The organism is Rhodococcus sp. IEGM 1330, from assembly GCF_033142445.1.
Lineage (GTDB): Bacteria > Actinomycetota > Actinomycetes > Mycobacteriales > Mycobacteriaceae > Rhodococcoides.
This window is the reverse complement of the sequence record NZ_JAWLSB010000003.1, coordinates 398,430-453,190: the sequence shown is the minus strand read 5'-3', so window position 1 is coordinate 453,190 and position 54,761 is coordinate 398,430. Positions and strand designations below refer to the sequence as shown.

Below are 54,761 nucleotides of genomic sequence, written 5' to 3'. Positions count from 1 at the left end.
AGTTGCCGACCAAGCTCACCACGGCCGTCGACAAGTCGGTCCTGCACCGCATCGGTGACGCCCACCTCGACGTACCCGAGGGCTTCAACGTGCACCCGCGCGTCAAGCCGGTGCTCGAGAAGCGTCGTGAAATGTCGTACGAGGGCAAGGTCGACTGGGCCTTCGGTGAGCTGCTCGCACTCGGATCGCTCGTGGACGAGGGACGCAACATTCGCTTCTCCGGCCAGGACACCCGACGCGGCACGTTCACCCAGCGCCACTCGGTGATCATCGACCGCAAGACCGGAGCCGAGTACACCCCGCTGCAGAACCTCGGCAGCGAGAACCCCGGCAAGTTCATGGTCTACGACTCCGCACTGAGCGAGTTCGCGGCCGTCGGCTTCGAGTACGGCTACTCCGTGGGCAACCCGGACGCCCTGGTGATGTGGGAAGCGCAGTTCGGCGACTTCGTCAACGGCGCGCAATCCATCATCGACGAGTTCATCTCGTCCGGTGAAGCCAAGTGGGGTCAGCTCTCCGACGTCGTGCTGCTGCTGCCGCACGGCCACGAAGGCCAGGGTCCCGACCACACGTCCGGACGCATCGAACGCTTCCTGACGCTGTGCGCCGAGGGCTCGATGACCGTCGCACTCCCCTCGACCCCTGCGAACTACTTCCACCTGCTGCGCAGGCACGCGCGTGACGGCATCCGTCGCCCGCTGATCGTCTTCACCCCGAAGTCGATGCTGCGCAACAAGGCAGCGGTGAGCAACATCGAGGACTTCACCGACGGCAAGTTCCACTCGGTGTTCGACGAGCCCACCTACGACACCGGCACCGGCGACCGCAGCGCGGTCAAGCGAGTGCTGATGGTCAGCGGAAAGCTCTACTACGAGCTCCTCGCTCGCAAGCAGAAGGACAACCGCGACGACGTCGCGATCGTCCGCGTCGAGCAGCTGTACCCCGTGCCGGTCCGTCGGATCCGGGAAGCACTCGAGAGCTACCCGAACGCAACGGAATTCCGTTGGGTTCAGGAAGAGCCTGCGAACCAGGGTGCATGGCCGTTCTTCGGTCTCGCACTGCCCGAGCTCATGCCCGAGAAGCTGGTCGGCATCAAGCGCATCTCGCGTCGCGCAATGTCCGCCCCGTCGTCGGGATCGAGCAAGGTTCACGCAGTCGAGCAGCTCGAAATCATCGACGAGGCATTCAACGCAGTCGGTGAAGGCTAGAAAAGTTCGGAAGCGCACAGCGGCCCACTTCTTCGGAGGTGGGCCGCTTTCGTCGTTTCTGGGCTCCCGGGGTTGGGATCAATGTGAGATTCAGTCGCTCAGACTGCAACAAAGCCACATTCATCCTGCGGAGGCCGACCCACTTACCGGATCAATGTGAGATTCAGTCGCTCAGACTGCAACAAAGCCACATTGATCCCAACGGGGACGGGCGGGCACCCCCCGGGGGGGGTGGGAGGGCACTCAAGCGTCCGCGTCCGCTCCGAGGAGTGCGGTGATCATGCCCGGTGCCAGGGCGACGGCGGGTAGGGCGTTGACGTTGAGGTCGATGAGTTCGTCGCGGGTGATGTGTGGATCCCGAAGCCAGGTGATGGTCGCTTCTTCGACGAAGGCGATCCAACCGCGGACGGCGAGGTCGATGGTGGGGGTCACGACCATATCGAGTCCGGCGAGTTGGACGAGGGTGCGCTCGGCCATGGTGGTGCGGGTCTGCTCGAACACCTCGCGCATCAGGGGATCTCCGCTCGCGGTACCGCGGAGCAGGGAGATGAAGGTGTCGCGCTTCTCGGCGACGTAATCGACGTAGTTGGCGATGGAGTCGCGCAGGATTTCGAAGGGTTCGAGTTCGGGGTCGGGAGCAGTGCGCTCGATCATCGACCGGGATGCCTCGCGAACTATTTCGAGGTGAAACTCCTGCTTGGAGGAAAAGTAGTGGAACAGTAGACCTCGGGAGACGCCTGCCTGGTCTGCGATGTCCTCGACGGAGATCTGTTCGAGGGGTCGGTCGGCGAGCATCTCGGTACCGAGCTCGATCAGTTGGGCTCGCCGTTGCTCAGGACTGAGTCTGGTCCTCTTCGTGGTCGGTGTGCCGGGACTGTTCACGAACGCCATGCAACCACCCTACTGAATATTAGTCAATAACTATTGACTCACACTCAATAAGCTTCTACGCTCCCCTACATGAGTCTTCCCGTAACAGATACTTCGGACCGTGCAACGACGCCGCGTCACGTCGATACGCTGATCATCGGCAGCGGATTCGCCGGCCTCGGTGCCGCGATCAAGCTGACGAAGGCAGGCAAGAAGGACTTCGTCGTCATCGAACGCGGCCACGACGTCGGCGGCACCTGGCGCGACAACACCTACCCCGGTGCCGCCTGCGACGTGCCGTCGCACCTGTACTCCTACTCGTTCGCGCTGAACCCGGACTGGACGCGCTCGTTCTCCACGCAGCCCGAAATCCAGAAGTACATCGCCGGGGTGGCGCGCAAGTACGGCGTCATGGACAAGCACGTGTTCGGTACGGATGTGACCTCGGCTCGCTGGAACGCCGACACGAGCCGCTGGGACGTCGAGACCACCACCGGCAACTACACCGCGAAGATCGTCGTCTCGGCCGTCGGCGCGCTGTGTGAGCCGAACCTGCCCGACATCAAGGGAATCCACGACTTCAAAGGCGACGTCTTCCACTCCGCACAGTGGAATCACGATGTCTCGCTCGCCGGCAAGCGCGTTGCCGTCATCGGCACCGGCGCGTCCGCGATTCAGATCGTGCCCGCCATCGCAGGCCAGGTGGAGCACCTCGACGTGTACCAGCGCACGGCACCGTGGATCCTCCCCCGCGCCGATCGCCCGTACACCAAGCTCGAGCGCTTCGCCTTCAAGCACGTTCCCGGTTTCCAGCGCCTCTCGCGCACCGGCATCTACGCGATGCGCGAGACCCAGGTCGTCGGGCTGGCCAAGGCCCCGGCCTTCATGAAGCCGCTGCAGTGGGCGTCGGAGAACCACCTGCGCACCCAGATCAAGGACAAGGCGTTGCGCGCCAAGGTCACCCCGAACTTCCGCATCGGCTGCAAGCGCATGTTGATCTCGAACGCGTACTACCCGGCACTCGCTCAGAGCAACGTCGACCTCGTCACCGACGGCATCGCCGAGGTTCGCGAGGGATCCATCGTCACCAAGGACGGCACCGAGCGCCCGATCGATGCGCTCGTCGTCGCCACCGGCTTCCACGTCACCGACTCCCCCGCTTACCACGGCATCACCGGCAAGGACGGCCGCACACTGGCCGAAACCTTCGAGGACGGCGGACAGCAGGGCTACAAGGGCGCGGCGGTCGCGAACTTCCCCAACATGTTCTTCCTGGTGGGCCCCAACACCGGCCTCGGACACACCTCGATGGTCTTCATGATCGAGTCGCAGATCAACTACTTGGTCGACGCCCTGAACACCATCGACAAGCACGACATCGGCACCATCGAGGTGCGCAAGGACGTGCAGGACGAATACAACGTGACGCTGCAGGATCAGCTCGCCAAGAGCGTCTGGATGAACGGCGGGTGCGCCAGCTGGTACCTCGACAAGCACGGCAACAACACGACGCTGTGGCCGGGCTTCACCTTCGAATTCCGCAGAATCACCAGGAACTTCGATCTCGATGCGTACCGTAGCGTCGCTACCGCAGACCTGCCCTCCGGATCGTCGGCGAACAAATCCGCCGGCAACAACACAGACAAGGTGTCCGCACGATGAGCACATTCACAGGCAAGGTGGCCGTCGTCACCGGCGCGGGCTCGGGAATCGGCCGCGCGCTGGCCCTAGAGCTGGCCGGACGCGGCGCGAAGTTGGCACTGTCCGACGTCGACACCGCCGGACTCGACGAGACCGTTCGACGGGTCGAGGCGTTGGGTGCCGAGGTCAAATCGGATTTCTTGGATGTTTCCCAGCGCGAGACCGTGCTGGATTACGCCGAGGCCGTCGTCGCGCATTTCGGCAAGGTCAACCAGATCTACAACAACGCCGGTATCGCTTACCACGGTGACGTCGACAAGTCCTCGTTCAAGGACATCGAGCGCATCGTCGACGTCGATTTCTGGGGAGTCGTCAACGGCACCAAGGCTTTTTTGCCACACATCCAGGCTTCCGGCGACGGCCACATCATCAACATCTCGAGCCTCTTCGGCTTGCTGGCCATGCCGTCTCAGTCGGCATACAACGCCGCGAAGTTCGCCGTTCGAGGGTTCAGCGAGTCGCTCCGGATGGAAATGCTGATCTCCAAGGCACCGGTGAAGGTGACCGTGGTGCACCCCGGCGGCATCAAGACCGCCATCGCCCGCAACGCGACCGTCGCGGAGAACTTCGACCAGGCCGACGTCGCCAAGTTCTTCGACAGCAAGCTCGCCAAGACCACCCCGATCGACGCGGCGAAGACCATCCTCAAGGGCGTCGAGAAGGGTAAGGGTCGTGTGCTCATCGGGTCCGACGCCATTGCGCTGGATCTGCTGCAGCGCATCACCGGCTCCCGGTACCAGGGCCTCATCGCTGCGGTGTCCAAGCGCGCGCTGCCGCGCACGAAGAAGTAGGCGGGTCGCGTCGTGAAAGCCTTCTACGTTCCCCTGCCGATCGTCGCGGCAGCGCTGAAGCCCTTCTATCGCCTCGCCCTGAATCCGCGCCTGTCTTTCCGGGTGCAGCGGGCCCTCCTCGAGGCTGCGGCTCCGGCGCAGACGCTTCCGCACGGAACGGTCTCGCAGAAGCTGACGCTCGCCGGGCGGCGAGCAGAGCGCATCACCGTCGGGGCAACCGAACGTGACACCGCGATCCTGTACCTGCACGGCGGCGCGTACACGATCGGATCGATCAACACGCACCGCTCACTGGCTGCGCACCTGGCCAGGGAATCGGCCAGCGCGGTCTACGTGCTCGACTACCGGTTGGCACCGGAGAATCCGTACCCGGCAGGTCTGGACGACGCAGTGGCGGCGTTCCGTGAGCTGGTCCGATCCCACGGATTCGCCGCGAACCGCATCGCCATTGCCGGCGACTCGGCCGGTGGAGGCCTGACGGTGGCCACCGCCCGGCGTCTGGTGGACGACGGAACCAGTCCGGCCGCCCTCGGCCTGATCTCGCCGTGGGTCGATCCCGGAGCGCGCGACGCACCCAAGGACCGCGATCTCGTGGTCAACACCGGGTGGTCGTACAGCTCGGCCGATGCCTACCTGGGCGCGGGCGATCCGCTCGATCAGGGCTTCGCCCCACTCCTGGGAAACCTGGACGGCCTACCGCCGATCGTGATGCACGTCGGCACCGACGAGGTGTTGTACGCGCAGATCACCGCGTTCGCGGACAAGCTGCGACTGTCCGGCGTGGAGCTCGAACACGTGGAATACAAGAAGCTCTGGCACGTCGCCCATCTACAGGCGTCGATCCTGCGGGAGGCGGCTCAGGCCGTCCATCACATGGGCTCGTACCTGGGCCGCAAGGTCAGGGCAACGCCGTCGGGAACCGTGTCACAAGTTGCGCTCACCGAGCCAGCGGCCGGCGACCTCGCCTGACGGAACGCCGTTGCGGACCTCGCCGATCATGTCGGCGAGGTCCGCAGTCGTCAGCTCCCCCGCCACCACGGAAAACGACCTCAGAGCACTCTCGCTGAGTACTCCGTTGGCATAGAGCGGAACCACGTTCTGCGCGGGATACACATGGTCGTCGTCGGGCAGCGTGGTCAGATCCTTCGCCAGCGGGCCGAACGACGCGGTGCGAATCGCCAGTACGTCGACCTCCCCGGAGTTCAACCCGTCGACGGCGGACTGCGCATCGGCATACGGGGTCATGTCGGTGAACGACGCCCCTGTGAACGTAGGACTCCTCGTGCCTTCCGCAATGACGTCCATCGGATCGACCTGGCCGTCCACGATTCCCACGGCCCTTTCCTCGCGCCCCAGGAACTCGGTCACCGTCTCGTCGCCCGATTCAGTGCCCGACGCCACGGCGATGGCAAGTCGGTCTTCGGCGGTGGCGTAATCCCCCACCGACAGGCCGGCCGGCAGTGATCGGTTCAGTTCCGTGTACACGTCCTCGGCCTCGGTTGCCGCGGACAGAGTGTCGAAGGTGCGCAGCAGCTCTCCGGTCAGGTCGGGAACCATCGTCACCTCACCGCGGTCGAGCGCCGCGAGGTAATCGGCCCGATTGCCCAGGTCTTCCTTCACCGAGACGTCCGCTCCCGTCGACCGCAGTCCCCCGGCGTAGATCTGCGCGAGCAGACCCGACAGGTCCGAGCTGCCCGCTCCGACGACGACAGGCACGGCAGCAGGGTCGGTCGACGTGTCAGCACTGCAACCGCCGACCAGTCCGGCGATCGACATCATCAGGGCCGCTGCCAGAACCGACGATCGCACTGTCATTTTCTCCTGTTCACTGCACGGGTGGTTTACCGATCTCGGCCGCGGGGCACTAGTGCGAACGAGACGGTAGTCGAACCAACCTTATGGGCACGCGGAATTCGACTACCATCCCGAGCAGCCCGAGTCCTGGTTCCTTCGATGCCCCCGCACCGCGAGTGGGGTCGAAGGAGATGGGTAGGACTGTGCCCGAACCGATGGAAGGACACCATGACCACCTCCCGAATCACGCGCGCGTTCTCCGCTCCGAGGGCAGTGGCAGCCGTTGCCGCACTCGCTCTCTCGGTCACCGCTCTGACCGCCTGCGGCGGAAATTCGGATCCACTGTCCAGCGGTGGCGGCGAGAGCAACAGCGACACCAACTCGATCATCATCGGCTCGGCCAACTTCCCCGAGTCCGAGACCGTGGCGAACATCTACGCCGAGGCCTTGCGCGCCAACGGTTTCGAGGTGAGCACCAAGCTCAACATCGGCAGCCGTGAGGCCTACATTCCCGCAGTGCGAGACGGGTCGATCGACCTGATCCCCGACTACACCGGAAACCTGCTGCAGTACTTGGACGAATCCGCGACCGCCACGTCCTCCGAGGACGTCCTGGCCGCATTGCCTGCGGCTCTGGGCGACGACCTCACCGTGACAGCGCAGGCACCGGGAGAGGACAAGGACGCCGTCGTCGTCACTCGCCAGACCGCCACCGAGCGCAACCTCACCACCATCGGCGACCTCGCGCCGTTCTCCTCCGAGGTGACCTTCGCCGGTACCCCGGAGTTCCAGGAGCGCGTCGGCGGTCTGCCCGGTCTGCGAGACAAGTACGGCCTGGACATCTCGGCCGGCAACTACATTCCGATCTCCGACGGCGGCGGCCCGGCCACTGTCGAGGCACTCGTCTCCGGGCAGGTCGTCGCGGCGGACATCTTCACCACCGCGCCCTCGATCGCACAGAACGATCTCGTCGTCCTCGAGGACCCGGAGAACAATTTCGCTGCCCAGAACATCATTCCTGTGCTACGTACAACCAAGCAGTCGGACAAGCTCACTCAGGTGCTCGACGCCGTGTCGGCACAGATCACCACCGAAGAGCTCATCGCACTGAACACCTCGGTCTCGGGTGACGAGAAGGTCGAGCCGGCAGCGGCAGCAGCGGCGTGGGTCAAGGCCAAGGGTCTGGACCAGCCGGTCAGCTGATGATCACCTTCGAGCACGTCAACAAGACATATCCGCGCATTGGGGGTCGTTCCGCAGGCTCCACTCCCGCCGGCACCACGGCGGTCGACTCCTTGGACCTGGTGATCGAGCCACACTCGTTCACCGTGTTCGTGGGGCCGTCCGGCTGCGGCAAGACCACGTCGATGCGCATGATCAATCGCATGATCGCTCCCACCTCGGGTGTGATCACGGTCGACGGCCGCAACATCGCAGACATCGACGCGGTGAAGCTGCGCCGCGGCATCGGTTACGTCATTCAGAGTGCCGGGTTGTTGCCGCACCGCACCGTCGTCGACAACGTCGCCACCGTGCCGGTACTCAACGGCGAATCGCGTCGCGCTGCACGCAAGGCCGCGCTCGACGTCCTCGAGCGCGTCGGCCTGGACCCGGCATTCGCCTCGCGCTATCCAGCGCAACTGTCCGGCGGGCAGCAACAGCGGGTGGGCGTGGCCCGCGCGCTGGCCGCCGACCCACCGATCCTGCTGATGGACGAGCCCTTCAGCGCGGTGGACCCGGTGGTTCGTGAAGAACTGCAGATCGAGATGCTGCGCCTCCAGGCCGATCTGAAGAAGACGATCGTCTTCGTCACCCACGACATCGACGAAGCCGTCCGGCTCGGTGATCGCATCGCGGTCTTCGGACCACAGGGCCGACTGCAGCAGTACGACAAGCCGGAGACCGTACTCGCCGCCCCGGCAACGTCATTCGTGGCGTCGTTCGTCGGCCGCGATCGCGGCTACCGCGGGCTGTCGTTTCGCTCGGCGCAGGCGGTGACCATGCACCCGATCCACACGGCGACGCAGGACGAGATCCACGGCCTCCGACTGGACCAGGGGCAGTGGGTCCTCGTCGTCGACGAGCAGCGGCGTCCACTCGGGTGGATCGACGCGACCGGAGTCGAGAAGGTGCGCGACGGCCGCAGCATCGACGACAGCACCGCGGCGGGCGGTTCTCTGTTCCTCGAGGGCGGCGATCTCCGTCAGGCACTCGACGCGGCGATCTCCTCGCCGTCGGGAATCGGTGTCGCGGTCGATGCATCCGGGGCGGCGGTGGGTAGCGTCGACGGTGCCGAAATCCTCGAACACCTGGCTGCGCAACGTAAGTCGGAGGACTCCGAGCGCAACCGGCACCACTTCCTCTCCAGCGGGGACACCGAGCAGTGACCTGGCTGTTGGACAACTTCGATGTGGTTCTCGGCTACACGAAGACGCACCTGTATCTCTCGCTCGTCCCGCTGCTGGTCGGGCTGCTCATCGCCATCCCGGTCGGCACCCTCATCCGGAACACGAAGTGGGTTCGCCGAATCACGTTGACGGTGGCCAGTATTGCGTTCACCCTTCCGTCGCTCGCACTGTTCGTCACCATCCCGGCGGTGGTCGGTCTGCCCGTGCTCGATCCGTTGAACGTCGTGATCGCGCTGGCGGTGTACTCGACGGCGCTGCTGGTGCGCGCTGTGCCCGAGGCGCTCGATTCGGTACCGTTCGCCGTCGTCGATTCCGCTCAGGCCATGGGCTACTCGACCTTGCGGCGCGCGGTGACCGTCGAACTCCCGCTCTCGCTTCCGGTGCTCATCGCCAACATTCGCGTCGTGACGGTCACCAACATTTCGTTGGTCTCGGTGGGCTCGGTGATCGGAATCGGTGGCCTCGGTCAACTCTTCACCCAGGGTTACCAGCGCGACTATCCCGATCAGATCTTCGCGGGCATCATCTCGATCGTGTTCCTGGCGTTGGTGTTCGACGCGGCCCTGTACCTCCTGGGCCGTCGACTCACACCGTGGACGCGACTCGGCTCGGGCTCGCCGAAGAAGAAGGCACGCGCATGAACCTGTTCTCGGAAGCCTTCTCGTACATACTCGACGGCGGAAACTGGGCCGGTCCCACAGGAATCGGCGCACGACTGATCGAACACATGTGGTACAGCCTGCTGGCAGTGTTGCTTTCGGCTGTCGTCGCAGTACCCATCGGTCTGCTCATCGGTCACCTGCGCCGCGGTGAGGCCGTCGTCGTCGGACTGGTCAACGCGCTGCGGTCGCTGCCGACCCTCGGCATTCTCGTGTTTCTGGTTCTGGTGATCGGATTGGGTCTGATCCCACCGATCATCGCGCTGGTGCTGCTCGGCATTCCTCCGCTGTTGGCCGGCACGTACTCCGGCATCGCCAACGTCGACGCCAACGTCGTCGACGCCGCCCGCGCGATGGGGATGACCGAGACCCAAGTGCTGTTTCGGGTAGAGATCCCCAACGCGCTGCCTCTGATCCTCGGCGGATTGCGCAACACCACCCTGCAGATCATCGCCACTGCGACCGTCGCTGCCTACGTCAACCTCGGTGGGCTCGGCCGCTACATCTTCGACGGGCTCGCGCTCTACGACTACGGCCGCGTTCTCGTCGGCGCGATCCTGGTGGCACTGCTGACCCTGATCGTCGACGGCCTTCTCGCCCTCGCGGTGTGGACGTCCGTTCCGGGAACCGGTCGCTTGCGGCGGATGCCGACCGGACTCGCGAAAGTCTGACTCGTCCCACAACGAAAGACACCGGCGAACCGCAGGCCCGGGTGGGGCCGAGTTCGCCGGTGTTTCTTTCCGTTTTCCTACGCGACGCCCTCGGCTCGCGCTGCTGCCGCAACTGCGTCCGCAACGGCCGGGGCGACACGAGGATCGAGTGGGCTGGGCACGATTTTGTCCGCAGCCAACTCGTCGCCGAGAACCGAGAGGATTGCCTCGGCAGCGGCGAGCTTCATGCCTTCGGTGATGCGGCGGGCACCTGCGTCGAGCGCGCCCTTGAACACACCGGGGAAGGCGAGAACATTGTTGATCTGGTTCGGGAAGTCGCTGCGTCCGGTCGCGACGATGGCTGCGTACTTCCTCGCCACCTCCGGATGGATCTCCGGATCCGGGTTGGACAGCGCGAACACGATGGAGTCCGCGGCCATCGAAGCGATGTAGCTCTCGTCGACCTTGCCCGCGGACAGACCGAGGAACACGTCGGCTCCGGCCAGGGCGTCGGCCGCTCCGCCGGACAGTGCACGCGGGTTGGTGCGCGCAGCGAGATCGGTCTTGACGCTGGTGAGATCCATGCGATCGGCGGAGACGATCCCCTTCGAGTCCAGCACCACCACGTCCCGGATGCCGGCCAGGAGGAGCATGTTGGCGCACGCGACGCCTGCTGCCCCGGCACCGGAGATGACGACCTTCAGTTCGGAGGTGTTGCGGCCCTGAACCTTCGCGGCCCCGTTGAGCGCGGCGAGGACGACGATGGCGGTGCCGTGTTGGTCGTCGTGCATGACCGGGCATTCGAGCGCCTCGATGACGCGGCGTTCGATCTCGAAACAGCGCGGTGCCGAGATGTCTTCGAGGTTGACGGCACCAAAGCTGTGCCGCAACCGCACGATGGTGTCGACGATTTCGTCGACGTCGTTGGTGTCGAGCACGATCGGAATGGAGTCGAGGCCCGCGAACTTCTTGAACAGTGCGGCCTTGCCTTCCATCACCGGCAACGACGCACGAGGACCGATGTCGCCCAGGCCGAGCACTGCGGAGCCGTCGGAGATGACGGCGACGAGGCGATCGGTCCAGGTGTATCGCTTGGCCAGCGAGGCATCGGCGGCGATGGCGCGGCTGACCTGGGCCACTCCGGGGGTGTAGGCGATCGAGAGATCGCGCTGCGTGTCGAGTGGCGCTGCCAACTCGACCGACAGCTTCCCGCCGAGATGCCCGGCGAAGATCTCCTCGTCGGTGATCGCCGCCGGCCCGGCCGGTGCGGTGTGTGTTGCTGCGGTGTCTTCGACTGCCGTCACGGTGAAAGCTCCTCGCACTGTCGACCTCGACCAGCAAGGCGACGAAATGTCAACGAAGTGAGTGGGTGGAAATGAGGGCCGTCGGAGTGCGCCAGTGCTGGCTGCAAACTGCCGAGAGCGTGTCTCGCATGTGAGGCGGGTGCGCCTGCACGATCAGCGATGGGCTGTAGCCCTGTCGGTGCCCCAGTGTGCCATATCGCCGCCCCACCTGACCACAGAGTCAGGAACGGGTACTCACTGCCACTACCGCTTCTACTGCCACCATTGTGTCCACAGGACGAGGCCGGTGGCGACGAAGACCACGATCGCCCCGAGAACAGCCGAGAATCCGCGACGGTGATCGGTGATGCGCTGAGCGATCACGGCAACGACAGCGGCGACGATATGGGCGGCAACCGAGAGACCACCCGGACCGGGGAAGCCGCGGGAGTGGCCCAGATACTGCGTGACGGCGACGCCGATGGCGAGCACCACCAGTCCCGCGGTGACGATGCCGCTGAGCCCGCGCAGGAATCGGAGCCCGGCCCCTGCCCCGGTCATCCGCCGGCCACGAATCCGCGAACCGAATCCGCGATCAACTGCACCGCGATGGCGGCGAGCAACAGACCGGCGATGCGTGCCAACAGCGAGATCCCGCCCTCTCCGAGGAGCCGGATCAGCGCCGTCGAGAATCGCAGCACCAGGAAGAACAGAACATGAATGGTGATGATGCCCAACGCAATTGCCAAAAACGAGCCGACGTCACCGTCGGCCTGGCTGACGTAGACGATCACCGCGGCAATGGCACCGGGGCCGGCCATGAGCGGAGTCCCGAGCGGCACGAGTGCCACGTTGACGTCCTCCGCGGCGGTGTCTCCGCCCGCGCCCTTTCCGGTGAGCAGCGACAACGCGATGAGCAGCAGCAGCAACCCGCCTGCGCCCTGCAGTGCCGGGATGCCGATGTGCAGGTAGCTCAGGATCGCCTGGCCGCCGATCGCGAACACCGAGATGACGGTCAGTGAGACCGCGGGGGCCTGCCACGCGGCCTTGTTGCGTGCTTCTTTGCTCTTGCGGCCCACCAACGACAGGAACACCGGGATCGCGCCAGGTGGGTCCATGATGACGAACAGGGTGATCAACACCGTCAGATAGAGCGTCACGTCGAATGTCATGGCCGTGCCGCCGCAACCAGACGGTCGTATTGCTCTGGGGCAGTGGTGTATTCGCCCAACTTCACCGTCTTGTTGGTGCCGTGGTAATCCGAGGATCCCGTGACGATCAGGTCCAGTTCCGCGGCGAGATCGGCCATCACCGCGGTGTCCTCCGGCGAGTGATCCATGTGATGAACCTCCACTCCGCCGAGCCCCGACGGCACCAGCTCTCGAACCTGGTCCAAGTCGAGTATTCGGCCGCGAGCACGGGCGCGGGCATGCGCGAGCACGCTCACCCCGCCGGCTGCCGCGATCATCTGCACTGCGGCCTCGAGCGGAGTGTCCGTCTTCTCCACGTAGTACTTGCCGCTGGTCGCCAACGGACCGGCGAACGCGGCGTTCATGTCCGGGACGTAACCGGCGTCGATCAGCGCACGGCCGAGATGGGGTCGCCCGGCCGCGGCACCGGCCGAGGCCAGCACCGCGTCGGGATCGATCGGCAGACCGTCCGCCGCCATCTTCTCGGCGATGGCACGCAATCGAGTGACCCGCTCGCCGCGCAACCGAGCGCGCTCGCCCGCGAACGCCTCGTTCGCGGGGTCGAACAGATACGCCAGCAGGTGCACCGGAACCGGTTCGCCGTCCTCACCGCGTCCGGTGCACGAGAGTTCCATGCCGCGCACGAGCGTGAGACCGGTCGGCAGTGCGGAGGCCGCTTCGTCCCATCCCGAGGTGGTGTCGTGGTCGGTCAGAGCCACCACCGACAATCCCGCCTCGGCTGCGGCGTGGACCAGCTCGGCCGGGCTGTCGGTGCCGTCGGACGCCGTCGAGTGGGTGTGGAGATCGATGAGCACCTTCGACAGTGTTCCAGGCCCACTCTCTCGTCGTTTTGCTGGCGTACGATTGCCCGCCATGCCGTCCCTTCCACCACGCCCGTCGCTGCCGTCCCTGCATCGACGATCGGCCAAGGCCGGTCCCGAGCCGACACCGCGCATTCCGGTGCCCACGGCCCGCGCGATCGTCGACTGCGCGGTCTACGTCGACGGTGCTCGACTGCCCGGCAGGTTCACCCACACCTCGGCCATCGCGGAGGTGCGTGCCCGCGGCGAAGGATTCGTGTGGGTCGGTCTGCATGCACCCGACGACCAGCAGATGAGCGCGATCGCCCAGTGTTACGGCCTGCACGAGCTGATGGTCGAGGACACCGTGCACGCCCATCAGAGGCCCAAGCTCGAGCGGTACGACGACGTCGCGTTCCTGGTGCTGCGCACGGTGAAGTACGTCGAGCACGAGTCGGTGACGACCGCCAACGAGATCGTCGAGAGCGGCGAGATCATGGTGATGGTCGGCCGTGACTTCGTCATCACCGTCCGGCACGGGGAGCATTCGGGGTTGGCCGGCGTGCGTCAGCGCCTCGAGGAGAACCCCGAACAGCTCGCACTCGGTCCTTCGGCAGTACTGCACGCGGTGGCCGACCACGTCGTCGACGAGTACCTCGCGGTGACCGACTCGATCGAGCGAGACGTCGACGGCATGGAGGAGGAAGTGTTCTCGCCGCACCACCACGTGCCCATCGAGAACATCTACCTCCTCAAGCGGGAGGTCGTCGAGCTTCGCCGTTCGGTGACACCGCTGTCGACGCCGTTGGCACGTCTGGTGCAGGAGCCGAGCGTCCCCAAGGCGGTGCGACGCTACCTGCGCGACGTGCAGGATCATCACACGACCGTCGCCGAACGCATCTCCGAGTACGACGAGGTGCTCAGCTCACTGGTCGATGCCGCGCTGGCCAGGGTTACGATGCAGCAGAACCTGGACATGCGCAAGATCTCGTCGTGGGTGGCGATCGCTGCTGTGCCGACGATGGTCGCGGGCATCTACGGAATGAACTTCGACAACATGCCCGAGTTGCACTGGACGTACGGATACCACCTGACGGTCGCGGTCGTGTTGTGCGTGTGTATCGGGCTGTGGCGGACGTTCCACAAGAACAACTGGCTCTAGCAACGTTCGCAGATTGGACATCGTCCAACAGAGTTGGACGGTTGTCGGTGATTACCCCGACCCCTTTCGGGAGGCGAGCCCGCCGGTTCCTACCGGATGAGACTGCAGAAGCCCTGCATTGTCGTCCGGAAGGGATCGATGAGAATCCGCTCACTGGTAATGGCATCGGCCATCGCCGTGCTGTCCACGGTGGTACCGGGAACCGCATCGGACGGGGGCAACCCCGATCCAGGTCCCGTGCTGACCGTCGAACCGGCCGCCCTCGACCACGCCCTCACATGCACCACCGATCTGCACGACGCCACCCGCGATCCGGTCCTGCTCGCCCCGGCCTTCGCCACCGATCAGCAATCCTTCGGCTGGAACTATCTGCAATCACTGCCCGCCGCAGGGATACCGGTGTGCAGCCTCTCCCTTCCCGACGAGGGGTACGGCGACCTGCAGATCGCCGCCCAGTACGTGGTGCATGCGGTCCGCACCATGGCCGCCGACAGCGGTCGCCAGGTCGTCATGATGGGTCACCAGCACGGTCCACTGGACGAGCTCTGGGCGTTGACGTTCTGGCCGGATCTGCCCGCTCTGGTGTCGGATGTCATCTCGCTCGCCACCCCGTACAACGGCACCGACTCGGCGCGCTCGGGATGTGACGACTCGCAGGAGTGCCCGCCGGCGAACTGGCAGATCGCCACGGGATCGACGTTCCTCACCTCGCTGGCGGCGCGTCCGTTGCCGGACGGGCCCAGTTACACCTCGATCCACACGAAATTCGACCAATTGATCTATCCGCAACCGCACGCCAGCAACCTCGCCGGAGCCGCCAACTTCGCCGTACAAGACGTCTGTCCGCTCCGGCCCGTCGAACACTTCACGATTCTCGGCGACAACGTGGCCTACAACATCGTCCTCGATGCGCTCGACCACGAGGGACCTGCTGTCCGCGAACGCATCTCGAACAACCTGTGCTTCACGGCCACCATGCCGAATCTGCGCTACGACGCTCGTGCCGCGATCACCGGACTGAAGTATCTGGCCCAGGTACCCCGGCACCTCATCGAGGATTCCGTCACCGCCGAACCGGAATTGGCGTCCTACGCGCGGTGAATGGGCGTCAGAGACTGGCCGCGGACCGGTTCGGATCGCGCACGTCGATCCCTGCCTCGGCCCAGGCCTCACGCAGGGCGGCGGCACCACGTAACCGCACCCATGCGGCCTCGGTACCGGTCAACGGCACGGCAGCCAGAAAGCGAACCGGATCGTAGGGCTCGGGCAGCGTCAGATCACCGATATCGCTGATGCCGAGCAGCACCGCGGTGAACGGCGCGTTGGTCCACAGTGGCTCGCCCAGGTCGAGCAGCGCATCCTCGACGAGCACGACGCCCTCCACCGCGGGAGAGGCAGCGAGCACGGCCAGGGACTTGTGCACGCCCGACGCCACGCCTGCCCCACCGCGGAGAGTCAGCACCAGTTCGGCTCGGGGGCCGCGCGAGGGATCGGCGACGAGTTCGTTGGGATCGGCCATGGGGTGACGAGAACAGCCGAGACTGACGTACCGGACCACGTCGGAGTCCGCGCCGAATCTCAGCACGTCCAGCGACTCGAGGCCGAGGAATGTCACCGACGCCGACGACGGATTTTCGTCGCCGATCTCGGTCACCAGATGTGCGCGTACCGCTGCAATGACACTGTCGCTCACGTGGCCCATCCAACACTGTCGCTCACCTGACCCATCCAACACCCCCGATGCCCGAGAAGTCCGTTCGGAGGTACCACCGCACCGGAGGTGGGTACCGTCGTACCCGTGGTCTCCGTTCTCGCAGTTGCCGACGAAACGATCGAATCCCTGTGGAGTCCGCAGGTGAAGTCGCTCGGAGTCGACCTGATTCTCGGCGCGGGCGACCTCCCGTTCGATTACCTCGAATACCTCACCGATGCGTTGAACGCACCGTGTGTGTTCGTGCCGGGCAATCATGACGCGGACCTCACCGGATACTCGGCCGGGCGCGCAGGCTGGATGCGAGCCGGGCTGCCCGCTACCTGGCCCGGACCGGTCGGTGCCGTCAACGTCGATCGTCGGATCGTGTCCGCGGCAGGCGTGCGGATCGCCGGTCTCGGCGGGTCCATCCGCTACAACGGTGGGCCCAATCAGTGGACCCAACGGCAGCAGCGACGGCGATCGCGCACCCTGACCCGGACCTTCGCGTGGCATCGCAACGTGCGCAAGGATCTTCGGCCCGTCGACATTCTGCTCACCCACAGTCCACCGCTCGGCGTCGGCGACGACACCGACCCCGCGCACATCGGCTTCGACTGCCTCGACGAGGTGACGCGTCGACTCTCCCCACAGTTGTTGTTGCACGGCCATATTCATCCGCACGGTCACACCCCGGACGATCTGACCCTGCACGGCGCGACGGTGATCAACACCGTCGGATACACCCTTCTCGAGATCGAACCGGGCGGCGAGAGACCGGATTTCGAGACACCGAAGATCGTGAGGCGCAGACATGGCACGTGACACCGGATTCCCGGCCGCCGATGCGGAGAACGACTTCACCCGCCAGCGCCGACGCGCCGACGTCGCACGTCTGGTCGGGTGGCTGCGTCGTCAACCCGACGACGTCAACACCATCCTGCCGTTCGACGAGGTGGTCGCCGCCCTCGGCAAAGTGGGCGAGCGTCACCTCGGTCTGCAGGTCATTCGCGTCGAGACCATCGTCGGCAGTGTCGATCGCACTCGCGATTTCGACCGCTTCTTCCGGCCGACGTCAGCGCGCATCCGCGAACGCTGGCAGCGACTCGCGGCTGCTCAGCGCCGCGGCGAGGCGATGCCGCCGATTCAGGTGTATCGCATCGGTGGCATGCACTTCGTCGTCGACGGTCATCACCGAGTCTCCATCGCCTTCGCCATGCACCGGACGTCGATCGACGCCGTCGTCACCGAGATCATCACACGCATCTCACCCGAGGGCATCACCCGACGCGGCGACCTGCTGATCAAGGATCACCGACGCATCTTCCTCAGTCGAGTGCCGTTGGTGGGCCGGGCCCGCGAGGCCGTACAGGTCACCGACCCCTTCGACTACGCCCAACTGAGCGAATCGGTGGAGGCGTGGGGATTTCGGTTGATGCAGGAGGTCGGGGAATTCGTCGACCGCGGTACCGTTGCGCGACGTTGGTTCGGTGAGGAGTACCTACCGGTGGTGCGCATGGTGCGCGCTGCGGAGATCCTCGAGGACCGCACCGACGCCGAGGCGTACCTGTGGATGAGCCGGGAGCGTTACCGCCTGGTGCGCGAACACGTGTGGAACGACGAGATCGTCAGCGAACTGCGTCAGCAGGCGCTGAGAAAAGCCCCGAAGCAGTGACGACGAGCTGCTGATCGTTTCCTGGGAACTGCCAGACTCGGGGGCGGCGGCAGCCGCGTGAGCGCGGTGAACACCGCCGAACAGCAGGTCGTCCACCTTGGCAGGACACTCGTAATCTGCTGGGAGGTAGCGCTTTCCCCTTACGCGGATCGATCCACCCGACCTAACGTCGTGCAGGTAGGAACCACGACGAAAGGGAACACATGAACACCCGAAAGATTCTCACCCGAGCAGCAGTAACCGGAGCCCTCGTAGCCGTACCCCTGGTCGCAGTTGCGGGCACCGCCTCGGCCGATCCGATTCAACCGAATCAGAACAACACGCAGTATCAGCAGCAGCAGTACCAGCCTCAAGAATTCGAGCTCCCCGAGCTGTTCCCACAGGCACCGGCACCTCAGCTGCAGAACCCGGCTCCGAACGTGGTGCCGTTCAACTTCTTCCAGGGCTACCAGCTGCCGAGCACGGGCTCTGCGTTCTGAGCCTGCGGCATGTGCGCGGAACTTCGTAGCCCACTACGAGTTTCCGCGCACATGCACGCAGCGCTCTACAGCGTCAGGTTCGCACCCGAAGCCTGGTCGAACACCGAGATCTTCGCGGGGTCGAACCACAGTTCCACCTGACCACCCTCGGCGGCCTTGGACTCGGCGGCGAGACGAGCAACCACTTGCGCGCCACCGAGATCGGCGATACCCGCATCCGCTGCGAGCTCCTGCAGCTCGCTGGATTCGACCCGCGCACCCTTGAGCGTGAAGTAGACGTACTTGTCGCTGCCCATCGATTCGAGCACATCGACGGTGGCGGTGAAGGTCGCACCGCTCATCTTCTGATAGCCGTCGATCAGAGCTGCGTCCTCGAAGTGCTCGGGACGAATGCCCACGACCACCTCGCGGCCCGGGTTCTTGGCCTTGATCGAGTCCATCCGCTCGAGCGGGATGTCGATCTCACCGAGTGCGGTGGACACACCGTTCGAGGTGAGCTGTCCCGGAACGAAATTCATCGAGGGCGATCCGATGAAGCCGCCCACGAACAGGTTTCGCGGCTTGTCGTAGAGCTGCTGCGGTGAGCCGATCTGCTGCACCAACCCGCCGCGCAGCACCACGACGCGATCGCCGAGGGTCATGGCCTCGGTCTGATCGTGCGTGACGTACACGGTGGTGGTGCCGAGCCGCTTCTGCAGACGCGAGATCTCGGCGCGAGTCTGCACGCGCAGCTTCGCGTCGAGGTTGGACAGCGGCTCGTCCATCAGGAACGCCTTGGGGGTACGAACGATGGCGCGGCCCATGGCAACTCGCTGACGCTGACCACCGGAGAGGTTCGCCGGCTTGCGGTCGAGGTGCTGACTGAGGTCGAGGATCTTGGCTGCCTCTTCGACCTTGCTGTTGATCTCCGACTTCGAGAGCTTCGCGAGCGTCAGCGGGAAGGCGATGTTCTGACGCACCGTCATGTGCGGGTACAGCGCGTACGACTGGAACACCATCGCGATGTCGCGATCCTTTGGTGCCTTCTCGTTGACGCGCTCCCCCGCGATGCGCAGCTCGCCGGACGAGATGTCCTCGAGACCGGCGATCATGTTGAGGGTCGTGGACTTTCCGCAACCGGACGGCCCGACGAGGATGATGAATTCGCCGTCGGCGATGGTGATGTCGACGTCGCTGACCGCGGCGGCGCCGTCGGGGTAGAGCTTGGTGACTTTGTCGAGAACGATTTCGGCCATGACGGTTATCCCTTCACTGCGCCGGACGTCAAGCCCGCCACGATACGTCGTTGGAAGAAGAGCACGAAAATGATGATCGGGATCGTGATGACGACTGCTGCCGCCGCGATCGACCCCGTGGGCTCCTCGAACTGAGAGCTACCGGTGAACTGCGAGATGGCCGCCGGGACGGTGACCGAACGTTCTGTTGCCGTCAACGAGATGGCGAGCAGAAGGTCGTTCCAGGCGAAGATGAACACCAGAATGGCGGCGGTGACGATGCCGGGGGCGGCCAGCGGGGCGATGACCTTGCGGAACGCCTGCGCGGGCGTCGCGCCGTCCATCTTCGCTGCCTTTTCGAGCTCCCACGGAATCTCGCGGAAGAACGCCGACAGGGTGTAGATCGCCAACGGCAACGCGAAGGTGATGTACGGAATGATCAGTCCCGGCCAGGTGTCGAACAGTCCCAGCGAGCGGGAGATGTCGAACAGCGGTGTCACCAGCGAGATCTGGGGGAACATCGCGATGAGCAGTGCCGCACCGACGAGTGCCTTCTTGCCCGGAAAGTCCAGGCGAGCAACGGCATACGCGGCCATCGTGCCGATCACCACGGCGATCACCGTGGTGATCAGTCCGATACCGATGGAGTTCACCAGCGCCGAGGTGAACTGGTTCGTCTGGAAGATGCCCTTGTAGTTCTCCAGGGTGAACGAGCGCGGGATGAAGTTGCCGTCCGCGATGGTGGCCGTCGACTTGAACGACAGGCTGATGATCCACAGCAACGGAACGAGTGCGTAGAGCAGGACGAGGACGTTGACTACCGTCCAGCCGACCTTCTTGCGAGGCGTAACAGTGGTCATTACTTGCGGCCTCCGTCGTCGGATCCCGGTGCCGATGCACCGAACAACTTGATGAACACGAACGCGATGATCGCGACGCAGAAGAAGATCAGGATGCTGATCGCCGACCCGAGTCCGAGGTTGAACGCACCGAACAGGTTGTTGTAACCCAGAATCGAGACCGATCCGGTTTCGTTGCTACCTCGGGTCAGGACGTAGATGTTGTCGAAGATGCGGAACGCGTCGAGGGTGCGGAAGAGCACTGCGACGAGAATCGCCGGCTTCATCAACGGAATCGTGATGCGCATCAGCCTGGTCCACGCGCCCGCTCCGTCGACCTCGGCCGCCTTGAGCAGATCGTCGGGCACCAGCGCCAGGCCTGCCAGCAACAGCAGCGCCATGAACGGCGTCGTCTTCCACACCTCGGCCAACACCACGATCGCCAGCGACGGGAACTGCTCGGTGAGCGGAGCACTACCGTCGGGCAACAGATTGGCGAGATATCCCGTGCCGGGGGTCCACGCGTAGTACCAGCTGTACGCGGCGGCGACGGTCACGATGCCGTACGGGATGAGCACCACGGTGCGCACGAGTCCACGGCCGAAGATGGTGCGGTGCATGACCAGAGCCACCGCCAGGCCGAGGACGAACTCGATGATCACCGAGATGATCGTGATGCCCGCCGTCACGCTGAACGCCGTCCACCAGTAGCCGTCGGAGAGCACGGTCACGTAGTTGGAGATTCCGACGAATTCACGATCCTCGGGGAACGCGAGATTGTACTTCTGCAGGCTGAGCCAGAACGCGTAGATGATCGGATATCCGGTGACCGCGATCATCAGAATCGCTGCTGGTGCGATGAGCAGCAGGCCCAGTCGACGTTCGGCCTTCTTGCCGTCGGAGACGTTCTTCAGAGCCGCCTGCTTGTCGACAGGCTGCGATGCGGGCTGTGACTCGGTGGTGGCGCTCATGGAATCAACCCTTCGGAATTGACGGCCTTGGAGACCAGATCTGCGAGCTTGTCCACGTCGGCCACCGGATCGATGTTCTGCGGCGGGTTGAGCGCATCGGTCAGCAGAATCGAAATGCTCTGGTAGGCAGGCGATACGGGTCGAACTGCCGCCGATTCGATGGAACCGAGAACGCCTTCCCATGCGGGATAGACGGCTTGGAACTCGGGATCGGAGTACAGCGACTTCAGCACCGGCGGCACACCACCGTTGACAGCGTTGTTGCGCTGGTTCTCCTCGTTGGTGAGGCACTCGACGGCCTCCCACGCGAGGTCCTCGTGCTGGGTGGTCTTCGCGACGCCGATGTTGAACCCACCGATGGTGACCTTCGCGGGCTCGCCCGGATTCACCTCCGGATACGGAGCGCTACGGAAGACCTCGGCGATCCGCGCGTCCTGCTGATCGGCAGGCACGGTCGACAGGTCCAGGAACGAGACGGCACCGGCGACGGCGTTCTCCTTCAGACCGGGCAACACGAAGGGGTAGTTGACCTGGAAGGCCATCCGTCCCGATTCCATACCGAGTCGGGCCGTTGCCTCGTCGCTCTGCGAGACCGACGGATCGCGGCCGTCTGCCGTGGCGACCCGCTTGATGATCTCGAGGGCCTTCTCGGTGGCGGCGCGGTGTTCGGGAGTGTCGTTGAGTGTCACCGTAGTTCCGTCTTCGCCGACGACCGATCCACCCGCGCTCTCGAGCAGCGAGTTGAACCAGACCATGAAGCCCTCGTACTGCTTGGCCTGGACACCGATCTGTGCGGGCTTGCCCGCCGCCGCATTGGCCTCGGCCACGTCGATCAGCTGATCCCACGTCTGCGGCGGCACTCCGCCCGGCACCTCGTCCGGCCGGTACCAGAGCAACTGGGTGTTGGAGTTGAGCGGCACCGCGTACAGCTGGTCCTGCCACTCCGCGGTGGCGAGCGGGCCTTCGAGCGTGGAACCGTCACGAAGCTGCGCAGACAGGTTTTCGGGGACGGGCAATGCCCATCCCGCCTCGGCGAACTCGGCCGTCCACACCACGTCGAGTGTCATCAGATCCAGCGTCTTGTCGTTTCCGGCGAGACGCCGCGCGAGCTGGAGGCGCTGATCGTTCGCACTCTTGGGCAGAGTCCGCTGCTCCACCCGGTATCGGCCGTTCGAGGCGTCCGAACACACCTGTGCCGCAGCGGCGTACTGCTCTGCGCCGTCTGCGGCAGTGTAGAAACTCAGAACCGGAACCGAACTGTCGGACGAACCACACGCTGCGAGCAACGGACTCGTGACCAGAGCCGCTGCTGCCAACACCCCTATCCTCGTTGCATTTCCACGCCTACGACCACGATGTCTCGGCACTTTCCGCCTCCGTACGTTCAGTTACTCGCGCAGCACACTGTGTGGGACTGCCGTGCACGAAAGAAACGTAACCGAACTCACTGGCATCGAGGGCGATTTGGGGCTATTCCGTTACCTGTCGGTTGCCTGGTCGTCCACCAGGTGTGATCAGATCGACAATTTGGCGAGCAGGTCGCGTGCTTTCTCCGCGGTTCGAGGTTCGCACAGGACGTCGTATCGGCCCGCGACCAACTGCATGCTCGACGCGAAATCTCGCTGCCCCTTGGTGGCGGCGTACGGAATGGACGCCGAGATCAGGCCGAAGATGATGCCACCGCCGACGCCGATGAGCAGCGCTCCGAAGATGTTCTCGCTGAAGATGCCGAGGACCAGGCCGAGGAAAACACCCAACCACGCACCCGAAACGATGCCTCCGCCAATCACTTTGGGCCACGTGAGACGGCCGAGGACGCGCTCGACCTGCATCAGGTCGACGCCGACGATCGTGACGTCCTGTACCGAGAACTCCTCGTCGGACAGGTAGTCGACGGCGCGCTGCGCCTCGGCGTAGGTGGGGTAGGAACCGATCGGCCAACCGGACGGCGGCGTCGGCAGTCCCTGCCCTGGGCGGCCCGACTGCGAGAGGGGATTAGTCATGACTCCATTGTGCCCCGAAACGGACACCCGGCACACCCGTTGTAGCGGTTCACAGCAGGTTGACGGTCGGTCAGGACGTGGGCGGTACGAAGGCAGTGGTGCGCGTCATTCCTGCCGCTCGGCCCTTCGCCGAGACGACGAGCGCCATCTTGCGGCTCGCCTCGTCGATCATCTCGTCGCCCAACATCACTGCGCCGCGACCGCCGCCCGCCGCGGACGTGTGGAATTCGTACGCGTCGAGAATCATCTCGGCCTTGTCGTAGTCGGCCTGCCGCGGCGCGAAGATCTCGTTGGCGGCCTCGATCTGCGTCGGATGCAGGACCCACTTGCCGTCGAAACCGAGGCCTGCCGTGCGACCCGCTGCCCGGCGAAAAGCGTCGAGATCGCGAATCTGCAGATAGGGACCATCGATTGCCTGCAGACCGTGTGTCCGGGCAGCGAGCAGGATGGTCATCAGAATGTGGTGGTAGGCGTCGCCGGTGTCGTATCCGACCGGCTGCTCGCCGACGACGAGTGTCCGCATGTTCACGCTGGCCATCAGATCTGCCGGCCCGAACACGAGCGTCTGCACTCGGGGGCTCGAGGTCGCGATCTCGTCGATGTTGCGCAGACTGCGGGCGCTCTCGATCTGCGGCTCGATCCCGATGGCACCGACGTCGAGTCCGTGCTCTTTCTCGACCTGGGTGAGCAGCAGATCCAGCGCCTGCACGTGCGCGGCGCACTCCACCTTCGGCAGCAGGATGGCGTCGAGATTGCGTCCGGCACCCGACACGACGTCGATGACGTCGCCGTACGTCCACTGCGTCGTCCAGTCGTTGACGCGGACGACCTTGATCTGATCGCCCCACCCATCGGAGTTGAGTGCGTCGACGATGCGCGCTCGGGCCGCCACTTTCGCCAGGGGCGCGACGGCGTCTTCGAGATCGAGAAAGATCGCGTCGGCCGGCAGCCCCTTGGCCTTGGCGATCATCTTGTCCGAACTGCCCGGAACGGCCAACACCGACCGCCGCATGCCCGAAGCACTCACGAAAGCACAACCCCTGTCTGATTCACCCTCTGTATTGCGAAGCCTCTAACCTTGCCATCATGGCAGCACTGAGCAAGGTATTCGCGGCCAGGCTCGCCGGCCTGGGTGTCCTGGGCCCCGACGGAGAATCGATCGGACGGGTCCGCGACGTGGTGATCTCGATGCGCGTCGGTAGAGCGCAGCCGAGAGTCCTCGGCCTCGTTGTCGAATTGGCAACTCGGCGAAGAATTTTCGTGCCGATGCTCAGAGTCACCAGCATCGAACCGAACTCGGTTCAGCTCACGACCGGCAACGTCAGTCTGCGTCGATTCACTCAGCGCGCGAACGAGATTCTCGTGTTCGCGCAGATCCTCGATTCCAAGGTGCGCGTCGACGACCCCGAGCTCGACGAGCTGCACGACGTCGATTCCATCGTCGTCGACCTCGGCATCGAGCTCACCCGCACGCGGGACTGGGTGGTCGCGCGAGTGGCGGTCCGTAAGCAGCGTCAGCGCCTTGCGCGCCGCGGTGCCATCCATGTCGTGGACTGGCAGCACGTGCAGGGGCTCACTCAGAACGAACTGTCGATGCCCGACCAGGGTGTGGCACAGCTACTCATGCAATTCGAAGATCTGCGAGCGGCCGACGTCGCTAACGCGATGCGTGAGCTCCCGGTCAAACGTCGCATGGAAGTGGCGCGGGCGTTGGACGACGAACGGCTCGCCGACGTCGTCCAGGAACTGCCCGACGACGATCAGGTCGAAATGATGCACTACCTCGGCGTCGATCGCGGTGCCGATCTGCTCGAGGCCATGGACCCCGATGACGCCGCCGACCTGCTGGGCGAGCTGCCCGAGACCGAAGCGGAATCGCTTCTGCGCCTGATGGATCCGGAGGACTCCGCGCCTGTTCGACGGCTGCTAGAGCACTCCCCCGACACCGCTGGTGGCCTGATGACCCCCGAGCCGGTCGTGCTCACGGCGTCGACGACGGTGGCCGAGGCCCTGGCCCGAGTGCGCAACCCCGACCTGACGCCCGCGCTGGCCTCGCTGGTGTTCGTGGTGCGGCCACCGACTGCGACGCCCACCGGGCCATATCTGGGCTGCGTCCACTTGCAGCAGTTACTGCGAGAACCCCCGGCGAGTCTGGTCGGCGGCGTGGTGGACAGCGCTCTACCGCGGTTGTCGCCCGAGGACAGCCTCACCGCCGTGACGCGATACTTCGCGACGTACAACCTCGTCTGCGGCCCGGTGGTCGACGACGAGGACCACCTGGTCGGAGCCGTGACCGTGGACGACGTCCTCGATCACCTGCTGCCCGAGGACTGGCGAGATCAGGAAGTGGCCGGACAGTGAAAGAAACAGCACGTCAAAGAATGGACACCCCGCGCGGATCGCGGATGTTCAACCTCAGCCTCGACGTCGACCTCGGCAAGTCGGGCGAGAAGGCCGCGAGATTCCTCGGCACCGGCCGCTACCTGGCAATCCAGACGGGCATCGTGATCGTCTGGATCTTCCTCAACGTCGTGGCCGTCAACCTCCGATGGGACCCGTATCCCTTCATCCTGCTCAACCTCGCGTTCTCGACCCAGGCCGCATACGCCGCGCCGTTGATCCTGCTCGCCCAGAATCGTCAGGACGACCGCGACCGCGTGTCCCTCGAGGAGGACCGCTCCCGCGCCCAGCAGACCAAGGCCGACACGGAGTTCCTCGCTCGTGAGCTGGCAGCATTGCGTATCGCCGTCGGCGAGGTCGCCACCCGCGACTATCTGCGACGCGAACTCGACGAGATCAAGTCGCTTCTGGAACAGGCAACGGGTCAACCGGCGACATCACCGAAGAAGTCCCGTAAGAAGACCGCCGCACGGGTGCCCGACGACGCGGCGGTGCCGCTCGAGTCCGATCCCGATTCGCAGTGAGATCTGCCGGGCTTCGCCGCTGGTAACAGGCCGATAACAAAACAGTCTCGAATCAGGTACCCTCGATCCCGTTCAGTCGGTCGGGCCCGGAGACACTTCCGGGAATTCAGGAGGTACAGCACGCGTGGGTCGTCACAGAAAAGCATCGACTTCCAAGGTTCGGCGGAATTCGGTGATTGCTCTGGCAGGACTCGTCCCCGCAGGGCTGGTCACGGCTGCCACCAGCGCCGGAGCCACTGAATACATCCCGTTCGTCAGCGCCAAGACAGCTCCGGCAGCACAGGAATCGAACTCGGTGATCGAAACTCCGCAACCGATAGCCCAGGATCAGCAGGCGCAGCCGGTGGCTCAGGCCGAACTCCCGGTGCCGGCTCCGGTCCCCGCTCCAGCCCCGGTCCCCGAGATCCCGCCCACACCGGAACTGCCCACCAACCTCGCCGCCAGCCCCATCGCGATCCCGGTCGTCAACGTCTCCGCATACAAGAACGCCGAACGGATCCTGGCGCAGCAGCAGCCCGGCTGCGGCATCAGCTGGACCGTCATCGCCGGCATCGGCCGCGTCGAATCCACCCACGCCAACAACGGCAAGGTCGACGACTCGGGCGAGCTGCACGAGCCGATTCTCGGCCCGCGACTGAACGGCACTCTCGCCGGCAACCAGGTGATCCGCGACACCGACGGTGGGGTACTCGACGGCGACGCCGAATACGACCGCGCCGTCGGACCCATGCAGTTCCTGCCCTCCACGTGGAACCTCTATCACGCCGACGGCAACGGCGACGGGGTCTCGGACCCGCAGAACCTGTTCGACGCAGCCCTGGCCACCGGCATGTACCTCTGCGACGACGGCACCAACATGCGTGACCTCGGATCCACCACGAAAGCGATCCTGCGCTACAACAATTCGATGGCCTACGTGGCGAACGTGCTCGCATGGTCGACCGGATACGCCACCGGCATCGTCCCGTCCTCGGACCAGCTCCCCCGGATTCACTGAAATCAACTCTGCACTGATCTTCACTGCCCTGCTGTTCATCGGGGCACGGCCCACCGCCTAGCATGAAGCAATGGCTGTACTGACCGAATCCGACGTTCGGACCGCGCTCTCGAAGGTGATCGACCCCGAGATCCGCAAACCCATCACCGATCTCGGGATGGTCAAGAGCATCGACATCTCCGCCGACGGATCCGTCGGCGTCGGGATCTACCTCACCACCTCCGGGTGCCCGATGAAGACCGAGATCAGCGACCGCGTCAAGAACGCCGTCGCCGACGTCGCAGGCGTCGGCACCGTATCGGTCGAACTCGACGTGATGAACGACGAGCAACGCACCGAACTACGCAAGTCTCTGCGCGGCGATTCCGCAGAGCCGATCATTCCCTTCGCGCAACCCGGATCCCTGACGCGCGTGTACGCGGTGGCGTCGGGCAAGGGTGGCGTCGGCAAGTCCAGTGTGACGGTCAATCTCGCCGCATCGCTGACCGCTCGTGGGTTGTCGGTCGGCGTGCTCGACGCCGACATCTACGGTCACTCCGTGCCCCGAATGCTCGGGAACGACGCACGGCCGACTCAGGTCGAGAAGATGATCATGCCGCCGCAGGCACACGGCGTGAAGTTCATCTCGATCGCCCAGTTCACGCAGGGCAACACCCCCGTCGTCTGGCGCGGGCCGATGCTGCACCGTGCGTTGCAGCAGTTCCTCGCCGACGTCTTCTGGGGCGACCTGGACGTACTGCTGCTCGACCTTCCGCCCGGCACGGGTGACGTGGCAATCTCTGTCGCGCAGCTCATTCCGAGCGCCGAAATCCTGGTGGTCACCACTCCCCAGCAGGCCGCGGCCGAGGTGGCCGAGCGCGCGGGAGCAATCGCCCTGCAGACTCGGCAGCGCGTCGCAGGCGTCGTGGAGAACATGTCGTGGCTCGAGCTGCCCGACGGCACCCGCATGGACATCTTCGGATCCGGTGGCGGACAGGACGTATCGGACAGACTGACCAAGGCCGTCGGTGCCAGCGTTCCCCTGCTGGGCCAGATCCCCCTCGACACTGCCGTCCGAGAGGGCGGGGACGCCGGCACACCGATCGTGCTGAGCAATCCGGAATCGCCTGCGGCACAAGCCTTGGAGGCTGTTGCGGCAAAATTGGCGGTCCGTGAGCGTGGCCTGGTCGGCATGTCACTGGGGATCGACTCGGCGCGCAAGCTCTAGAAACGACGGTTATACCCGACAAACGATGTCGGGAACAGGGTTGGAGCCTTATGATTTGCCTTCAATCCTACTGTCGATAGAGAGTGGCCTTCATGAAGAAGCCGCATCGGGTCAGGCCGGTCGTTGTTCCGGTTCTGATCGCATTGCTGATGACCTTGCTGGGATCGCTGCTCGGGCCCGGCCTGGCGTCGGCGCAACCAGCCCCGCCTGCCCAGAACTATTCGATCGCGACCGACACCACGTTCGCTCCCTTCGAATTCCAAGACGAGACAGGCAATCTCGTCGGAATCGACATGGATCTGCTCGCCGCAATCTCGGTGGATCAGGGCTTCGACTACACCGTCGAGCAGGTCGGTTTCGATACCGCGCTCCAGGGCGTCACCAGCGGCCAGTTCAACGGAATGATCGCCGGCATGTCGATCACCGACGAACGAAAAGCCACCTTCGACTTCTCCGAGCCGTACTTCGATTCCGGTGTGCAGATGGCCATTCTGGAGTCCAACGACGAGATCACGGGCTACGAGGACCTGCGCGGAAAGTCCGTCGCGGTCAAGAACGGCACCGAGGGTGCCACTTTCGCGGCCTCCATCGCCGACCAGTACGGGTTCACCATCCGCAGCTTCGACGATTCGGCGACGATGTTCGAGGAAGTGCGCACCGGTAACTCGGCGGCCGCTTTCGAGGATTACCCGGTGCTCGCGTACGGCATCACCCAGGGCAACGGATTCAAGACCGTCACCGAGAAAGAAGCCGGTGCCAGTTACGGATTCGCTGTCGCCAAGGGCACCAACGCGCAGTTGCTCGAGCAGTTCAACACCGGGCTGGAGAACCTGCGTGCCAACGGCCAGTACGACCAGATCCTCGACACCTATCTCAATGCCGACGCATCCACCGCAGACACGTCAATCCCCGGCCTGATCGCCAGCAGCTGGCAGTTGCTGCTCAAGGGCTTGTGGCTGACCATCGTGCTGACCGTCATTTCCATCGCCATCGCATTGGTACTGGGCGGGATCTTCGGCCTGTTCCGCGTGTCGACCAACATCGTGCTCCGCGGCATCGGCACCACTTACGTCGACATCTTCCGCGGCACACCACTTCTGGTGCAGGCGTTCTTCATCTACTTCGGTGTACCCGCTGCGCTGAACTTCCAGATGTCGGCGTTCACCGCAGGCATCATCACGCTCTCGCTCAACGCCGGCGCCTACATGGCCGAGATCGTCCGCGGCGGCATCCTCGCCGTCGACAAGGGCCAGATGGAAGCGTCCCGCAGCCTCGGAATCAGTTACCTGAAATCGATGCGAAAAGTGGTGATGCCACAGGCAATTCGCACGATGATCCCGTCGTACATCAATCAGTTCGTCATCACGCTCAAGGACACCTCGCTGCTTTCGGTCATCGGCCTCGCCGAACTGACGCAGACCGGCCGCCTGATCATCGCTCGCAACTTCGAGTCGTTCAACATGTGGCTCATCGTCGGCGTCCTGTACTTCATCATCATCATGGCTCTCACCAAGCTGTCGAACCGGCTCGAGAAGAGGATCAACAAATGAGCACCGAACTGACGAAGGACCTGCCGGTCGACAAAGGCCCGGGAACCAAGATCTCCATCAAAGCTCTCGAGAAGGCGTTCGGCGACAACAAGGTACTCAAGGGAATCGACGCCGAGATCGCCAACGGTGAAGTGGTGTGTGTCATCGGTCCCTCGGGTTCGGGCAAGAGCACGTTCCTGCGGTGTCTGAACAAGCTCGAGGACATCACCGCCGGTTCCGTCGTCGTCGACGGCACCGACCTGACCGCGAAGAGCGTCGACCTGGACAAGGTGCGCCAGAACATCGGCATGGTGTTCCAGCACTTCAACCTCTTCCCGCACATGACCGCCCTGCAGAACGTCATGCTCGCGCCCGTCGAGACCAAGAAGATGTCGAAGTCTCAGGCCAAGGAAGCGGCACTGAAACTACTCGAACAGGTAGGACTGTCCGATCGCGCCGAGTACAAGCCCGCCAACCTCTCCGGCGGGCAGAAGCAGCGTGTCGCCATCGCCCGGGCATTGGCCATGAGCCCGTCGATCATGTTGTTCGACGAGGCCACCAGCGCCCTCGACCCAGAAATGGTCGGCGAAGTACTGCAGGTGCTTCGCGACCTCGCCAAGGGCGGCATGACGATGGTCGTCGTGACGCACGAGATGGGCTTCGCACGCGAAGTATCGGATCGAGTGATCTTCATGGCCGAGGGCGTGATCGTCGAGGAGGGAACCCCCGACGAGTTGTTCGGAAACCCACAGAACCCGCGTACCCAGGACTTCTTGAACAAGGTGCTCTAGCCCGCCCGCTCCCCCGCCGCGTCAATGGACCATTGCCGCGCTCAGACGTGTGCAGGGGTCCATTCACGCAGCAGCGGGGTCGGCGTGAATGGACCATTGCCGCGCCCAGACGTATGCAAGGGACCATTCACGCGGACGGGTGAGCCCGAACCGGAGTAGGGATTCAGGCTTACGTGGCGTCGGCGTCGATCGGCGGGGTGTCGCCTGCCGACAGCTTCGGCTCGTTCTTGCTCATCGACACGGTGCTGCCGGACGCACTGCCCGAGGACACGCCGTTCTGAGGCCTCGGGCCGCCTGAGCTTTTCGGCTTGGCGTCGAAGGGCTTGCCCTTGAAGGTGTCGTCGAGTGGGTTCTTGAAGACCGAGTCGTCTCCGTCGAGCAGGTGTTTGGTGATCACTGCCCGAGGGGTCATGCCACGCAGTTGGTTGAGATCCGCGAGCGGTTTGCGGAGGTCCTCGAAGTCGGTGCCGAGCTCGTCCTTGAGCTGTTGGCTCGCGCCGTTGGCGTAGTCCTTGACCTGGCGGATCGACTTGGACACCCAGCTGATAGCGCCGGGGAGGCGATCGGGGCCGAGGATGACGAGAGCTGCTACGAGGAGAATGACGAGCTCTCCCCAACCGATGTTGCCGAACACGCCTGCCAGCCTACGTCGTCAGTCCGAAACCGGCGTGACGGAGAGGTCGACCAGCCGTCCCGACCGAACGAGTTGCACCGGAACCGGCTCCCCGATCGTGGTGGCTTGCACCGCGACGACCAGTTCGTCGGCGTCGCCCACTGCTCGGTCGCCGACCTTGGTGATGACATCCCCTTCGACGATTCCGGCCTGCTGGGCAGGACCGTCGGCGCGGACGTTCGCTACTTCCGCGCCTGCCGAGGTGTCGTTGATGACCGAGCGGGCGTTGATTCCGATGTCGGGGTGCCGCATGACGCCGTCCCGGATCAGTGACTGCGTCACCTCGAACACCTCGTCGACTGGAATGGCGAAGCCGAGGCCGACCGATCCGCCGCTCTCGCTGCGAATGGCCGAGTTGATGCCGATCACGCGGCCCTCGAAGTCGATGAGCGGACCGCCGGAGTTGCCGGGGTTGATGGCGGCGTCGGTCTGCACGGCATCGATGACGGCATTGGTGTCGGTGCCTTCACCCGACAGGGCGACGGGCCGATCGAGCGCGCTGACGATGCCGGAGGTGACGGTCTTGTTCAATCCCAGCGGCGAACCGACGGCGATCACGTCCTGCCCGACGCGAACGTCGGCGGAACGACCGAGTTCGGCGACGGTGAGGTTGCCGACGTCGGTCTTGAGGACGGCGAGGTCGGTCTTGGTGTCTCGGCCGACGATGTCGGCGGGCACCTTGGTGCCGTCGGAGAACGTCACTTCCAGGGTCGAGTTCTCCGGGTCGGATGCGGCCAGTGAGATCACGTGATTGTTCGTCACGATGTAGCCCTCACCTGCGATGACGACGCCCGAGCCGGTGCCGCCGGTCTCCCCGAGCGTCACCTGGATCGACACCACGGACGGCAGGACGGCGTCGGCGACGTTGCTGATCTGCCCGCGCGGGATGTCGTCGCCGCTGGACTGGGTCAGGGTGACTTTTTGGCTGGTCAACGCACCGGTCACCTCGGCAGTGAGGCGACCGAACAATCCGCCGACCAATCCGATGACGAGTGCGAGAACACCGAGTACGACGAGAGCCCGGACGGACACCGACCGCCCGAACAGCACATCGCGCACACCGAGTGTGGTGCCCGGCGGCAGCACAGGAGGGGGCGGAGTGTCGAGCGCCGCGCTGCCGAGCGACACCCGAGCGGTGGGGTCGCGCCACGGATCGGCCGGAGCCGACGGGGCGGTGTCGCTGTCGTCCTGGGCGTTCGGGTCGCGCTGCAGCGATTCCTGGGCATCGCCCGGGCGTCCGAACGCCTCGGCGAGGATGGGATCGGGTGGACGCACCGATACGCGCGAGGGAAGTTCCTCGCCGGGTCTACGAGGAGAGAACGAACCGTCGACATCGTCGGGACGTCCGAACACCGAAGCCGACACCGGATCGACGGAAGGTCGATACACCGGACGGGGTGGCAAGCGTGGACCCTCCGGTCCCGCCGAGCCGATGCCGTCGGGCTCGATCTCCGATGGGTCGGCTCCGGTGGTCTCGGTGCTGGTCGAATTCGATGTCACGCGTCCGGTTACCCCTCGCATACGTCGGTGTGAGAGTTCAGTATCACTCGAGCGGTCGGCGCGGCTCGATGCAGGTGAGAAGTCGTCGGGCAGATTTCGATGCGATCAGCGTCGGCGACGGCGGACGTCGGCGACGGCGGACATGAAGGTTCGCTTGGTGTGGGACGGGCGATCCTCGCCCGCGCAGGACGGTATCTGGCTGAGCAATCCGAGCAGAGAATGTGGCATCGACATCTCCCCTGCGCCGCGCAGTGCCTTACGTGCCTGCTGCTGGGCCTCGACCTCGCCGGCGCACTCGGGGCATTCGGACAGGTGGTCGGCTGCACGGAGGTAAGCGGGCATCCGCAATTCGCCATCGACGTACGCTGCGATGGCCTCACTGGCCAGATGTTCGGTGGAGCTGAATTGCTTCGGCTTGCGCGCCTGCGTCATCCAACCCTCCTCGTAGCTAGTGGACACTTGCGTGACCGGAGTCGACCTTCCCGTGCACTCGAAGGTACTCGCGTAGCGCCTGGCGTCCACGGTGAATGCGACTGCGAACCGTTCCGAGCTTGACGCCCAGTGTCGCACCGATCTCCTCGTACGACAGTCCTTCGATGTCGCACAGCACGATTGCGGCACGGAACTCCGGTGCCAGCGAGTCGAGCGCGGACTGGAGATCGGGGTCGAGGCGCGCATCGTGGTAGATCTGCTCGGGGTTGGGTCGGTCGGAGGGGACGCGGTCGTAGTCCTCGGGGAGCGCTTCCATACGGATGCGGCTGCGTCGACGAACCATGTCCAGGAACAGGTTGGTGGTGATGCGGTGGAGCCACCCCTCGAAGGTGCCCGGCTGGTAGTTCGACAGTGAGCGGAACACGCGGATGAAGGTGTCCTGTGTCAGGTCTTCGGCGTCCTGCGCGTTGCCGGACAGGCGGTAGGCCAGTCGGTAGACGCGGTCGCCGTGTTCGCGAACCAGTTCGTCCCAGGACGGCATGGTGGAGTCCTCGCCGGTCGCATCGAACACTGCGGTGCCGCTGAGATCGTCGGGCGCGGGTACGGATTCGGGTAGACGCGCGATATCGCGATCGCCGTTGATCTTGTAAATAGTTGGATCCTCCTGCTCAGGACTGCGTACGTCCTTCTGATTCAACCGACGACTACCCTCGGATGTTCCAGCTCACACTTCGCAATCGAGATGGACCTTCGATTCCTCCATAGCCTGACGGACCCGCGTGTGGGTCCGGTATGAAACAGCTGAGGCGCACCTGAGAATGTGTGCGTGAGAATGTGCCCTGGGCACGATAGCCTCGGGGCGTGCCGACCAACGCCGAGAAGATGCTCGCCTACGCCGAAGACTCCGCTCAGGAGGACGAGGTTCTGATCGCAGCCAGAGAGCGAGCCGTCGACCTGGGTGCCGCCCCGGTACCGCCGTCGGTCGGAGCCATTCTGTCCATCTTCACCCAGATGCTCGGCGCGAAGACGGTCGTCGAAATCGGAACCGGCGCAGGGATCAGCGGTCTGTGGCTGCTCGACGGGATGCGCGCGGACGGTGTCCTCACCACGATCGACACCGAACCCGAGCACCAGCGCGCGGCCCGAGAAGCGTTCCGCGCCGGGGGAATTGCGCCCTCGCGTACCCGGCTGATCAACGGCTGGGCGTTGGACGTGCTCCCCCGGTTGGCCGACGACACCTATGACCTGGTGTTCATCGATGCCAGTCCGGCCGACCACCCGCACTTCGTCGCCGAGAGTGTTCGACTCCTGCGCCCCGGCGGAGTTCTGGTGCTGCACAACGCGTTACTGGGTGGGCGAGTCGCCGACCCGACCCAGCGCGACGCGACCGCAGTTGCCGTTCGTTCCGCCGCCCGGGCCATCGCCGAGGACGAGCGTCTGACGACGGTACTGCTGCCTCTGGGTGACGGGTTGATCTGCGCGTCGAGAGCGTAGGTATGTGAGTGGTATTTCGTAGCCTGCTACGAAATACCACTCACATGCGGCGGAGCCGCTAGATCCAGACTCCCTTGCCGACGGAGACGACTCCACCGGCGCTGACGTTGAAGCGTTCGCGATCGCGTTCGTGATCGACACCGACGATCTCGCCGTCACCGACGACGACGTTCTTGTCCAGGATCGCGTGCCGCACGACGGCACCCTTGCCGATCCGGACGCCGGGCATCAGGACGCTCCCCTCGACGGTCGCACCACTGTCGATCATGACGTTGGAACTGAGCACCGAGTTGCGGACGGTGGCCGCGGACAGGATGCAGCCGGCACCGACGACCGACTCCTGAGCCAAGCCGCCCTGGACGAACTTGGCGGGCGGCAGGTTCTCGGCCGATCCGCGGATGGGCCAGCGGCGGTTGTAGAGGTTGAAGATGGGGTGCACCGACACGAGGTCCATGTGGGCGTCGTAGAAGGCGTCGATGGTGCCCACGTCTCGCCAGTACCCGCGGTCGCGTTCGGTGGCACCGGGAACGACGTTGTCGTTGAAGTCGTACACCGAGGCGACGCCCGCTTCGACGAGTGCTGGAATGATGTCGCCGCCCATGTCGTGGTCGGAGTCGACGTTCTCGGAGTCGGCCTTGATGGCGTCGACGAGCACTTTGGTGGTGAAGACGTAGTTGCCCATGGAGGCGTAGGTGACGTCGGGGTCGTCGGGAGTGCCGGGCGGTTGAGCCGGCTTCTCGAGAAACTGGGTGATCTTGCCGTTCTCGTCGGAGTCGATGCAGCCGAACGCGAAGGCTTCACCGCGCGGAACCCTGATTCCGGCGACGGTGACGCCGGCACCGGAGTCGATGTGCTGCTGCACCATCTGCTCCGGATCCATGCGGTACACGTGGTCGGCTCCGAAGACCACGATGTACTCGGGGTCCTCGTCGTACACCAGGTTCAGCGACTGGAAGATGGCGTCGGCACTGCCGGTGTACCACCGGGGCCCGAGACGCTGCTGCGCCGGAACCGGAGTGATGTACTCCCCGGCGAACCCGGACAGCCGCCACGTCTGCGAGATGTGGCGGTCCAGTGAATGGGACTTGTACTGGGTGAGCACGCAGAGCCGGAGGTAACCGGCATTGACGAGATTGCTCAGCACGAAGTCGATGAGTCGGTAGGCGCCCCCGAAGGGAACTGCCGGCTTGGCTCGGTCCGCGGTCATCGGGTAAAGACGCTTACCCTCGCCGCCGGCAAGCACGATCCCTAGTACGTGCGGTTGTGTCCTCACCCACTCAACCTATCCGCACCGAGAGAACCGTGCGAGCAGTACACGCACAACTGCTGGGGAATGTAGGTTCGTTCACGTGCGCGTAGCAATGATGACCAAGGAATATCCCCCGGAGATCTACGGTGGCGCAGGAGTTCACGTCACGGAGTTGACCGCACAGCTGAAATCGCTGTGCGACGTGGACATCCACTGTATGGGCGCGCCGCGCGATACCGCGCAGGTGCACGACCCCGATCCCGCACTCGCCGGAGCGAACGCCGCGTTGACGACGCTGTCGGCAGAGCTGCGGATGGCGAACGCCGCCGCCGACGCGGACGTGGTGCATTCGCACACCTGGTACACCGGTCTCGCGGGCCATCTCGCCGCCGAGTTGTACGACGTTCCGCACATCCTCACCGCGCACTCGCTCGAACCACGGCGGCCGTGGAAGGCCGAGCAACTCGGCGGCGGCTACCGCATCTCGTCGTGGTCGGAGCGCAACGCCGTGGAATACGCCGACGCCGTCATCGCCGTCAGTGAGGGCATGGCCAAAGATGTGCTCGACGCCTATCCGCGCCTCGATCCGAGCCGGGTTCATGTGGTGCGCAACGGAATCGACACGCAGCGCTGGTTCGCCGACCACGGCACCGCAACTCTGGACGAGATCGGCGTCGATCGAGACAAGCCGATCGTCGCGTTCGTCGGCCGCATCACCCGGCAGAAGGGCGTGGGCCACCTGATCGCTGCCGCCCACCACTTCGATCCGTCGATTCAACTCGTCCTGTGCGCGGGAGCACCCGATACCCCGGAGATCGCTGCGGAAACCGAACGGGCCGTGGCCCAGCTCGCCGAACAGCGCAGCGGCGTCTTCTGGGTCAAGGACATGCTTCCCACCGACAAGATCCGCGAAATCCTTTCCGCGGCGGCTGTGTTCGTCTGCCCGTCGGTGTACGAACCGCTCGGCATCGTCAACCTCGAGGCGATGGCCTGCGAAACTGCTGTGGTGGCATCGGATGTCGGAGGCATTCCCGAGGTCGTCGACGAGGGCCGCACCGGACGCCTGGTGCATTACAACTCCTACGAACCCGATGCCTTCGAGCGGAACCTGGCGGACACCGTCAACGAGGTCGCCCTCGATCCCGCGCTCGCGGCAGCGATGGGCAAGGCGGGCCGCGAGCGGGCCGTCGCCGAGTTCTCCTGGGCGTCGATCGCGAAGCAGACTCTCGCCGTCTACAACGACGCCCTGGCGCGCCGCCGCTGACTCGAACGACTCAGCGATTCGCCTTGCGATAGGTGGACACTGTCACCGACGCGGTGACCTCGGTGGTCTCCGGTAGCTGCGTCAGCGCCGCAGACCGCGCCTCGGGGTCACCATGGCGTGCAGACGGGCCCATACCGATCAGAGCCTCGATGTCGTTGTGCGAGAGCATCATCGAGTATTCCAGCGGAGATTCTGTCACCGGCTCGAACAGACCGGACAACGATTCGCTCAGGCGGCGAGTCTTGTCCTCGTCGACGCCGATGAGGGCCAGTGGACCCCGCAGCTCACGCTGATGTCGCGTCGTGGGCGTGACGACCACCAACACGCCGTCGTCGACGAGAACCCGATTCAATTCACCGGCGTTGCGCGGAGCGAACACGCACGTCACCGCAGACAGGGCGCCCGACCGCACCGGAAGTCCGCTCCAGATGTCCGCGACCACGGACCCCAGCCGCGGATGGGACCGTGCGGCGCGCCTGGCCGCGAACTTCGACACGTCGACGCCTATCCCCCGGGCATCGGGGCGGGCGTCGAGAACAGTCGCGAGGTAGTGACCGGTTCCGACCCCGACGTCGAGCACCACCTCGCAGTCCGCCGGGACACCCGCCGAGACCGCTGCGGCGATCGGGTCGAAATGCCCCTCCCCCAGGAACACGTCGCGAGCGGCGATCATCTCGGCCGAGTCGCCGGGGAACTTGCCGCCGTCACCGGTCAGCAGACTGACGTAGCCCTGCCGCGCGACATCGAACGAGTGCCCTCGATCGCACCACAGCGTCCGATCCGTGTCGCCTACGCCGAGCCCGGAGTCGACCTCGCGTGCTCGGCACTGCGGACACAGCAGCACGTCCACGACGTCGGTCAGCATCGGACACCTCCTTCATCACGACTCTGCCGGACGCCACAGTCGTGAACACAACACAAAGCCCCGCTTGCCGGTACGGCGAGCGGGGCTGAGCGATGATCGACCGACAGAGCGATCAGCCGGTGACACCCTTCAATTCGTCACCGAGTGCCGCGGCCTCGTCGGGGGTCAATTCGACGACCAAGCGGCCGCCCCCCTCGAGCGGGACACGCATGACGATTCCTCGTCCCTCTTTGGTTGCTTCGAGGGGACCGTCCCCGGTCCGGGGCTTCATCGCCGCCATCCTCTGCTCCCTCCAGATCTGCGCCCACCAGCTCGGCGCCTAGGCCAAAAAGATAAATTCGTCGCGGGGCGACGGGTGTTGTCCCCTATTCTTCCCTATCGCCGTCGATACCGGGAACCGGAGTCGGTATTGCCGACCTGCACCCAGCACCCCGACAGGTGATCGTCGACCATTCCGGTGGCCTGCATCAAGGCGTAGGCGGTCGTAGGACCGACGAACCGCAGGCCCCGCCGCTTGAGCTCCTTGGCCAGAGCGGTGGACTCCGGAGTCGAGGCGGGCACATCGGAGAACTCGGTCAGGCGCGCCGGCCTCGGCTCGGGAGCGAAGGACCAGAGCAGGGTGTCGAGGTCGGTGTCGTCGAGATCGACGATGGCGCGCGCATTGCTCACCGCTGCGTCGATCTTGAGCCGATTGCGCACGATGGACGCATCGTTCATCAACCGTTCGACATCGGCGTCGCCGAACCGGGCCACGAGCTCCGGATCGAAACCGGCGAATGCGGTGCGGAAATTGTCGCGCTTGCGCAGGATCGTGATCCACGCCAGACCCGATTGGAACGCTTCGAGACACAAACGCTCGTAGAGCTCGTTGCGGCCGTGGAGCGGCTGACCCCACTCGATGTCGTGATAGTCCCGGTAGACGTCGTTGTCGGTGGCACCCCAGGGGCAGCGCAGTCGGCCGTCCGGTCCGGCGACCGCGCTCATCGCTCGTCCGGTTCGGCCGGGGCCGGGGCCGGGGCCGGGGCAATTGTGTCCTGCGACTGCTGCGCTGCCGACAGCCGCGAACGGAGCATGTCGATCTCGCCGCCGAGTCGCTCCAGCGCCCAGTCGACCTCGCTGGGCTTGTAGCCCCGCAGGCTCTGCTGAAACTTCAGCGCGTGCACGTCGGCGCCGGTGACGCCCTCCGCGGGCAGAACGGTCGCGGTGGTTCCCTCGGCCATCGGGCCCAGTTCCTCACCGCGACCGAACACCGCTGACGCCACGAAGAACAATGCAGCGGCGACGACGGCAATGACGACGACGTAGATCAGCAGCGTCAACATGCCACGATCTTGTCACGACCGCCCGACACGCTATTTCAGCGAGTTCATCGCCGGTCGGTCCAGCAACGACACCTCGGTCGAGAACGGCTCGAACGAGTCACCGTCGACCCGGAACTGCATCAGACCCGCACCGGAGTCGACCATTCCGCACCGATTGAGCATCGTCCCGACGATCTGTCTGCTCATCGCTCCGAGTTCGACCAGCGGGCGGTTGCGGTGCTTGCGCACACCCAGATTCACCTGGCCGATAGCCCGCAGCCCGAGCCTGTCGTAGGTATCGAGCAGCAGCCCGATCTCCACTCCATAGCCGGGCGCGAACGGCACCGCGGACAGAAGCTCACGCGTACCGGCGTACTCGCCGCCCAGGGGCTGAATGACCCCGGTCAGCTCGGGCCGCAGGGCAGCGAGCAGCGGCCTTGCCACGAGCTCGGTGACGCGTCCACCGCCGTTGGCGTCCTCGGTTCCACTGGTCCGCAACGGACGGCGGTAGTAGCCCTTGACGAGGTGGATGCCGTCGCCCATCAGCAGGGGGCCGAGCAACTTGGGCACGAACGCCGGATCGGGGTTGATCAAGTCGGAGTCGACGAACGCGATGAGGTCACCGGTCGACGCAGCGACCGATCGCCACAGCACCTCGCCCTTGCCCGGTACCGGGTCGATGCCGGGTACCGCTTCTTCTCGGCTGATGACACGTGCACCGGCCGCCGTCGCTCGTACAGCCGTCTCGTCGGTGGAACCGGAGTCCAACACGATCAGCTCGTCGACGAGGCCACCGAGCAACGGGTGGATCGTGTCGATGACGGCGGCCACCGTCTGTTCCTCGTTGAGTGCCGGGAGTACCACCGACACCGTTCGGCCCGCTTTGGCGGCCTCGAGTTCGGCAATGGTCCATTGGGGGGTGTCCCAGCTGTTGGTCTCGGACCACGCCCTGGTGACGTCCGTTCGATCTGCGAGTGTCATGCCAGACCCCTGACCGTCCGCGCCGGGGTTCTCAGACCCTGGATCGCTGCCACCATGTCGACGACTCTTCTGGTCGACGCAACTTCGTGCACCCGGAACATTCGGGCTCCGCCTGCTGCGGCCAATGCTGTCGCTGCCAATGTTCCCTCCAACCGGTCGGCGAGCTCTACCCCTAGAGTCTCGCCTACGAAGTCCTTGTTGCTCAGCGCCATGAGCACAGGCCACCCGGTGTTTACAAGATCGTTCACACGCCGCAACAACTCGAGCCCGTGATAGGTGTTTTTGCCGAAATCGTGCGTCGGATCGATCAGAATCGAATCCTTTTTCACCCCCTCCGCAACGGCGTTCTCCGCGGCGGCGGTGACTTCGGCGATCACGTCGGCCACCACATCGGCGTACCGAACCCGGTGTGGACGCGTGCGTGGCACAGCACCACCGGTGTGCGAGCAGACGATGCCGACTCCTTCGGCGGCAGCGACGCGCACCAGCTCGGGGTCGGCCCCGGCCCAGGTGTCGTTGATCAGATCCGCTCCGACGCCACAGGCCAGTCGAGCGACCTCGCTGCGCCAGGTGTCCACACTGATCAGCAGCTCCGGATAGGCGTCCCGGATGGCCTCGACGAACGGGACGACACGGCGGACCTCCTCCTCGGCATCGACGATGTCGCCGGGGCCGGCCTTCACACCACCGATGTCGATCATGTCGGCACCCTCTGCGACAGCCCGGTGCACCGAGGCCATCGCGGCGTCGTCACTGAAATTCGCACCCCCGTCGTAGAACGAATCGGGGGTGCGATTGACGATGGCCATGACCAGTGCGCGATCGTCGGCGACCGGTTTGCCGCAGAGGGTGCTCATGAAATCAATAGTGGCACGCGCGCATCTTTCGAGTGCTCAGCCCTTGGGAGCCTTGCCTGCGGCGACCTCGGCGACGTAGCCGTCGTACGCCTTCTCGTAGCCACCGGACTTGCCGCGCAGTACGTACAGGTCGCTGTCGCTGTCTTCCTCGTAGCCGAGCTTGCGCAGGGCCACCTTCTGGCTCTTGAACGTAGACGTCTGCTCGAGGCTGTCGACGACCCTGACGAACAGCGGCACCGCGTACGTCGGGAGTTTGTCGTAGAGGTGCTCGGCCATCGTCTTGCCGTCGAAGGTCTCGCCCTCGCGCAGCGTCACCGCAGCCATGCCTGCTTTGCCGTCGGTTCCGTCGATGTCGACGCCGTACACGACGGCACCGTCGATCGCCGAGTGCCCACCGAGGGCTCCCTCGACCTGTGTGGTCGCGACGTTCTCGCCCTTCCAGCGGAAGGTGTCACCGAGGCGATCGACGAACGCGACGTGCATGAAGCCCTGCTTGCGGACCAGGTCGCCGGTGTCGAACCACGCGTCGCCGTCCTTGAAGCCGTCGCGCACCATCTTCTTCTCGGTGGCCTTGTCGTCGGAGTAGCCGTCGAACGGTGCCCGGTCGGTGATCTTGGACAGCAGCAGTCCGACCTCGCCGTTGCCGACCTTGCGGAGCTTGCCGTCCTGGCCGCGCTTGGCCTTGCCGGATTCCTCGTCGTACTGGACCACGGCGTACGGCAGCGGGCAGATGCCTGCGGTCTTCTTCATGTTCAGGGCGTTGATGAACGCGATGTTGCATTCGCTGGCGCCGTAGAACTCGGCGACACGGGAGATGCCGAATCGCTGGGTGAACTCTTCCCAGATCTCCGGGCGCAGTCCGTTGCCGACGATCAGCTTGATCGAGTTGTCTCGGTCGGAGGGCTTCTCCGGCTGTGTCAGCAGGTAGCGGCACAGCTCACCGATGTAGGTGAACGCGGTGGCCTGGTTGACGCGGACGTCGTCCCAGAAATTGCTCACCGAGAACTGCTTGCCGATGGCCATGGTCGCGCCGCCTGCGAGCACCGAGGACAGCGTCACCGTCAGCGCGTTGTTGTGGTAAAGCGGAAGGCAGCAGTAGATGACGTCGTTGCTGCGTAGCCGCACACCCATGTTGCCCAGACCGGACATCGACTTGAGCCAGCGGAAGTGGCTCATCAGGCTGGCCTTCGGCATGCCGGTGGTGCCGGAGGTGAAGATGTAGAACGCCTTCTCCTTGGCCTGGATCTCAGCGGTCACCTTGGGGTTGGCCGTCGACGCCGTCGCCGCGAGCTCGGCCAGCTTCTTCAGCGGCAGTACTGCTCCGACCTTCGGCTGCCCGTCGAGCGAATCGAGGGCTTCCTGTGCGTTCTCGTCCAGCACGAGGACCGTCGCATCGAGAATGCCGAGGCTGTGCTCGAGCACGTCACCGCGCTGGTTGTAGTTCAGCATTCCCGCGGTGGCACCGAGCTTGACGGCAGCGAGCGCGGCGAACAGCGCCTCCGGCCGGTTCTTGCTGAGAATGCCGACGACGTTGCCGCGCTCCACTCCGTGGTCCGCGAACACCGCGGCATACTGGTTGACGAGCTCGTTCGCGTCCCGGTAGGTGATCGACTCACCCTCGAACCGCACGAACGCACGGTCGCTGTTCTTCGCGGCGGCGTCCTGGAAGATCTGACCGATCGACGCTTTGTGGTCGGGCTTGCGGGTGAATCCCGCCAGGCCCTTGAGCAGACTAGGCACCTCCGTCACCATTTTCGGCAACGCGACCGCGAGGTCGGTCACTCCAATTTTCTGACGGGCATCGACAGCCATGAACTCCCCTTTGAAGACGATGTGAGATTTCTTACCCTACTTGAGAGTAACAACTTTGAGCATCGCACTCCGTGGCCGTGCTTGGTGACCTGTCACAACGTTGCGCAGGCATTCAGAGCTGCATCGACGGTCGTCGTTCTGACCAGGGCATCCAGGGCGCGTTGCTGCACGAATCCGGTCTCTCGCAAACCCTCTATCCACTGCATCATGCCGTCGAAATGTCCGAATGGGTCGAGCATCACCATCGGCTTGCTGTGCATGCCCAGGTAGCCCGCAGTCCATGTCTCGAACAGCTCCTCCAACGTCCCGATCCCACCCGGCAAGGTGATGAACGCGTCGGCGCGGTCCTCCATGATCTTCTTCCGCTCACGCATGGTGTCGGTGACGATCAGCTCGTCGGCGTCGACATCGGCGACCTCGCGGTGCACGAGCGCTTTCGGAATCACGCCGACCGTGTTGCCGCCCGCTGCTCGCGTCGCCGCCGCAACCGCGCCCATCATCGAGACGTTGCCGCCGCCCGAGACGAGCTGCCAGCCTCGTCGACCGATCTCGGTACCGACCTCACCGGCCAGGTCGATGAACGAGGCGTCGACGGGACCCGACGCGCAGTAGACGCAGACACTGAGCAAGCGTTCGGTCGATGCGCGATCGCTCACTGCTGGGCCTCGCGGACGATCCGGACAGCCTCGTCGACGCTGTCGGTGCAGTGGATCAGTTCGAGGTCCTTCTCGGACACCTTGCCTTCTTTCACGAGAGTCGTCTTGATCCAATCGAGCAATCCCGACCAGAAGTCCTTGCCCAGCAACACGATCGGGAACCTGGTGACCTTGGCCGTCTGCACCAAGGTCAGCGCCTCGAAGAGTTCGTCGAGAGTACCGAAGCCACCGGGCAGGCACACGAACGCCTGGGAGTACTTCACGAACATGGTCTTGCGCACGAAGAAGTAGCGAAAGTTGACGCCCAGATCGACCCACTCGTTGAGGCCCTGCTCGAACGGTAGCTCGATCCCGAGTCCGATCGAGTAACCGTCGGCCTCGCTCGCACCTCGGTTGGCCCCTTCCATCACGCCCGGCCCGCCACCGGTGATGACGGCGAAGCCCTCCTTCGCGAGAGCGGCTCCGAGTTGCCGGGCTCGGGCGTACTCGGGATGGTCGACGGGGGTGCGCGCCGAACCGAACACGGTGACGGCCTTCGGTACCTCGGCGAGGGCACCGAATCCCTCGACGAATTCGCTCTGGATGCGCAGCACTCGCCAGGTGTCGGAGTGAATCCAGTTCCCTGGTCCTCGCTCGTCGAGCAGGCGCTGATCCGAGGTGGATGTCTCGGTGTTCCGGCCGCGCCGAAGTACGACGGATCCTTTGTGCTTGGCCGGTTTCTCGGTGCCGTCTTCCTCGAAACCAACTGGGCCCTGGTCGCTGTTCATGGCGTTCAGGCTATCCGGCAGAGAGGTAGCTCCGGAGAACCTGTGTGACATGGGTGATCTGCTCGACGGGTACGCGTTCGTCGCGCTTGTGGGCGAGATTGGGGTCGCCGGGTCCGTAGTTGACCGCCGGGATCCCGAGCGCCGAGAACCGGGAGACGTCCGTCCAGCCGTACTTGGCCCGAAACTGTCCGCCCGCAGCTTCGATGAGAGCGGCCGCTGCCGGTCGGTTCAAACCGGGAAGCGCTCCGGGCGACGAGTCGGTGACCTCGAAGCCGAGATCCAGTCCCTCGACCACCTCACGAACGTGTTCGACGGCGTCGTCGACGTTGCGATCCGGCGCGAAGCGAAAGTTGACGTCGAGTTCGGCCGCGTCGGGAACGACGTTGCCCGCGACCCCACCGGAGATCCGGACTGCTTGCAGCCCTTCCCGATACACGCAACCGTCGATATCGACGGTGCGTGCGCGATACGCGGCGAGCCGGTTCAGGACCGCACCGAATTTGTGAATTGCATTGTCGCCCAACCAAGACCGAGCACTGTGGGCCCGTGTTCCCGACGCCGTCAGCCGAACCCGCAGCGTCCCTTGGCAACCGGCCTCGATGAATCCGCCGGACGGTTCGCCGAGGATCGCGACGTCGGCAGCGAGCCATTCGGGAAGTTCGCGTTCGATGCGGCCCAGCCCGTTGCGGGCGGCCGCGATCTCCTCGCAGTCGTAGAACACCAGAGTCAGATCGTGAGCAGGGTTGTCGATCGTGGCGGCGAGGTGCAGGAACACCGCGTCACCCGACTTCATGTCGACGGTTCCGCACCCGTGCAGAATGTCGCCCTCGGCGCTGTCGTGCTCGCGCCTCGACGGCACGTTGTCTGCGATGGGAACCGTGTCGAGATGCCCGGCGAGCATCACCCTCGACGCGAGTCCGCGATTGGTTCGGGCGAGAACGGCGTTGCCGCTGCGGATGATCTCGAAGCCCGTGGTCTGCTCCCGAAGCGCCTGCTCCACCTCGTCTGCGATGCGCGATTCGTCCTCACTGACACTGGGGATGTCCACCAGTGCTGCAGTGAGGTCTATCGGGTCGGCGTGCAGTTCGAGCGTCACGGGAGAAAACTCTAGGCCGTGGATCCCGGAATCTCGCGGACCACGCCGTCGAAGCCGGCACCGAACAATTTTCCGCTCGAGAAGTCCTGGTCGGAGCGTCCGTAGGCCACGACGCTGGTCAACCGCGTACCGGTGCCCATGACACTCCCCCAACCTCGGCGACCCCCCTGTCAGCCGATGACGATGTCTACCACGCGCCTGTGACAACCAAACCCAGCGCGACTCCGAGCACGATCGTCGTCGCCAGGGTCGTCACCAACCCGGTGAACGACACACTGTCCGCCATCACCGAGGTCACTCCACGGCTACGGGAGGCGGTACGTGTGGTCACCGGGGAAACTCTGTCAGCTCCCCCGCCGCCGATGCGTCCGCCGGCATCCCGATGCGATCACGCTCGGCAGTCGAACCGATAACGAACCGACGCTGCGCCCGAATCGCGACGCTCTCGCAATCCGCACGCCCGAGACTGCGGGCAGAACAGTCCCCGACCGGAGCCGGTTGCCGAGCCCACTGCATTGGGCCCACCGCGTATTCTTCGTCCCGTGAGCGCACATGGAGCATCCGCAGTAGGTATTGCCAACATCACGACGTCGGGCGTAGTACTCGACACCTGGTTTCCGAGCCCGGAGCTCGGGTCCAGCTTCGAGACCGGCACCGTCCGGCTCGAGGGTTCGGACATCCCCGAGGAGCTGGCCGCTCTCGTCGGACCGGACGAGTCGCGCGGCGTCGAGGTGGTCGCAGTGCGCACCAGCATCGCCTCGCTCGACGACGCCCCGATCGACGCCCACGACGCGTATCTGCGACTGCATCTGCTCTCGCACCGGTTGATTGAGCCGCACGGGCAGAACCTCGATGGAGTGTTCGGTCTGCTGGCCAATGTGGTGTGGACCAACTTCGGGCCCGCGGCGGTGGACGGTTTCGAGACGGTGCGCGCGAAGCTGCGCGCCCGCGGTCCGGTGACCGTGTACGGAGTCGACAAGTTCCCCCGCCTGGTCGATTACGTCGTTCCCACCGGCGTTCGTATCGCCGACGCCGACCGCGTTCGTCTCGGCGCGCACCTGGCCAGCGGGACGACGGTCATGCACGAGGGCTTCGTCAACTTCAATGCCGGCACGCTCGGCAACTCGATGGTCGAAGGACGCATCTCCGCGGGCGTCGTGGTCGGCGACGGTTCCGACGTGGGCGGCGGTGCGTCGATCATGGGCACGCTCTCCGGTGGCGGCAAGAACGTCATCTCCGTCGGAAAGAGCTGCCTGCTGGGCGCGAACTCCGGGCTCGGCATTTCGCTCGGTGACGACTGCGTCGTCGAGGCGGGGCTCTACATCACCGCAGGCACGAAGGTGAGTGGTCCGGATGGAACCGTGGTGAAGGCGGCAACATTGTCCGGCAAGTCCAACCTGCTGTTCCGTCGCAACTCGCTCTCGGGTGCAGTCGAGGTGGTGCCGTGGAAGGGCACCGGCGTCGAACTGAACGCGGCCTTGCACGCCAACGACTGAGAGTCCGCTTCACTCGAATCAGCCTGTCGAACAACCTCTTCCAGCCCCGCACCGTGTTCTCGGTGCGGGGCTGGTCTCGGTTTCGATGTTATGCGATGTGGGGGCCTGCTCGGGCGTGGGATTGTCTGGGTTGCCGGTAGGGGTCGACGGTTGCCGGTGGGATGAACCAGGGGTGGCCATCGGTGCCGATGAACACTTCCCAGTCGGAGTGATGGATGAGTCGGTGGTGGAATCCGCAGAGCAGGACGAGGTTGTTCATGTCGGTGGGGCCGCCGTCTGCCCAGTGCCAGATGTGGTGCGCTTCGGTCCAGGATGCGGGTTTCCCGCAGCCGGGGAACGCGCACCCGTGATCGCGGGCGGTGAGGGCTTTGCGTTGTTTGGCGGTGACGGTGCGTGCGGTGCGGGCGAGGTTGATCGGGGAACCGTGTTCGTCCATGACGATGGCGGTGAGGACACAATCACACGCCAACTGCCGAGAAGTATTGCGGGAGAGTGGTCCCATCCAGGGCAGCCATCCGACGGTGGTGCCGTCGCCGAACAGGTCCCTGTATGCGCCGCGATCCGTGGAGGGGTGGTTGTCATCATCGGATTCGTCTGCAGTGCGAGTGTTCTCGTCGTCGGTGATGTCGTCGGCGTCGGCACTGTCGCGGAGGTCGGTGAGATCGCGCAGGGTGATGTGCAGGTTCAGGTGGGGGCGTTCACCACCTTCGATGGGGCGATTGCTGGAGGCGAGGTTCTGGTCGAGGATGTGTCCGAAGGCGTCGGCTCGGCGCCTGGCGGGACTCCGGTCGTCTTCGGTGCCGTCGGCGGCGGGTCGGGGTTCGGTCAGCGGTGAGAGTGCGGTGAGGAGCTTTTCTCCGGTGATCGCATCGAAGTCTCCTTTGAGTACCAACCGGCCGTTCAAGGTCTTGGAGGCGAAGAATTCGTTGCGGTCGGTGTCCTCTGGAGGTGGTTTGTTGCCGCCGAAGTTGTCTTCGAGTTTGGTGATGGCTTCGCGGATGCGGCCGGTGCGTGCTTGGGGTCCGGTCGCAGCGGTGATCATGGCTTTACGGGCGATGTCCTGCCCTGCTTGGGGGAGGTTCTTCGGGGGTGTTTCGGCGAAGGTGAGGATCAGGGCTGCATGGTCGATGGTCATCACGCCGGTGTTGACGGCGTCGGCGATGTCGGGGAAGTTCTTCATGCCGCGGGCGAGGGCGACGATCTTGTTGGCTTTGGAGGGCGAGAGCAGGGTGGTGGAGGTGAGCCAGCCGGCGGGTCCGGGGAAGCCGAGTTTCTCGCGGCTCACGCGGGCGTCGATTTCTGCGACGAGGGCGATCCGCCGGGCTTCGAGCAGTTGGATTTTGTGGGAGACCGCGGCAGCGTCGGCGAGGAGTTCGCTGTCGCTCAGTTGCCAGATCGCTGCGGTCATGGAAGCAAGTGTATCGAACGCACGTTCGATAGGCAACCTTGGTTCAAACGAAAACTATTGCCCTGCTTAACTATTCGCTATCCAGAACCTGTCGGTGGGGTGTGGTATCGGAGACGGAACCGGATATGAGCGTTCCCTGGTGATAGAGGATTTTCCAATCACCCGCGCGTCGCTGCCACAACGTCATCCTGCGGGTGAATTTGCCCCGCTGCTCGAGCAAGTAGGTCAGCAAATAAGTGTTCGGGGCGATCTCGCGCAGCTCGAATTCACTGGCCGTCCAGTCGGAGTCATGTCGCCCGGTGGGGTCCGACGCATATCGCTGCCCGAGAACAGCCCAGACGTGTTCGCGGCTGTAGCGACGACCGGAGGCACCGGTCTCCCAGAAGTTCACATCCGTGAGGCGATCGAAGTCCTCGCGGGTGGTGCCGAACTCGCGGCGGTGGAAGATCGGTTCCCGTCGTTCGAGCTCGTCGAGCACCGCGTATTTGTCGAACACAGGATTGCCCGACGCGTCAGCCGATGGTCCCCAACGAAGCCAGGGTTTTCACCACGGCTCGCGCCGCTTCTGCGCCCTTGGTTTCGAGGTGGGCCGTGAAGAATGCGTTGTGGTCGGAGTGTTCGTGGAAGTGGTGTGGCGTCAGCACGACGGAGAAGACCGGCACGTCGGTGTCCAGCTGCACTCGCATCAGACCGTCGATGACGGCCGTTTCGACGAAATCGTGTCGGTAGATTCCGCCGTCGACCACCAGTGCAGCGGCGACGATTGCGGCGTACTTGCCCGTCTTGGCGAGCCGCTGTGCGTGCAGTGGGATCTCGAAAGCCCCGGGCACCTCGAACACGTAGATAGGCATCTCGGCTTGTCCGAGCTTCTCCAGTTCGGCGGCGAATCCCACTCGCGCGCGATCGACGATGTCCAGGTGCCAGCTGGCGTGGACGAAGGCAATGGATCCGGCGAGTGGAGTGGTCATGGATGCGATGCTAGCGGTATCGCTCATCGAGCAAGTCGAGTGTCGGGCTATCGAATTCACCGGCGAAATACTTCTGCAACACTTCGCCGAATACGGACGGACCCTTGGTAGCTTCGGCGAAAAGCGTCACAGACGAATGCAACTTCAGATTGTCGGGATAGCCGAAGATCTCGTCGACCGTCCGTCCCTCGACAGCTGTCACAAGCCTTGCTGCCTTCTTCAGGCGAGGGCCCAGCACTTCGTGGGACAGGTACAGCTCCGCCTCGGTCAGATCGGCGATACCGAAGTGTTGGGCAGTCGCACTACGCCCCAGTCCCGCCAATTGCGGGAACACGAACCACATCCAGTGTGTCTGCTTTCGCCCCGCCTTCAGTTCCTTCGTCACCGCAGTCCAGACGGGGTCCTGGGCGTCGACGAAGCGTTGCAGGTCGTATTCGGTCATGCCGTTCAACTTAGGTGAACCCGCGCAGCAGAGTGTCGACGGTGGCGTCCAGCAGATCCTCGGTCGGGACACCGTCGAGCAGGTCGCCGGTGGCCAGCATCGCGAGTCCGTGCACGCTCGCGAAGGCAACGCGCGCGAGGATCTCGGGTGGAGCCTCGGTGATCACACCCGCCGCGATGGCTTCGCGGAGCAAAGCCTCGGTGGCGTTCATACTCTCGTGCGCAACACTTTTCAGCTTCTCGCTGGCGTCGGGGTGATGCTTGGTGCTGTACATGACGTCCAGCAACTCCGGGTGTTCGACGGCGAATCCGAGGTAGGCGCGGGCGACTCCACGGAACCGAGCCATCAGCTCACCGGGTCCCGTCGCCGCTGCGACCATCCGGCGGTTCAGTTCCTCGAAACCGTGCAGCGCCAGCGCATCCAACAGCGCTTGCTTGTCGCGGAAGTGGCGCGCCGGGGCACCGTGACTGACGCCGACATCCCTGGCCAGCTGTCGAAGCGACAACGCGTCGACTCCGCCGTGCGCGATGCTCCGTTCGGCCTCGTCGAGCAACACCGCGCGCAGGTCACCGTGGTGGTAGCGCTGCGTTGCCATGAGTTCACCCTAGGCGATGTTGGCGTTGACAACAATGCAGACACTGCCTACATTGGCAGCCATGACTTCCACAGCCCTCATCACCGGAGCAAGTTCGGGCCTCGGCGAGGAATTCGCCGCCCGCTTCGCCGCACGCGGCGAGAACGTCGTCCTCGTGGCACGACGCGCCGATCGGCTGAACACCCTGGCGCGTCGCATCGAATCCGAGCACGGCGTCACGGCCACCGTCGTAGCAATGGACCTGGGTGTCCCCGGCGTCGGTGCAGCCCTGCGAACCACACTGGCGGACAAGGGAATCACCCCCACCACCCTCGTCAACAATGCAGGCTTCGGAACGCACGGAAAGTTCGCCGACGAGGATCCCGCGCGCGTCGCCGCCGAGATCGCACTGAACGTGAGCGCCCTGGTCGACCTGACGCACGCATTTCTCCCGAACCTCACCGGCGCCCTGATCAACATCGCGAGTACCGCCGCGTACCAACCCACCCCCAACATGGCCGTCTACGGTGCAACGAAGGCCTTCGTCCTCAACTTCACCGAAGCGCTGGCCTTCGAGCACCGCACGTCGTCGCTGAAAATTCTCGCGCTCTCCCCCGGACCCACCCGCACCGAGTTCTTCGACGTCGTCGGATCCGAGGACGCCGCGGTCGGAAACTTCCAGACCTCCGAGCAGGTGGTCTTGACGGCTATGCGCGCGTTGGATTCTCGCCGCACACCCGCCAGCATCGTGTCCGGCTTGTCCAACAAGATCAGCGCCGGCAGTGTGCGATTGGCCCCACGCGCACTGGCAACCGTGATCAGTGGCCATCTCCTGAAGGCGTGAACCTCTAACCGCGGGTACGACGCGAATCGATCACTCCCGTATCGAATCCGGCCAAATGCAGTCCCCCGTGGAATCGGGCGTGCTCGATCTTGAGACACCGATCCATGACGACGTTCAATCCCGCTGCCTCCCCGTCGCGTGCTACCTGCTCGTGCCACAGCCCGAGCTGCAGCCATATCGTCTTCGCCTGCGCTGCAATGGCTTCGGAGAGAACTTCGGGCAGATCATCGTACTTGCGGAACACGTCCACCAGGTCCGGCGACTTCGGTAGATCGGCGAGCGTCGGGTATACGGGCGTGCCTTCGATGTCGGTGACCGTCGGATTGACGAGAAATATCTCGTAGTTGCTCGTCGAGGAGAGATACCGATTTACGAAGTAGCTTGCCCGCGAGGGGTTCTTCGACGCACCGACGATCGCGACGGTCTTCGTTTCACGCAGGATGCGTTGCCGCTGCGGCGCGGTCGGGCCCTGCCAGGTGCGCTCGCTCATGACCGCGCCTTTCCTGTTGCCAGTGTCAGGGCCTGATCCAGGTCCCACAGAATGTCCTCGGCATCTTCGAGTCCGACGCTGATGCGAATCAGCTCGGGACCGACACCTGCTCCGCGGAGTTGCTCGTCGCTCAGTTGTCGGTGTGTGGTGCTGCCCGGGTGGATCACCAGCGTGCGCACGTCACCGATATTGGCGACGTGGCTGGCGACCTGGACGCTCTCGACGAATGTCTGTCCGGCCTCGCGGCCGCCGTCGATTCCGAAAGCGAACACCGCACCGGGACCGGCCGGGAGGTACTTCGCTGCGCGGTCGTGATGCGGATGCCCCTCCAGGCCGGCCCATCTCACGTAGTCGATACGCGAATCGTATTCGAGCCACTCGGCGACGACTCGGGCATTGGCGACGTGCGCGTCCATGCGTTGCGGGAGCGTTTCCACCCCCTGGATCAACGTGAATGCCGATTGCGGTGCCAATGCGCCCCCGATGTCGCGCAACTGTTCGCTGCGCAGTTTGGTCAGAAAGCCGTACTCACCGAAATTCCCCCACCACGACAGCCCGCCGTACGAGGCCACCGGTGCCGTCATCTGTGGGAATCTGCCCGAGCCCCAATCGAATCGCCCGGATTCGACCACCACTCCCCCGAGCGTCGATCCGTGACCACCGAGGAACTTGGTGGCCGAGTGGATCACGATGTCGGCGCCGAATTCGATGGGCCGGCTCAGCCACGGTGTCGCCATGGTCGCATCGATCACCAACGGAATTCCGTGATCGTGGGCTACGGCGGCGAGACCCTCGATGTCCGCAATCTCGCCCGACGGGTTGCCGATGATCTCGGCGTAAATCAGTTTCGTCGAATCCGTCACCGCTGCTGCGTAATCCGCCGGATCGGTGCCGGGAACGAATGTGGTCTCGACACCGAAGCGGCGCAGCGTCACGTCGAGCTGGGTCACCGTGCCGCCGTAGAGCCCGGCCGCGGCAACGATGTGGTCGCCGGTGCCGGCAAGCGCAGCGAACACTGCGAACTCGGCCGCCAACCCACTGGCGAACGCGACCGCGCCGATACCGCCTTCGAGGCTCGCAATGCGCTCCTCGAAGGCGGCGACGGTGGGGTTTCCGATGCGGCTGTAGACGTTGCCGTACTTCTGCAGAGCGAACAGATCGCCTGCGTCCGCGGAATTCTCGAACACGTAGCTCGCCGTCTGATAGATCGGCACCGCACGCGAACCGGTGGAAGGATCAGGTCTCGCTCCGGCGTGAATTGCTCTGGTACGCAGGCCGAATGTCCGTTCGCTCATGACGTCAGGCCGTTTCGAGAACGGTGTGGATCGGGGTGGGATTGCGCGTCAGATCCAGCACCGGGCAATGATCGTCGACGGCCTTCTGAAGCTCCTCGTACCGCTCCCGTGACTCGGGACCGGTGACGGTCACGACGACCCGCACCTCACCGAACCCTGGACGAACGTTGTCGTCGAAACCGAAAAATCCACGAACGTCGAGGTCACCCTCGGCCTTGGCCTTGATGTCGTCGACGACGATACCGAGCTTCTCCGCCCAGACGCGGTACGTGACCACCTGGCAGGACAACAGCGACGCCAGGTAGTACTCGACCGGGTTGGCGGCCTTGTTCTCACCGCCGAGGGCAGGCGGCTCGTCGACCTCGACGCTGAACTTGCCCAGGGTGACGGTGCTGGCGACGGCATCGTGCGCGGTGGCCGAAGCCCGAAAGACCGCCTGGGCGTTCTTCGCGTCGGCCTGCACGGCTTCGTCGGTGGCAGCGATGACGCCGCCGATGTGGGACACAGAGGTGGTCATGAAGGATCCTGTTCGATTCGAGGGTTGCCGGAACTACCCGAGGAGCGCGAATGCTCGTCGGGGATGGGTTCGATCGACAGTTACGAACAGGAAGAGGTGCAGACGAGACCGAAGTCGATGGTGCGACGACGCACGAGCCTTCTGGCTGCGTCGGTCACGTGTGTCTCGGTCACGATGCCGACAATAGCTTACGAGAACTGATCCGCGCCGACATCGGTCTCGTCGTCGGTGATCGCCGCGACGATACGTGCCGCCACCGCCTCCGGCGTCAGGCCCTGCGGTAGTTTCGGAGCCTGCCCGGCGATCGGCCGCGTCGCAAGACCCGTCTCGGTGTGCGGCGGGCGCACGTCCACGATTCTGATCTTCGACTTACGTGCCTCTGTACGAACACTTTTCAGCAGAGCACTCACCGCAGCCTTGCTGGCTGAGTAGGCACCCATGTTCGGCATCGGCTTGTCGGCCACGACGGCACTGATGTTGAGCACGAACCCGCCCTGGTCCAGGGTTGTCAGCGCTTCTCGAAGTACCCGCAGCGGCGCGAGATAGTTGAGCAGCAGCAGTTCGTCGACGGTGTCGTCGTCCACTTCGGTCACCGGCCCGAACGCCACGACACCTGCGGCGATGACAATCCCGTCCAGTCCGCCATGGTGTTCGACGGCCTCCGCGACCACCGATCGAGCCGAATCCGGCAGCGTCAGATCGGCATTCACCGTGTGATGGTCCGACTCGATGCTCCGGCCGCTCACGGTCAACCGAGCACCGGCTTTCGCGAGCTGCTCGACGAGCGGTCCGCCGAGACCGCCACTGGCACCGAATACGAGAATGCGCGCGCCGTCCAAAGTGGTCATCCCTCGAATTTAACCGCCGCCTCGCACTCTCGCTGACGACGGCGTTCATCGTGGGTCATTCCGCAGACTCCAGTCCCCCGGCACGCGTTCAGAGCAG

The 54,761-nt window shown here is 64.7% G+C and carries 63 protein-coding genes (2 of these 63 cut by a window edge); 23 read left to right on the top strand and 40 right to left on the bottom strand.

Going from position 1 to position 54,761, the window contains the following annotated elements:
* Window positions 1-1,208: the final stretch of a multifunctional oxoglutarate decarboxylase/oxoglutarate dehydrogenase thiamine pyrophosphate-binding subunit/dihydrolipoyllysine-residue succinyltransferase subunit gene (locus R4P57_RS10355; protein WP_317802729.1), read on the top strand. Its footprint begins 2,614 nt before the window's first position; 1,208 of the gene's 3,822 nt are visible here — the last part of the coding sequence; its start codon lies beyond the left edge, outside the window; it ends in the stop codon at window positions 1,206-1,208.
* A 243-nt stretch (window positions 1,209-1,451) separates the two neighbouring features.
* On the opposite strand, the gene R4P57_RS10350 is transcribed toward R4P57_RS10355, so the two are convergent.
* The gene (locus R4P57_RS10350; RefSeq protein ID WP_317802728.1) at window positions 1,452-2,099 is read right to left on the bottom strand and encodes a TetR/AcrR family transcriptional regulator; all 648 of its coding nucleotides are present in this window, start codon (window positions 2,097-2,099) and stop codon (window positions 1,452-1,454) included.
* A 69-nt stretch (window positions 2,100-2,168) separates the two neighbouring features.
* Here R4P57_RS10350 and R4P57_RS10345 point away from each other — a divergent pair, with 69 nt between their 5' ends.
* Genes R4P57_RS10345 through R4P57_RS10335 form a run of 3 tightly spaced genes read left to right on the top strand, consistent with a single transcriptional unit; the run spans window position 2,169 to window position 5,539 of the window.
* Window positions 2,169-3,740 (top strand): NAD(P)/FAD-dependent oxidoreductase, encoded by a 1,572-nt coding sequence (locus R4P57_RS10345; protein ID WP_317802727.1) that lies wholly within the window; start codon window positions 2,169-2,171, stop codon window positions 3,738-3,740.
* A complete protein-coding gene (locus tag R4P57_RS10340; protein ID WP_068053168.1) occupies window positions 3,737-4,570 on the top strand; it encodes an SDR family NAD(P)-dependent oxidoreductase in 834 nt (277 codons plus the stop codon). Before R4P57_RS10345 ends, R4P57_RS10340 begins: the two co-directional genes overlap by 4 nt.
* Window positions 4,571-4,582: 12 nt before the next feature.
* Window positions 4,583-5,539 (top strand): alpha/beta hydrolase, encoded by a 957-nt coding sequence (locus R4P57_RS10335; protein ID WP_317802726.1) that lies wholly within the window; start codon window positions 4,583-4,585, stop codon window positions 5,537-5,539.
* On the opposite strand, the gene R4P57_RS10330 is transcribed toward R4P57_RS10335, so the two are convergent.
* Complete coding sequence (locus tag R4P57_RS10330) at window positions 5,495-6,385, bottom strand: glycine betaine ABC transporter substrate-binding protein (protein WP_317802725.1); 891 nt, start codon at window positions 6,383-6,385, stop codon at window positions 5,495-5,497. The two genes, R4P57_RS10335 and R4P57_RS10330, sit on opposite strands and share 45 nt — an antisense overlap.
* A 207-nt stretch (window positions 6,386-6,592) precedes the next feature.
* Here R4P57_RS10330 and R4P57_RS10325 point away from each other — a divergent pair, with 207 nt between their 5' ends.
* The 4 genes from R4P57_RS10325 to R4P57_RS10310 are packed head-to-tail and all read left to right on the top strand — an operon-like array spanning window position 6,593 to window position 10,102.
* A complete protein-coding gene (locus R4P57_RS10325; RefSeq protein WP_317802724.1) occupies window positions 6,593-7,567 on the top strand; it encodes an ABC transporter substrate-binding protein in 975 nt (324 codons plus the stop codon).
* Window positions 7,567-8,751: an ABC transporter ATP-binding protein gene (locus R4P57_RS10320; RefSeq protein ID WP_317802723.1), complete on the top strand. Its 1,185-nt coding sequence runs from the start codon at window positions 7,567-7,569 to the stop codon at window positions 8,749-8,751. Before R4P57_RS10325 ends, R4P57_RS10320 begins: the two co-directional genes overlap by 1 nt.
* Window positions 8,748-9,413: an ABC transporter permease gene (locus R4P57_RS10315; RefSeq protein WP_317802722.1), complete on the top strand. Its 666-nt coding sequence runs from the start codon at window positions 8,748-8,750 to the stop codon at window positions 9,411-9,413. The genes R4P57_RS10320 and R4P57_RS10315 overlap by 4 nt, the downstream gene beginning before the upstream one ends.
* Complete coding sequence (locus R4P57_RS10310; RefSeq protein WP_317802808.1) at window positions 9,410-10,102, top strand: ABC transporter permease; 693 nt, start codon at window positions 9,410-9,412, stop codon at window positions 10,100-10,102. Before R4P57_RS10315 ends, R4P57_RS10310 begins: the two co-directional genes overlap by 4 nt.
* 77 nt (window positions 10,103-10,179) lie before the next feature.
* Here the strand turns inward: R4P57_RS10310 and R4P57_RS10305 are convergent, their stop codons facing one another.
* The 4 genes from R4P57_RS10305 to R4P57_RS10290 form a co-directional block, all read right to left on the bottom strand.
* A complete protein-coding gene (locus R4P57_RS10305) occupies window positions 10,180-11,385 on the bottom strand; it encodes an NADP-dependent malic enzyme (RefSeq protein WP_317802721.1) in 1,206 nt (401 codons plus the stop codon).
* 252 nt (window positions 11,386-11,637) lie between these two features.
* Window positions 11,638-11,925, bottom strand: a complete 288-nt coding sequence (locus R4P57_RS10300) for a hypothetical protein (RefSeq protein ID WP_317802720.1) — start codon at window positions 11,923-11,925, stop codon at window positions 11,638-11,640.
* A complete protein-coding gene (locus R4P57_RS10295; protein WP_094633854.1) occupies window positions 11,922-12,536 on the bottom strand; it encodes a MarC family protein in 615 nt (204 codons plus the stop codon). Before R4P57_RS10295 ends, R4P57_RS10300 begins: the two co-directional genes overlap by 4 nt.
* Window positions 12,533-13,369: a PHP domain-containing protein gene (locus R4P57_RS10290; protein ID WP_317802719.1), complete on the bottom strand. Its 837-nt coding sequence runs from the start codon at window positions 13,367-13,369 to the stop codon at window positions 12,533-12,535. Before R4P57_RS10290 ends, R4P57_RS10295 begins: the two co-directional genes overlap by 4 nt.
* Before the next feature lie 58 nt (window positions 13,370-13,427).
* On the opposite strand from R4P57_RS10290, the gene R4P57_RS10285 reads away from it, so the two are divergent.
* A complete protein-coding gene (locus R4P57_RS10285; RefSeq protein WP_317802718.1) occupies window positions 13,428-14,516 on the top strand; it encodes a magnesium and cobalt transport protein CorA in 1,089 nt (362 codons plus the stop codon).
* Window positions 14,517-14,654: 138 nt separating this feature from the next.
* On the top strand, window positions 14,655-15,617 hold the full coding sequence (locus R4P57_RS10280; protein WP_317802717.1) for a lipase: 963 nt from the start codon (window positions 14,655-14,657) through the stop codon (window positions 15,615-15,617).
* A gap of 7 nt (window positions 15,618-15,624) precedes the next feature.
* On the opposite strand, the gene R4P57_RS10275 is transcribed toward R4P57_RS10280, so the two are convergent.
* A complete protein-coding gene (locus R4P57_RS10275) occupies window positions 15,625-16,218 on the bottom strand; it encodes a suppressor of fused domain protein (protein ID WP_317802716.1) in 594 nt (197 codons plus the stop codon).
* Window positions 16,219-16,314: 96 nt separating this feature from the next.
* Between R4P57_RS10275 and R4P57_RS10270 the strand changes: the two genes are divergently transcribed.
* The 3 genes from R4P57_RS10270 (at window position 16,315) to R4P57_RS10260 (ending at window position 18,360) form a co-directional block, all read left to right on the top strand.
* Window positions 16,315-17,031, top strand: a complete 717-nt coding sequence (locus R4P57_RS10270; RefSeq protein WP_317802715.1) for a metallophosphoesterase — start codon at window positions 16,315-16,317, stop codon at window positions 17,029-17,031.
* On the top strand, window positions 17,021-17,881 hold the full coding sequence (locus tag R4P57_RS10265) for a chromosome partitioning protein ParB (protein ID WP_317802714.1): 861 nt from the start codon (window positions 17,021-17,023) through the stop codon (window positions 17,879-17,881). Before R4P57_RS10270 ends, R4P57_RS10265 begins: the two co-directional genes overlap by 11 nt.
* A gap of 203 nt (window positions 17,882-18,084) precedes the next feature.
* Window positions 18,085-18,360, top strand: coding sequence for a hypothetical protein (locus tag R4P57_RS10260; RefSeq protein ID WP_317802713.1), 276 nt, complete (start codon window positions 18,085-18,087; stop codon window positions 18,358-18,360).
* 65 nt (window positions 18,361-18,425) lie between these two features.
* Here the strand turns inward: R4P57_RS10260 and R4P57_RS10255 are convergent, their stop codons facing one another.
* From R4P57_RS10255 to R4P57_RS10230, 6 genes are all read right to left on the bottom strand, one after another.
* Window positions 18,426-19,595 (bottom strand): sn-glycerol-3-phosphate ABC transporter ATP-binding protein UgpC, encoded by a 1,170-nt coding sequence (locus tag R4P57_RS10255; protein ID WP_317802712.1) that lies wholly within the window; start codon window positions 19,593-19,595, stop codon window positions 18,426-18,428.
* 5 nt (window positions 19,596-19,600) lie between these two features.
* The gene (locus tag R4P57_RS10250; protein ID WP_222093623.1) at window positions 19,601-20,434 is read right to left on the bottom strand and encodes a carbohydrate ABC transporter permease; all 834 of its coding nucleotides are present in this window, start codon (window positions 20,432-20,434) and stop codon (window positions 19,601-19,603) included.
* A complete protein-coding gene (locus tag R4P57_RS10245; RefSeq protein ID WP_317802711.1) occupies window positions 20,434-21,384 on the bottom strand; it encodes a sugar ABC transporter permease in 951 nt (316 codons plus the stop codon). Before R4P57_RS10245 ends, R4P57_RS10250 begins: the two co-directional genes overlap by 1 nt.
* Window positions 21,381-22,703, bottom strand: coding sequence for an ABC transporter substrate-binding protein (locus R4P57_RS10240; RefSeq protein WP_317802710.1), 1,323 nt, complete (start codon window positions 22,701-22,703; stop codon window positions 21,381-21,383). Before R4P57_RS10240 ends, R4P57_RS10245 begins: the two co-directional genes overlap by 4 nt.
* Before the next feature lie 195 nt (window positions 22,704-22,898).
* Complete coding sequence (locus R4P57_RS10235) at window positions 22,899-23,387, bottom strand: general stress protein (protein ID WP_008714301.1); 489 nt, start codon at window positions 23,385-23,387, stop codon at window positions 22,899-22,901.
* 70 nt (window positions 23,388-23,457) lie between these two features.
* Window positions 23,458-24,399 carry a CoA ester lyase gene (locus R4P57_RS10230; protein ID WP_317802807.1) on the bottom strand — a complete coding sequence of 314 codons (942 nt, stop codon included), beginning with the start codon at window positions 24,397-24,399 and terminating at the stop codon, window positions 23,458-23,460.
* A gap of 74 nt (window positions 24,400-24,473) precedes the next feature.
* On the opposite strand from R4P57_RS10230, the gene R4P57_RS10225 reads away from it, so the two are divergent.
* The 6 genes from R4P57_RS10225 (at window position 24,474) to R4P57_RS10200 (ending at window position 30,835) form a co-directional block, all read left to right on the top strand.
* Window positions 24,474-25,748, top strand: coding sequence for a magnesium transporter MgtE N-terminal domain-containing protein (locus R4P57_RS10225; RefSeq protein ID WP_037191563.1), 1,275 nt, complete (start codon window positions 24,474-24,476; stop codon window positions 25,746-25,748).
* 20 nt (window positions 25,749-25,768) lie between these two features.
* Window positions 25,769-26,311 carry a DUF1003 domain-containing protein gene (locus tag R4P57_RS10220; RefSeq protein WP_317802709.1) on the top strand — a complete coding sequence of 181 codons (543 nt, stop codon included), beginning with the start codon at window positions 25,769-25,771 and terminating at the stop codon, window positions 26,309-26,311.
* Between the two features lie 124 nt (window positions 26,312-26,435).
* A complete protein-coding gene (locus tag R4P57_RS10215) occupies window positions 26,436-27,308 on the top strand; it encodes a murein transglycosylase (RefSeq protein WP_317802708.1) in 873 nt (290 codons plus the stop codon).
* A gap of 70 nt (window positions 27,309-27,378) precedes the next feature.
* The gene (locus R4P57_RS10210; protein WP_317802707.1) at window positions 27,379-28,515 is read left to right on the top strand and encodes an Mrp/NBP35 family ATP-binding protein; all 1,137 of its coding nucleotides are present in this window, start codon (window positions 27,379-27,381) and stop codon (window positions 28,513-28,515) included.
* A gap of 92 nt (window positions 28,516-28,607) precedes the next feature.
* Window positions 28,608-30,065: an amino acid ABC transporter substrate-binding protein/permease gene (locus tag R4P57_RS10205; protein WP_317802706.1), complete on the top strand. Its 1,458-nt coding sequence runs from the start codon at window positions 28,608-28,610 to the stop codon at window positions 30,063-30,065.
* On the top strand, window positions 30,062-30,835 hold the full coding sequence (locus R4P57_RS10200) for an amino acid ABC transporter ATP-binding protein (protein ID WP_317802705.1): 774 nt from the start codon (window positions 30,062-30,064) through the stop codon (window positions 30,833-30,835). The genes R4P57_RS10205 and R4P57_RS10200 overlap by 4 nt, the downstream gene beginning before the upstream one ends.
* A gap of 169 nt (window positions 30,836-31,004) precedes the next feature.
* Here R4P57_RS10200 and tatB read toward each other — a convergent pair whose 3' ends face one another.
* From tatB to sigE, 4 genes are all read right to left on the bottom strand, one after another.
* The gene (gene tatB / locus R4P57_RS10195; protein WP_317802704.1) at window positions 31,005-31,469 is read right to left on the bottom strand and encodes a Sec-independent protein translocase protein TatB; all 465 of its coding nucleotides are present in this window, start codon (window positions 31,467-31,469) and stop codon (window positions 31,005-31,007) included.
* Between the two features lie 18 nt (window positions 31,470-31,487).
* Window positions 31,488-33,029, bottom strand: coding sequence for a trypsin-like peptidase domain-containing protein (locus tag R4P57_RS10190; RefSeq protein WP_411742341.1), 1,542 nt, complete (start codon window positions 33,027-33,029; stop codon window positions 31,488-31,490).
* An 84-nt stretch (window positions 33,030-33,113) separates the two neighbouring features.
* Window positions 33,114-33,440, bottom strand: coding sequence for an anti-sigma factor family protein (locus R4P57_RS10185; RefSeq protein WP_317802703.1), 327 nt, complete (start codon window positions 33,438-33,440; stop codon window positions 33,114-33,116).
* A gap of 16 nt (window positions 33,441-33,456) precedes the next feature.
* Window positions 33,457-34,083, bottom strand: coding sequence for an RNA polymerase sigma factor SigE (gene sigE, locus R4P57_RS10180; RefSeq protein ID WP_094612535.1), 627 nt, complete (start codon window positions 34,081-34,083; stop codon window positions 33,457-33,459).
* A gap of 239 nt (window positions 34,084-34,322) precedes the next feature.
* Between sigE and R4P57_RS10175 the strand changes: the two genes are divergently transcribed.
* The gene (locus tag R4P57_RS10175) at window positions 34,323-34,934 is read left to right on the top strand and encodes an O-methyltransferase (RefSeq protein WP_032365496.1); all 612 of its coding nucleotides are present in this window, start codon (window positions 34,323-34,325) and stop codon (window positions 34,932-34,934) included.
* A 58-nt stretch (window positions 34,935-34,992) separates the two neighbouring features.
* Here the strand turns inward: R4P57_RS10175 and glgC are convergent, their stop codons facing one another.
* Window positions 34,993-36,207, bottom strand: coding sequence for a glucose-1-phosphate adenylyltransferase (gene glgC / locus R4P57_RS10170; RefSeq protein WP_317802702.1), 1,215 nt, complete (start codon window positions 36,205-36,207; stop codon window positions 34,993-34,995).
* Window positions 36,208-36,283: 76 nt separating this feature from the next.
* Between glgC and glgA the strand changes: the two genes are divergently transcribed.
* Entirely contained in the window at window positions 36,284-37,447 is a 1,164-nt protein-coding gene (gene glgA, locus R4P57_RS10165) for a glycogen synthase (RefSeq protein WP_317802701.1), read from the top strand.
* A gap of 10 nt (window positions 37,448-37,457) precedes the next feature.
* On the opposite strand, the gene R4P57_RS10160 is transcribed toward glgA, so the two are convergent.
* The 12 genes from R4P57_RS10160 to R4P57_RS10105 form a co-directional block, all read right to left on the bottom strand.
* Complete coding sequence (locus tag R4P57_RS10160; RefSeq protein WP_317802700.1) at window positions 37,458-38,312, bottom strand: methyltransferase domain-containing protein; 855 nt, start codon at window positions 38,310-38,312, stop codon at window positions 37,458-37,460.
* 112 nt (window positions 38,313-38,424) lie between these two features.
* Window positions 38,425-38,592, bottom strand: a complete 168-nt coding sequence (locus R4P57_RS10155) for a DUF3117 domain-containing protein (protein WP_008714277.1) — start codon at window positions 38,590-38,592, stop codon at window positions 38,425-38,427.
* A gap of 95 nt (window positions 38,593-38,687) precedes the next feature.
* Window positions 38,688-39,296, bottom strand: coding sequence for a DNA-3-methyladenine glycosylase I (locus R4P57_RS10150; RefSeq protein WP_317802699.1), 609 nt, complete (start codon window positions 39,294-39,296; stop codon window positions 38,688-38,690).
* Entirely contained in the window at window positions 39,293-39,634 is a 342-nt protein-coding gene (locus R4P57_RS10145) for a DivIVA domain-containing protein (protein WP_317802698.1), read from the bottom strand. The genes R4P57_RS10150 and R4P57_RS10145 overlap by 4 nt, the downstream gene beginning before the upstream one ends.
* Window positions 39,635-39,664: 30 nt before the next feature.
* Window positions 39,665-40,594, bottom strand: coding sequence for a glucosyl-3-phosphoglycerate synthase (locus R4P57_RS10140; RefSeq protein WP_317802697.1), 930 nt, complete (start codon window positions 40,592-40,594; stop codon window positions 39,665-39,667).
* Entirely contained in the window at window positions 40,591-41,451 is an 861-nt protein-coding gene (folP, locus tag R4P57_RS10135) for a dihydropteroate synthase (RefSeq protein WP_317802696.1), read from the bottom strand. The genes R4P57_RS10140 and folP overlap by 4 nt, the downstream gene beginning before the upstream one ends.
* A gap of 36 nt (window positions 41,452-41,487) precedes the next feature.
* Window positions 41,488-43,263 (bottom strand): long-chain-acyl-CoA synthetase, encoded by a 1,776-nt coding sequence (locus R4P57_RS10130; protein WP_317802695.1) that lies wholly within the window; start codon window positions 43,261-43,263, stop codon window positions 41,488-41,490.
* 92 nt (window positions 43,264-43,355) lie between these two features.
* A complete protein-coding gene (locus R4P57_RS10125; protein ID WP_176460785.1) occupies window positions 43,356-43,919 on the bottom strand; it encodes a TIGR00730 family Rossman fold protein in 564 nt (187 codons plus the stop codon).
* Window positions 43,916-44,686 carry a TIGR00730 family Rossman fold protein gene (locus R4P57_RS10120; protein ID WP_317802694.1) on the bottom strand — a complete coding sequence of 257 codons (771 nt, stop codon included), beginning with the start codon at window positions 44,684-44,686 and terminating at the stop codon, window positions 43,916-43,918. The genes R4P57_RS10125 and R4P57_RS10120 overlap by 4 nt, the downstream gene beginning before the upstream one ends.
* 10 nt (window positions 44,687-44,696) lie before the next feature.
* Window positions 44,697-45,782 carry a succinyl-diaminopimelate desuccinylase gene (gene dapE / locus R4P57_RS10115; RefSeq protein WP_300518793.1) on the bottom strand — a complete coding sequence of 362 codons (1,086 nt, stop codon included), beginning with the start codon at window positions 45,780-45,782 and terminating at the stop codon, window positions 44,697-44,699.
* 11 nt (window positions 45,783-45,793) lie between these two features.
* Window positions 45,794-45,922: a hypothetical protein gene (locus R4P57_RS10110; protein WP_317802693.1), complete on the bottom strand. Its 129-nt coding sequence runs from the start codon at window positions 45,920-45,922 to the stop codon at window positions 45,794-45,796.
* A gap of 47 nt (window positions 45,923-45,969) precedes the next feature.
* Entirely contained in the window at window positions 45,970-46,113 is a 144-nt protein-coding gene (locus tag R4P57_RS10105) for a hypothetical protein (protein WP_317802692.1), read from the bottom strand.
* Window positions 46,114-46,324: 211 nt separating this feature from the next.
* On the opposite strand from R4P57_RS10105, the gene dapD reads away from it, so the two are divergent.
* The gene (gene dapD / locus R4P57_RS10100; RefSeq protein ID WP_317802691.1) at window positions 46,325-47,278 is read left to right on the top strand and encodes a 2,3,4,5-tetrahydropyridine-2,6-dicarboxylate N-succinyltransferase; all 954 of its coding nucleotides are present in this window, start codon (window positions 46,325-46,327) and stop codon (window positions 47,276-47,278) included.
* Window positions 47,279-47,366: 88 nt separating this feature from the next.
* Here dapD and R4P57_RS10095 read toward each other — a convergent pair whose 3' ends face one another.
* From R4P57_RS10095 to R4P57_RS10075, 5 genes are all read right to left on the bottom strand, one after another.
* Window positions 47,367-48,686 (bottom strand): HNH endonuclease signature motif containing protein, encoded by a 1,320-nt coding sequence (locus tag R4P57_RS10095; RefSeq protein WP_317802690.1) that lies wholly within the window; start codon window positions 48,684-48,686, stop codon window positions 47,367-47,369.
* Window positions 48,687-48,756: 70 nt separating this feature from the next.
* Window positions 48,757-49,182 (bottom strand): DUF4440 domain-containing protein, encoded by a 426-nt coding sequence (locus R4P57_RS10090; protein WP_317802689.1) that lies wholly within the window; start codon window positions 49,180-49,182, stop codon window positions 48,757-48,759.
* 16 nt (window positions 49,183-49,198) lie between these two features.
* Window positions 49,199-49,654 (bottom strand): 6,7-dimethyl-8-ribityllumazine synthase, encoded by a 456-nt coding sequence (locus tag R4P57_RS10085; RefSeq protein WP_317802688.1) that lies wholly within the window; start codon window positions 49,652-49,654, stop codon window positions 49,199-49,201.
* A gap of 10 nt (window positions 49,655-49,664) precedes the next feature.
* Window positions 49,665-50,096, bottom strand: a complete 432-nt coding sequence (locus R4P57_RS10080; protein ID WP_317802687.1) for a DUF1810 domain-containing protein — start codon at window positions 50,094-50,096, stop codon at window positions 49,665-49,667.
* Between the two features lie 10 nt (window positions 50,097-50,106).
* Window positions 50,107-50,691 carry a TetR/AcrR family transcriptional regulator gene (locus R4P57_RS10075; RefSeq protein WP_317802686.1) on the bottom strand — a complete coding sequence of 195 codons (585 nt, stop codon included), beginning with the start codon at window positions 50,689-50,691 and terminating at the stop codon, window positions 50,107-50,109.
* 61 nt (window positions 50,692-50,752) lie between these two features.
* Here R4P57_RS10075 and R4P57_RS10070 point away from each other — a divergent pair, with 61 nt between their 5' ends.
* Window positions 50,753-51,514: an SDR family oxidoreductase gene (locus R4P57_RS10070; protein ID WP_317802685.1), complete on the top strand. Its 762-nt coding sequence runs from the start codon at window positions 50,753-50,755 to the stop codon at window positions 51,512-51,514.
* A gap of 4 nt (window positions 51,515-51,518) precedes the next feature.
* Here R4P57_RS10070 and R4P57_RS10065 read toward each other — a convergent pair whose 3' ends face one another.
* The 5 genes from R4P57_RS10065 to R4P57_RS10045 form a co-directional block, all read right to left on the bottom strand.
* On the bottom strand, window positions 51,519-52,004 hold the full coding sequence (locus R4P57_RS10065; protein ID WP_317802684.1) for a CoA-binding protein: 486 nt from the start codon (window positions 52,002-52,004) through the stop codon (window positions 51,519-51,521).
* Window positions 52,001-53,299 carry an O-acetylhomoserine aminocarboxypropyltransferase/cysteine synthase family protein gene (locus R4P57_RS10060; RefSeq protein ID WP_317802683.1) on the bottom strand — a complete coding sequence of 433 codons (1,299 nt, stop codon included), beginning with the start codon at window positions 53,297-53,299 and terminating at the stop codon, window positions 52,001-52,003. The genes R4P57_RS10065 and R4P57_RS10060 overlap by 4 nt, the downstream gene beginning before the upstream one ends.
* A 4-nt stretch (window positions 53,300-53,303) precedes the next feature.
* Window positions 53,304-53,816, bottom strand: a complete 513-nt coding sequence (locus R4P57_RS10055) for an OsmC family protein (protein WP_317802682.1) — start codon at window positions 53,814-53,816, stop codon at window positions 53,304-53,306.
* A 188-nt stretch (window positions 53,817-54,004) separates the two neighbouring features.
* A complete protein-coding gene (locus R4P57_RS10050; RefSeq protein WP_317802681.1) occupies window positions 54,005-54,664 on the bottom strand; it encodes an SDR family oxidoreductase in 660 nt (219 codons plus the stop codon).
* Window positions 54,665-54,752: 88 nt separating this feature from the next.
* Window positions 54,753-54,761, bottom strand: the final stretch of a protein-coding gene (locus R4P57_RS10045; RefSeq protein ID WP_317802680.1) for an ABC transporter substrate-binding protein. The gene runs 927 nt beyond the window's last position; only the last 9 of its 936 coding nucleotides appear in the window; the start codon falls outside the window, past its right edge — the gene reads right to left on this strand; it ends in the stop codon at window positions 54,753-54,755.

Bases quoted from the DNA above. Each gene is read 5' to 3' on its own strand.
- R4P57_RS10285 (WP_317802718.1), top strand. From the start codon at position 13,428: ATGCCGTCCCTTCCACCACGCCCGTCGCTGCCGTCCCTGCATCGACGA.
- R4P57_RS10150 (WP_317802699.1), bottom strand. From the start codon at position 39,296: ATGAGCGCGGTCGCCGGACCGGACGGCCGACTGCGCTGCCCCTGGGGT.
- R4P57_RS10060 (WP_317802683.1), bottom strand. From the start codon at position 53,299: ATGAGCGAACGGACATTCGGCCTGCGTACCAGAGCAATTCACGCCGGA.
- R4P57_RS10350 (WP_317802728.1), bottom strand. From the start codon at position 2,099: ATGGCGTTCGTGAACAGTCCCGGCACACCGACCACGAAGAGGACCAGA.
- R4P57_RS10075 (WP_317802686.1), bottom strand. From the start codon at position 50,691: ATGGCAACGCAGCGCTACCACCACGGTGACCTGCGCGCGGTGTTGCTC.
- R4P57_RS10245 (WP_317802711.1), bottom strand. From the start codon at position 21,384: ATGAGCGCCACCACCGAGTCACAGCCCGCATCGCAGCCTGTCGACAAG.
- R4P57_RS10070 (WP_317802685.1), top strand. From the start codon at position 50,753: ATGACTTCCACAGCCCTCATCACCGGAGCAAGTTCGGGCCTCGGCGAG.
- R4P57_RS10055 (WP_317802682.1), bottom strand. From the start codon at position 53,816: ATGACCACCTCTGTGTCCCACATCGGCGGCGTCATCGCTGCCACCGAC.
- R4P57_RS10340 (WP_068053168.1), top strand. From the start codon at position 3,737: ATGAGCACATTCACAGGCAAGGTGGCCGTCGTCACCGGCGCGGGCTCG.
- R4P57_RS10080 (WP_317802687.1), bottom strand. From the start codon at position 50,096: ATGACCGAATACGACCTGCAACGCTTCGTCGACGCCCAGGACCCCGTC.
- R4P57_RS10325 (WP_317802724.1), top strand. From the start codon at position 6,593: ATGACCACCTCCCGAATCACGCGCGCGTTCTCCGCTCCGAGGGCAGTG.
- R4P57_RS10330 (WP_317802725.1), bottom strand. From the start codon at position 6,385: ATGACAGTGCGATCGTCGGTTCTGGCAGCGGCCCTGATGATGTCGATC.
- R4P57_RS10065 (WP_317802684.1), bottom strand. From the start codon at position 52,004: ATGAGCGAGCGCACCTGGCAGGGCCCGACCGCGCCGCAGCGGCAACGC.
- R4P57_RS10175 (WP_032365496.1), top strand. From the start codon at position 34,323: ATGCTCGCCTACGCCGAAGACTCCGCTCAGGAGGACGAGGTTCTGATC.
- R4P57_RS10130 (WP_317802695.1), bottom strand. From the start codon at position 43,263: ATGGCTGTCGATGCCCGTCAGAAAATTGGAGTGACCGACCTCGCGGTC.
- R4P57_RS10345 (WP_317802727.1), top strand. From the start codon at position 2,169: ATGAGTCTTCCCGTAACAGATACTTCGGACCGTGCAACGACGCCGCGT.
- R4P57_RS10185 (WP_317802703.1), bottom strand. From the start codon at position 33,440: ATGACGCAGGCGCGCAAGCCGAAGCAATTCAGCTCCACCGAACATCTG.
- R4P57_RS10155 (WP_008714277.1), bottom strand. From the start codon at position 38,592: ATGGCGGCGATGAAGCCCCGGACCGGGGACGGTCCCCTCGAAGCAACC.
- R4P57_RS10250 (WP_222093623.1), bottom strand. From the start codon at position 20,434: ATGACCACTGTTACGCCTCGCAAGAAGGTCGGCTGGACGGTAGTCAAC.
- R4P57_RS10225 (WP_037191563.1), top strand. From the start codon at position 24,474: ATGGCAGCACTGAGCAAGGTATTCGCGGCCAGGCTCGCCGGCCTGGGT.
- R4P57_RS10235 (WP_008714301.1), bottom strand. From the start codon at position 23,387: ATGACTAATCCCCTCTCGCAGTCGGGCCGCCCAGGGCAGGGACTGCCG.
- R4P57_RS10145 (WP_317802698.1), bottom strand. From the start codon at position 39,634: ATGTTGACGCTGCTGATCTACGTCGTCGTCATTGCCGTCGTCGCCGCT.
- R4P57_RS10295 (WP_094633854.1), bottom strand. From the start codon at position 12,536: ATGACATTCGACGTGACGCTCTATCTGACGGTGTTGATCACCCTGTTC.
- R4P57_RS10160 (WP_317802700.1), bottom strand. From the start codon at position 38,312: ATGCTGACCGACGTCGTGGACGTGCTGCTGTGTCCGCAGTGCCGAGCA.
- R4P57_RS10255 (WP_317802712.1), bottom strand. From the start codon at position 19,595: ATGGCCGAAATCGTTCTCGACAAAGTCACCAAGCTCTACCCCGACGGC.
- R4P57_RS10210 (WP_317802707.1), top strand. From the start codon at position 27,379: ATGGCTGTACTGACCGAATCCGACGTTCGGACCGCGCTCTCGAAGGTG.
- R4P57_RS10280 (WP_317802717.1), top strand. From the start codon at position 14,655: ATGAGAATCCGCTCACTGGTAATGGCATCGGCCATCGCCGTGCTGTCC.
- R4P57_RS10190 (WP_411742341.1), bottom strand. From the start codon at position 33,029: ATGCGAGGGGTAACCGGACGCGTGACATCGAATTCGACCAGCACCGAG.
- R4P57_RS10085 (WP_317802688.1), bottom strand. From the start codon at position 49,654: ATGACCACTCCACTCGCCGGATCCATTGCCTTCGTCCACGCCAGCTGG.
- R4P57_RS10265 (WP_317802714.1), top strand. From the start codon at position 17,021: ATGGCACGTGACACCGGATTCCCGGCCGCCGATGCGGAGAACGACTTC.
- R4P57_RS10050 (WP_317802681.1), bottom strand. From the start codon at position 54,664: ATGACCACTTTGGACGGCGCGCGCATTCTCGTATTCGGTGCCAGTGGC.
- R4P57_RS10110 (WP_317802693.1), bottom strand. From the start codon at position 45,922: ATGGGCACCGGTACGCGGTTGACCAGCGTCGTGGCCTACGGACGCTCC.
- R4P57_RS10205 (WP_317802706.1), top strand. From the start codon at position 28,608: ATGAAGAAGCCGCATCGGGTCAGGCCGGTCGTTGTTCCGGTTCTGATC.
- R4P57_RS10320 (WP_317802723.1), top strand. From the start codon at position 7,567: ATGATCACCTTCGAGCACGTCAACAAGACATATCCGCGCATTGGGGGT.
- R4P57_RS10275 (WP_317802716.1), bottom strand. From the start codon at position 16,218: ATGGGCCACGTGAGCGACAGTGTCATTGCAGCGGTACGCGCACATCTG.
- R4P57_RS10230 (WP_317802807.1), bottom strand. From the start codon at position 24,399: ATGCGGCGGTCGGTGTTGGCCGTTCCGGGCAGTTCGGACAAGATGATC.
- R4P57_RS10260 (WP_317802713.1), top strand. From the start codon at position 18,085: ATGAACACCCGAAAGATTCTCACCCGAGCAGCAGTAACCGGAGCCCTC.
- R4P57_RS10120 (WP_317802694.1), bottom strand. From the start codon at position 44,686: ATGAACAGCGACCAGGGCCCAGTTGGTTTCGAGGAAGACGGCACCGAG.
- folP (WP_317802696.1), bottom strand. From the start codon at position 41,451: ATGAGCACCCTCTGCGGCAAACCGGTCGCCGACGATCGCGCACTGGTC.
- R4P57_RS10200 (WP_317802705.1), top strand. From the start codon at position 30,062: ATGAGCACCGAACTGACGAAGGACCTGCCGGTCGACAAAGGCCCGGGA.
- R4P57_RS10220 (WP_317802709.1), top strand. From the start codon at position 25,769: ATGGACACCCCGCGCGGATCGCGGATGTTCAACCTCAGCCTCGACGTC.
- R4P57_RS10140 (WP_317802697.1), bottom strand. From the start codon at position 40,594: ATGACACTCGCAGATCGAACGGACGTCACCAGGGCGTGGTCCGAGACC.
- R4P57_RS10300 (WP_317802720.1), bottom strand. From the start codon at position 11,925: ATGACCGGGGCAGGGGCCGGGCTCCGATTCCTGCGCGGGCTCAGCGGC.
- R4P57_RS10310 (WP_317802808.1), top strand. From the start codon at position 9,410: ATGAACCTGTTCTCGGAAGCCTTCTCGTACATACTCGACGGCGGAAAC.
- R4P57_RS10095 (WP_317802690.1), bottom strand. From the start codon at position 48,686: ATGACCGCAGCGATCTGGCAACTGAGCGACAGCGAACTCCTCGCCGAC.